The following is a 57671-nucleotide window of genomic DNA, read 5'->3' on the forward strand; positions in this document are numbered from 1 at the left end:
CGCATCGCGCAGGCTTTGACGCGTGGCTTGAAGCTGGTCGCTCAAGCGCGCCTTCAAGGCCTCAAGGTCCGTTGCCGAGCTGTCGCTGAGCGTGGCTTCCAGCTCGTCGATCCAGCTTTCCGGATGCCGCGAGCGCCGGTAGGCGCCACGATCGTCGGGGCCGTTCTCGGGAAAGTCGGAAGGCATAGGGGTATTCGTCGTGGCCATCGAAAGCTCCTGACTGTCGGGCGGAAAATGCGCCGTCGCGGCCGGCCCGGGCGGCCGCGTGGCGGGGCGAGGCTTACGCCTCGACCATGTCTCGGCATGCCAGCGTGCAGGCGATGCAGGCGCCCGCGCAGATCTGGCATTTTTCGGATTCGTGCGTGGAGCACTGCCTGGCGCAAGCGTCGCAGACCAGCGCGCACAGGGTGCACAGCGCCTGCGCGAATTCGCCTTCGCGGGCCAGCATGGCCGCGCATAGCCGGCAAACCGCCGCGCAGTCGGTGCACAGGGCGATGCAGGACCTGAGCTGCGCCGGGTTCTGCCGCAGGCAACTGGCGGCGCACTGGTCGCACGCCACTGCGCATTCATAGCAGGCTTGCACACATTGTTCGAAGTTTGGGTCTCGCATTGCATCTCCTTGTGAGCGGCCGAGGCCGCGCCGCCACACAAGTGCAGGGCGCCCGGCGGCACATCCGCTTGCAATTTGAAGGTCTTGACAGTTTTTCCCGCGGGCGAGGAACCGTAGGATGAAGGTTCGCAAAGGCAGGAGATCACCATGAAACCTTCGTCCGCACCCAAATCCACCCCGTCGGCGCGCGCCGACAAATCCGCGCAGGACAACGCTAAGATACTGCCGCCGAGTGGTCCCGTCGACGTGCCGAATCTACCGGATAAACCCGACGCCGACACGCCCGATGAGGCGGCGCGCGACAAACGCGAAGTGGTCGACAACAAGACCGAGTCGAACTGGGCCGACGGCTCCGCGCCGCAACCCCGCGCCAAGAACGCGCGGTCGTCGATTTTCTGATCAGTCATCGGCCGCCTGCTGGTCGTGAAGGAACGCGAGCAGGCGCCGCTCGTCGGCGCTGAGCCCGCGAGGACCCGCCGGGGCGGCTTTGCGGGCCGGTAACGTGCCGGTCAGGTAAGCCTCCATGATTGCGGGGTGCACATAGCACGCGCGGCAGACGGCCGGCGTGTTGGCCAGCCGTTTCGAGACTTCTTTGATCACGTCCACGGCCTCCTGCTTGGCGCGCCGCTCGTCGTCGGCCTGGCGCACCTGCAGCGCGGCATAGGCCATCACGGAGCCAGCCCAGGTGCGGTAGTGTTTCGCCGTGTATTCGCCGCCGCCCGCGTTGCGCAGATAGGCGTTGACCGCGCCCGAATCGACCGGATGCTTGGCCCCGTCGCTATCCAGATACTGAAATAGTTGTTGGCCGGGAATGTCCAGGCACTGCTTGATGATGCGCGCGACCCGCCGGTCGGTGACCGTCACGTCGTGCGCCACGCCGCTCTTGCCCTGAAAACGGAACCGGAAGCGGCTGCCGGCCACGGTCGTGTGCCGGCGTGTCAGCGTCGTGAGGCCATACGATTTGTTGGCTCGTGCGTATTCGCGTCCGCCGATGCGGATCAGCGTGATCTCCAGCAGGCGCACCAGTACGGAGATCACCTTGTCCTGCGTGAGGCCGGGGATTTTCATGTCGCGTTCGACCTGGCGCCGGATGCCGGGCAGGGCGTGACCGAAGGACAGCAGGTTCTTGTATTTGGTGGCATCGCGCACCGCCGTCCAGTCCGGGTGGTACCGATACTGCTTGCGGCCCCGCGCGTCGCGCCCCGTGGCCTGCAGATGCCCATCTTTCAGCGGGCATATCCATACGTTCTCGTAGGCCGGCGGAATGGCCAGGGCGTTGATGCGCTGGATTTCGGATTCGTCGGTGACGCGAGCGCCGTTCTGATCCAGGTAATGAAACGTATGGGCGTTGACCCGCACGCGGGTGTACCCGGGTTGCGTGTCATCCACATAGGTCAGCGCCGCCTCTTCGACGGGCAGCGGATCCGGGTCCTTTTGCGTGCGGGTGCTCATTCAATCTCCGGGTGCGCGCGGTAGCGCCCGCATCCAGCACGCCGCGTTCCCGGCCGGGCCTCGCAGGGCGGCCGGCGGGTTTGGGCACGGCGCTTGCTGAAGACCGGGTTGGTGATCGTGCCGCCGGTACCCACGCCGGGCCTGAAGCGCCGCCAGCGAGAGAATCTTCACAGGAGAGTGCAATGCAAACCGTCCTGCAATTACATGTGCCGCCGAAGCCGGACCCGATTCCGCCCGGCTCGCCGCCGGGCGATCTGCCCGTGGATCCGGATACCGATGAGCCGGACGTGGATCTTCCCCCGCTATCCCCGCCCGTCAAGGAAATCGTGCCGCCGAAAGACGCCTGACGCTACGCCCCTGAACAACTCGAATCAACAAAAACCAAGGAGTCATTATGTCGACCATCCTGCTGATCATCCTGATCCTGCTGCTTATCGGCGCCGTGCCCGCTTGGCCGCATAGCCGTGGCTGGGGCTACTACCCCAGCGGCCTCTTGGGCATCGTCGTAGTGGTGCTCATTGTGTTGCTGCTGATGGGACGCATATAGCGCCATGACACGCTGAAGGCCGCCGGATGCCTGCTAGCGTTCGGCTGGCCCCGTCAGGATGGACGCCAAGGGGCGCCCGTCCTGGCGCGTACGCCGCGTCGGGCGTAAGATTTGCGGGTTTCAGCAGCAACCTATACCCGCAGCCCCGACATGAGCATCCCCTTACTGATCCTGATCGACAGCGTTCGGGACTATCTTCCCGTCATTGAATCCAAGGGCTTTCGCCCGATCCTCGCCACCACCGACCAGACTCGCGCCCAGGCCATCCAGGACCATGGCGCCGATATCCGCGCCGTTCTGACCCGCGGCGCCACTGGCTTGCGCGCCGACGAGATGGCCGCGCTACCGCACTTGAGCATCGTGTGCTCGCTGGGCGTCGGCTATGAAAATATCGACCTTGCCGCAGCGCACACGCGCGGCATCCAGGTCACGAATGGTCCGGGCGCCAATGCCGTGTCCGTGGCCGACCACGCGATGGCGCTGCTGCTGGGCGCCGCGCGCCGGTTGCCGCAGGCCGACGCCTGGGTCCGGCAGGGGCACTGGAGCGGCTTCATGGGTCCGCAAGTCAGCGGCAAGCGTCTGGGCATTCTTGGGCTGGGCACGATCGGCCTGGAAATCGCCCGCCGGGGCGCCAATGGGTTTGGGATGAGCGTGGGGTACTACAACCGCCGCGCCCGCCCGGAATGCGGCTATACGTACTTCGACAATCCGCGCGCGCTGGCGGCTGAGTCCGATTTTCTGGTGGTGGCCACGCCCGGCGGCGCGGGCACGCATCATCTGGTGGACGCCGGCGTGCTGGAGGCGCTGGGTCCGGACGGGTATCTCATCAATATCGCGCGCGGCAGCGTGGTCGACACGGACGCGTTGATTGCCGCGCTGGCCGGGAAGCGCATCGCCGGCGCGGGATTGGATGTGGTGGACGGTGAACCGACCATTCCCGATGCGTTGAAGCGGCTGGACAACGTGGTCCTGACGCCGCATAGCGCGGGACGCTCGCCCGAAGCGGTAGCGGCGACCGTTGCTCTGTTTCTGGAAAACGCCACGGCGCACTTTGGCGGCAAACCCGTCCTGACGCCGGTGCGGGACGCGAGCCTCGTGGCGGCGTGAAGCCGCGCGGCCGTTTACCGACGTGAACGTAACGTCGGCGGATGTGCCGATGTTGAATGCGCCGACGTCGCGTCCTTTGGGGGACGCGGCGTCGGCGTCTTTGCGGCTACGGTTCGGCCACCCCGTCAGTGCGAGAACATGATCGGCACGGTCATGCTCTTCAGAATGGACGCTGTGGCGCCGCCCATGGCCCATTCCCGGAACTTGCTGTGCCCGTACGCACCCATGACGATCAGGTCCGCGCTGTAATCCGCGGCGGCATTCAGGATGGTGCTGCCGACGCCGACGCCCTTGATGTCGCGGCGCACGTGGTCCGGCGCGGGAATGCCGTGCGCCACGCAATAGGTGGCCAGGTCTTCGAAGGGGATGGATTCGATGTTGCGGGTGGCCGCGCCTTCGTCCATGGTCAGCACGACCACGTGCGAGGCGCCCTGTAGCAGCGGGGTGGCGTCGGCCAGCGCGCGGGCGGCTTCGCGGCTGCCGTCCCAGCAGAGTAGGACGCGATCGCCGATGACCGGGAATTCGCCGCTGGACGGCACGACCATGACGGGACGGCCCGCGGTCAGCAGGGTTTGCTCGACGAATTCGTTTTCGTGCGCGGCCTCGACGTCGTCGCGGTTCTGCTGGCTGACGATGATGAGGTCGCTGGCACGGCCGTGCAGAGCGACGGTGGCGCTGGGCGAGGATTCGCCGGCGCGGACGACGGCCGGTACGTCTGCAGTGGCGGCGGCTTCCAGAAAGGCGTTTTGTACCTCGCCCCGGTTCTGCGCCTGCAGGTTTTTGATGATGTTGAGCGAGCGCGACATCATGACGGATTCGCCGTAGTAATACTGCGGCGGCGCGGAGCTGGCGTAGACCCCCACCAGTTCGGCCTTGTGGCGCTTGGCCAATTCCAGCGCGAGCGCGGTGCGGCGCTTGCAGTCAAACCCGTGGTCCAGGTGGACGGAAATGCGGCGGTACATGGAGGGCCTCCTTGGTTAAACAAGCCATGTCCGTATGGTTGCCGTTTAACCTGGGCTCCCCATTGATGCGCGTCAAGCCGGTTGGAGTTTCACCCCGCCGGCTCAATGCAAGCCGCTATTGCGGCGCCGGGTCGCGTTGCACGCGGTCGCGCAATTGGCGGATCTGCCGTGCCTGCTGCGCGATGCGGTCCAGCGGCGCGGCGAGCGCCGGCTCGGCGGCGGCGATGACCGCGGGCACGCCCAGGCCGCGTGCCTCGCGCACGGGGGCCGGGCCTTCCGGATGCAGCACATGCGCCAGCACGGCGCCATAGTCCCGCAGGGCTGCCGCCGCAGGGGACTCGGGCGGCAGGGCTGGCTGGATTTCCAGCACGGTGCCCGCGGCCGTGATGCGGCGCATGGCGTTGAGCAGGTTCACGGCGGTGTCCACGTTCCGGTCGCGATGCACCGGATTCTGCTGGAGCCGCTGCAGGGACGCCTCGGCGTTGTCGGCCGACAGGCAGGCAAGCCGGCGCAGTCCCACGATGTCGCGGGAGGCGGCGGCGCCGCTCTTGTCCTGTGCCAGGGCCAGCGCGTAGTCCGCATGCCGCTGCAGCGCGCGCGTCAAGGCGCCGGCAAGCTGCCGCGGCTCTTTTTCCGGCCAGACCAGAAATCCCACGAGCAGCGCCAGAATGCCGCCCAGGACGCTGTTGAACGCGCGCAGCGCGGCGAGCGTGGGCTCGTAGATCTCGGGCTGCTGGATGTGGCTGACCAGCACGAACTGCGACGTCAAAAAGAAGGTGAAAAGCGCGTAATGGACGGTGCGCGCGGCGAACGTGCCCAGCGCGATGGGCAGGACCGCCAGCGCCACGGATAGCGGTGTGGTGAGCAAAAGTCCCAGCAACGAGGCGCCGATGGCGCCGGCCACACTGCCGACCACGCGCTCGACCGTGCGCTGCCAGGTCGTCGCAAAGTAGGGCTGCAGAATGAAAACCAGCGTTAGCGACATCCAGTAGCCGTGGTTGACGGCGAACGTCTTGGATAGCGCCACCGCAATGGTGGCGCCCACGCCAACCCGCAGCGCGTGACGGAAGGCGTCGGATTCGAACCGCAGGTTCTGGCGCAGCGTGCGCCAGGCCTGCCGGGCGCCGCTCGCATCGCTTGCGCGGTGCGCGGGTGCGGCCGGGGTGGCGGCGAGGTCGAACAGGGATTGCGTGACCGCCTGCGCGGTGTGCAGCAGGCGGTCCAGCACCGGCACCACGGTGGCAAGGTCCGGCGCGTAAGCCATGGCGCCGCCGCGCAGGTCGCGCAGTCCGGCGTTGTAGTGGGCCAGGCGCTCGCGCAGGCACTCGGCCTGCTTGGCGTCGCTGACGTCAGAGGTGCTGGCGATGGCGTTGCAGACGCTGGCGTAGCGATGCAGCGCGTGCGACAGGTGCGCCCCGGCGCTGCGGCCCAGCCAGCGCGGGGCGTTGGATTCCAGCAGGTCGGCGGCGGCGACCAGTGCGATGAAGCTGTCCTCGGCGCTGTCCAGCAGGTACAGCAGTTGATGGGCGCGGGCCCGGCGCGACGGGCGGGCGTCGAGCACCTCGCGGATCCGGACGCGGGCGGCTTCCAGGGCGGCGCGCTGGGCGCTGCGCTGCGGCCGGACGACGGCGCTCCAGGCTTGTGGCTCTGCCGCGGGCGCCAGGCCGGAGTACATGCGGGCCAGCGCATCGGAAAAGTCGGCGAGGCCCCGGTAGCAGTGGGCGACCGCATGGGTCGCGTCCTTCCAGGGCCGGCGGCGCCAGACAAGCGCCGTCATCAGGATCGCCCATACCGCGCCAGCCAGGAAGAATAGGGTGTACCAGAGGCTTTCCTGAAGCGTCGGCGCCGGCAGCTCGGCGGCCACGACAAAGCCGGCCGACAGCAGCGTGCCCACAATGGCGGCAGCGGGGCCCAGCACCCGCAATAGCCCGCCGAAGGTGCAGCAGACAAAGGTCAGCGGCAGCAGCAACCACAGATGCGACGCGCTGGCGCTGGCCAGCAGGCAGAACAGCGCGCCGATCAGTCCCAACGCCAGCATCGACCCGGCGCGCTTGCGCAAGGGGCCGCCGGGGTCGCCGAAGCAGGCCCAGAACGCCGCGATGGCGGTCCAGCCCAGGCGCGGCTCGTGGACCAGCACGGCGAGGATGACGGGAGCCGCACTGATGGCGGCGGCTTGCAGGGCATCGAGCCACAGGACATTGCGCAGGGAGGCGCGCCAACGGGTAAGCAAACTAGTCACGCGGATGAAGTGCAGCGGAAAGAGGGCGGGCCAGGGCCGAAAGACGGCAACCCTACCATGTCGACAAGACAGTGGCGGGAGAATGCGGGAAGGCCAGGCAACAAGCCCGCAACGGGCGAACGAGCCGCCCGCAAAGCCGCGCCAAACATGAATTTGCGCACCTTAACACTGATGGTTACATGTGTGTGACTTTATGGCTCGGAGGGCGCAGAATGCGTCAATATCGTGTCCCGATCTGCGCCCGGACAGCGCAGGCAAGCCGTCGGGACACTACCGGAGCAAGCCATGTCAAATACTGAGTCTTGCCAAAATCCCGTGGTCAGCGACGCGGAAATCACGGCAATGATCACCGGCAGGGACGGGCTGCGAGTGCTCCTGCAACCGCAAGTCGACCTGCTGACCGGTCGCATCGTTTCCGCCGAAGCGCTGGTGCGCTGGCAGCACCCGCAGCTTGGCACCGTGATGCCTAACGATTTCATCCCTGCGGTAAACCGGCTCGGGCTGGACTGCATGCTGTTTGAACGCGTGTGCGTGCGGGTCATCGACGCGCTTCAGACGCTGCGCCGCGTTGGCGTCGCCGTGCCGCTGGCGATCAACGCGCCGGCCACCACGCTGTCGGAAATACGCTGTGTCGACTTCCTGCTGGACCGCGTGCGGGCCGCGGAACTGCCGCCGTCGCTGGTGCGTGTGGAACTGACGGAAGACCAGCCCATACACGACCTGGACGTGCTGCGCGCATCTTTGCTGCGCCTGGAAGAGGCGGGCTGCGAAGTCAGCCTCGACGACTTCGGCACCGGCCACGCGTCGCTGAAGCTGCTGTCGGCGCTGCCGCTATCCGAAGTGAAGATCGACCAATATTTCGTCACGCGCATGCGCCGCAGCGCCGTGGCCTTCGAAGTCCTGCGTACCGCCGCGGAGCTGGCTACCCGCCTGGGTTGGCGCGTGGTCGCCGAAGGCGTGGAGAACGTTGCCGACATTCCCGCCCTGCGCGCGGCGGGCTGCCGCTACGGACAGGGGTTTTCGTTGGGTCGGCCCATGCCGCTGGACGAACTGATCCTGCGGCTGCGCACTCAGCGCGACGGCGGAGAGCCGCTGGCAGCGCCTGCCGCCTACGCGTCGTCGTGGCTGGACGCGTTCGATGGCCCCGGCCAGGATGCTGAAACCGGACGGCCCGCCGTGCACACGGCATTGCTCTAGCCCCTGTGCAACGGTAGTTTTTACCGATCGGCGCGGCATTTTGCGCCTTCCGCTTCCGTCCCCCAAGAATCATGTCTGGCGCTTCCCGTTGCGGGCGGCGTTGGGCACGCGGGTTGCTCTAAGGTCTATGCGGAATATCTCCGCCTACTAGGAGACGTGTAATGGCCAACCAAAACCAACCCGACCAGCAGAAGCAACCGCAAAAGCAACAATCCCAGGAGAATCCTCGGGACCGTAACCAGCCGGGTCAGCAGCCCGGCCAAGCTGGCGAGCAGATGGAGAAAGACCGTAATCAGCAAGGTCAGACTTCAGATCAGCAAAACAGGAATCAGCGCTAAATGCGCTGACTACGCCGGCCGCGTGACCAGCGCGCGGTTCGTTGCGTAGTGCCTGACGGCCCCGGCCGCGTCCGCTCTCCGTGGCGCATCCGGGGCCAAATTGCGTCTGCCACCCCCGTTTATGCCGACAGGCACAGCACTGCGGGTCCGTCGCGCAGCAACTCGGTGATGGGCAGCAGGCCGTGGGCGTCCGTGCGCACGCGGCGGCCGGTCAAGGCGTCATGCAGCGACAGGCCAGGACTGCCTGCCGGCAATCGCAGCGTCGTCCCGGCCCAGAACGCGCGCGCGCCGGCTGCGTCGCCACGCGCATACCCGGTCAAATGCAGGGCACACGTCCGCGCCGCGACGATGAGGGCCGTCTGACCCTCGTGTTGGCGCACATACGCCAGCACGTGGCCGGCTTGAGCGCCCTCGGCCGCGACCGAGTGGAATTCCCCACTCGTAAAGGGCGCAGGGGTGCGCTGGCGGGCCAGAAGCAGCCGGTGGATCAGCGCCTGCTTGACCGCGCCGGTGCGCCAGGCCGACTCGGACAGGTCGATCGCCACGTCGCGTGATCCGTCAGCGAGCAGCTTCGCACGCAACGCGTAGTCGACCGGCCTGCGATTGTCCGGATCGACCAGGCTGAAATCCCACAAATCGGTTCCCTGGTACAGATCCGGCACGCCGGGCAAGGTGTTGCGCAGCAGCGTCTGCGTGAAGCTGTTGACCATGCCCGCGGGCGCGATCTCCAGGGCAAAGGCGGCAATGCCGGCCAGCACGCGGCGGCCTTCGGGGTCTCCGCCCAGCCACGCCAGGCATTCCTTTGCGGCGGCTTCGTAGGTGGGATCCTGGTCGGTCCAGCTGGTGTGCAGCTTGGCCTCGCGCAGCGCCTTTTCCTGCCACTGGCCGATCCGGTCCAGCCACGCTTGCAGGGCGTCGGGCGACCAGTCGGGGGGATCCGCGCGCCACTCGCAGGGCCATGCGCCGATCAGCGTCTGGATCAGCATGTAGCGGTCTGCCCGCGTCATGCCGCCGGGCAATGCGTCGATCCAGCCGCGCGCGGCCTCCTGCCAACGCTCGGGCATTTCCGTCAGGACAGCCAGCCGCATCCGTGTGTCTTCGCCGCGCTTGTGGTCGTGCGTGGCGGTGGCGAGCATGGCGCGGGGATGGGTGCGTGCGCGGGCGGCGCAGGCGGCATGGAAATCTTCGGCCGATAGGCTGAAGCACGCTGGCGACGCGCCCACCTCGTTGCGCGACAGCAGCGGTCCGTAACGGTAGAAGAGTGTGTCTTCCAACGCCTTGGCGGCCAAGGGCGGCGTCAGTTGCTGGAAGCGGCGCAGGGCGGTGGGATGGTCCGTTTCGCCGTTGAGCCATTGCGCAATCTGCGCCAGCAAGGTTGCGTCGGCCGAGCCTTCGCGCGCCGCCATCGCCGTCGCGGCGCCCTGAACCGCGACCTCTCGCTGCTGGGCGTCGGCCGGATTGCGGCCCTCGTCCTCCGCATAGGTGCGGTAGACGGGAAAGGCGGCCAGCAGGGCGCTCAGCGCGCGGTCGATCGCCGTGGCGGTCCAGTCGCGCGTGCGCAAATCGCGGGCGGCGATCTGTTCCAGGCAGCGCACCAACGCCTGCCGTTCCGCCGGGAAATGCCGGGCAAGCATGCGCACCCGTGCCGCGCGCAGCTGCTCGGCGGCGTCGCGGTCATCGCCGGTCAGGGTGCGCCAGAACGCCTGCAGCGGCGCCTCGGCCTGCGGGTCGTGCAGCACCGCGCTCACCTGATCCATGAAGTCGTAGCCCGTGGTGCCGTCCGTCAGCCATCGCGGGTCCAGCGCCTCGTCATGCGCCAGGATTTTCTCGACAACCAGGTAGGGCTGGTCCTGGCGCAGCGCCGCGGGACGGTTGGCGTTGGCATCGGCAAGCCGTGCCGACAACCGGCGCAAATACCCGCCCGGCGTTGCCAGGCCGTCGATGTGGTCGATGCGCAGGCCGTCCAGCACACCCTGCGCGTACAGCCGCAGAACCAGCGCGTGCACGGCATCGAACACGCCGTCGTCCTCGACGCGCACGCCGACGAGTTCGCTGATTTCAAAGAAGCGCCGCCAATTGATCTGGTCCGGCGCGGTGCGCCACCACACCAGACGGTAGTGCTGGCGTTCCAGCAGTTCATGCAGGCGCTGCCGGCCAGCCGGTTGCGCGGGGTCGTATTCGCGCAGCCACGCCTGACGCTCCGCGCCGCGCGGCACGGACGACGGGGTCAGCGGAAAGCGCTGTCCATGCACGTCCAGCTCGGGGGCCGACGCGCCGGTGTCCCATTGCGGCGTGATGGCGCCGTGTTCCAGCGATGCGCCGTACGGGTCACCGAGGACCGGCAGCAGCACCTTGTTGCGCAGCGCCGGCGTGGGCGGGTTCCATTCGATATCGAAGTAGGCCGCGAATGCGCTGGCGGGACCATAGGCCAGCACGTCGTGCCACCAGGCGTTGGCGGGATTCGCCGCCATGTGGTTGGGCACGATGTCCGCGATGAGGCCAAGGCCACGCGCCCGCGCGGCGCTGGCCAGGCGGAGCAGGGCGGGCTCGCCGCCCAGTTCGGGGCTGACAACGGCGTGGTCGATGACGTCGTAGCCATGGGTGGAGCCCTCCCGCGCGCGCGTGATGGGCGATAAATACAGGTGACTGACGCCCAGGTCTGCGTAATAGTCCACCTGCGCGCACGCGTCGTCGAGCGTGAAGCCTGCGTGCAACTGCAGGCGGGCGGTGGCTTGCGGTGTGCTCAAGATTGTCTCCTTCCGGCGCGCGCGGCATCCAGGCGGGCCTGCGCGGCGGGGTCTGCGAATGTCGCGCGGATGCTCAATGGCATACGCTGGCGCCAGTTGGGATGGGTGTCGATGGTGCCGGGCAGGTTCGGCTGATCCAGCACGCCCGCAATATCCTCCATCGGCACCAGCAGCAGCGGGCAGGGACTGGAGGACACAAAGCGCAGCAGCTCGGGAACCGGGGCCTGGCCGGGCGGCGTTTCCGCCTTCGGGTCCAGGGCGCGGGTGAGCGCTTGGCGGTCCTGCGCGCGGGCGGCGCGCAGGCTTTGCTCGTCGTCGTCGTCGCCCAGCAGATGGAGTTTGACGCGCCAGTCGATGTCGCGCTCTTCCCACCAGCCGCGCAGGGTCGGCAGATCGTGGGTCGTGGTCATGGCGGCGGCGTTTTCGGGCCATTCGGCCGGCGGCGTGAAGCCGGCGGCAGCCCGTGCGCCGGAGGCATCCGCGCCCGCGGCGACTGCTTCTGCCGCATCCGCGACCGGCGGTGCGTCCACCGCCTGGCGCATGAACCACAGCACGTTCATGCCGAGCACGCCGTTGTCGTTCAACCGGTCGTCGAAGCCTTCGGGCACCGTGCCCAGGTTTTCGCCGATGGCGCAGGCGCGGTGGCGCCAGGCCTCCAGCGCGATCAGCGCGAGTATCTCGTCCAGCGGATAGCGCAGATAGGCGCCGTCGGCGGGCGACGCGCCTTCCGGCACCAGCCACAGGCGTGCCATGCCCAGGATGTGATCGATGCGCACGCCGCCGGTGTGGGCCAGCACCGCGCGCAGCATCTCGATGAATGCGGCGTAGCCGTTGGTGTGCAGCGCGCGCGGTGAAAACGCGGTGAGGCCCCAGCCCTGTCCGAGCGGGTTGTAGATGTCGGGCGGCGCGCCAACCGACATGCCGCGCATGAGGTCGGCCTGCCGGCTCCACGCATGGCTGCCGTCCGGACTGGCGCCCACTGCCAAGTCGGCAAGCAGGCCCAGCCGCATGCCGGCCTCGCGGCCCGCCGTGTGCGCCGCAGCCAGGTTTTCCGCCGCGAGCCATTGGGCAAATTGATGAAAGTCCACCTCAAGCGGGTGATCCTGCGCAAAGCGTTTGACTTGAGAAGAGGCCGGATCGCGCAGGGCGGCCGGCCATTTCTGCCACGGCGGGATCTTGCCGTCCGGCGCGCGCTGCGCGGCATGCAGGGCCTCGAAGATCGCATGATCGCGCAGCGCTTGGCCACGGTCTTCGCAGAACTGCGCATAGCGGGCCCGCTGGCTGGCGGCGCCGCTGCTGGCAAATTCCGCATGCAGGGCGCGCAGCACCCGCAGCCGGATCGCCGCGGCCGCCGGCCAGTCGATGAGCTCCAGCCCGTCCAGCGCGCTGAGTTCGGCGGGCTCGACGCCTGCCAGCGCGCGCACCATGGCGTCCTGGCCGAGTACCGAGGCGGGCGCCGCGTACAGCACGTTCAGGAAGAGGCGGTTGGACGGCGAGTACGGGCTGGAGCGCTCGGGCTGCGCCGTGTACATCGCGTGGACCGGGCTGATGGCCAGCATGTCCGCGCCTTGCTCCGCGGCGGCCACCGCCAGTTCGCGCAGCGCGCCGAAGTCGCCGAAACCGTGCGTGCGCGGCACGGCGGCGCTTGCGTCCTGCCGCAGGCTGTAGACCTGCGCGGCCAGGCCCCAGCAGCGCGGGCCGGTCACGCCGGTCAGGTCGGCCAGGCTTGGGGCCTTCTGCGGGGCAACCGCGAGTGTGGCCTCGGCCGTTGTGAGCAGCAGGCGATGGTAGCCGGGCTCGTCGGGGGCGATCATGAAGGGCACGCGGTCGGCGCCGGCCTGGATGTGCCCGTCCAGGATGCGGCCGGACTCGCACAGGACGCGATACGGCCCGCGCGCGGTCTTGGGTAATACGGTGCGGGCGTTGCAACGCGTCACCAGCATGGGCGGCAGCACGTCCGCGGCTTGTTCCGCCAGGCGCCGCCGGCTGTCGTCGATATCGCGCGCGGTGCCCGCCGGCAGGTCCATGGCAGCCAGCAGGGCGCGCAACGTGTCGGGGGCCACGCGCTGCGGGCGCTGGCGCGCGTCCGTCCAATGTTCCGCGATGCCAGCGTCCAAGGCCAGCGCAGATAAGCCATCCGGCTCGGCCATGGGGCGCTTCATGCCGCTTCCTCCAGCAGCCAGACGGTGCAATCGGGACACAGCTCGCCTTGCGCGAGGCGGTCGCGCCCGCCCGGAGGCGATTCGAAGAGCAGGGTTGCGAACACATCCGGACCGGGCATGAGCGATTCCGGCACCGTTTGAGGCGTGGGTCCCAGATTCGTGTAGACCGTCAGCCGGGCGCCATCGGCCAGTTCCCAGCGGGCGAACACGCTGCGGTCTCCCACCGCCGCGGCGCCCAGGCTTATTGCGCCCGCCAGGCGTGGCGCAATCGACCGCGCGCGCAATTGCAGCAGCGCGGAATAGTCGCGCATCCACTCTGCCGCATCTGGCTCGTCCTGCCAGGGAGAACTGGCGTGGTACGTGGATTCGTCGTTCGGGTCGGGCAACTTCGCGGCGGGCGAATCGCCCGCGAATTCGGGGAAGGCCGAGAATTCGCGCTGCCTGCCGTCGCGCACGGCCTGCGCCAGTTCGGGATCGGTATGGCTCGTGAAATACAGGAACGGCGCACGCGATCCGCGTTCCTCTCCCATGAAGATCAAGGGGATCTGCGGCGAGAGCAATTGCAGCGCCACGGCCGCGCGCAAGCGCTGGGTATTGTCGACCAGGGCGATCAGCCGTTCACCGCGTGCGCGGTTGCCGGTCTGGTCATGGTTCTGCAGGAACAGCACGAAGGCCGTTGGCGGCAGGTCCGCGCTGCGCTCGCCGCGCGCCTGGCCGCCTCGGTAGGCCGAGGGTTGGCCCTGATACACCCAGCCTTCGGCCAGGCAGCGCGCCAGCGCCTGCGCGGGCGCTTCGGCGTAGTCGGCGTAATAACCGCGCGATTCGCCGGTCAGCAGATGGTGCAGCACGTGGTGCGCATCGTCATTCCATTGCGCCTCGAAGTCGCCGCGCAGCAGGCTGGCGCGGTTGTCGTCGTTTTCCACCACCAGATGCACGTGACGCTCGGCAGAGACCCCGTCGCGCACAAAGCGGGCAAGTTCGTGCAGCCACTCGTGCCCGGCGATAGCGTGGACGGCGTCCAGCCGCAGGCCATCGAAGCGGTATTCCGTCAGCCAGTACAGCGCGTTTTCCTTGAAGTACGTGCTGACGGCTTCCTGGCGAAAGTCGATGGCCGCGCCCCACGGGGTGTCGATGTCGGTGCGGAAAAAGGGCGCCGCGTAACCGGATAGGTAATTGCCGTCCGGGCCGAAGTGGTTGTAGACCACGTCAAGCATCACGCCCATGCCATGGCCATGCGCCGCGTCGATCAGGCGCTTCAGGTCGTCCGGCGAGCCGTACGCCGTATCGGGCGCATACGGCAGCACGCCGTCATAGCCCCAGTTCCGTGCGCCCGGAAAATCGGCGATGGGCATGAGTTCCAGCAGGGTGATGCCCATGTCCGCCAGTTCCGGCAACCGGGCGATCAAGCCCGAGTAACCGCCGGCCATACCCGCGTGGACCTCGTAGATGACCGTCTCTTCCCACGGGCGGCCGGTCCATTCCGGGTGGCGCCAGCGGTACGCGCCCGGCTGCACGACGACGCTGTCGCCATGCACATCGCCGTCCTGCAATCGCGAGGCGGGATCGGGAGTGATGGTGTGCTCGTCCAGCCGATAGTGGTAGCGGGTGCCGGGCGGGCAGTCGACGTCGGCTTGCGCGTAGCCGTCCGGGCCGGGGCGCATCGGAATGGGCGGATGGCCCTCGACCTCCAGCGCAAGGCCGGCCGGGGCGCTGGGCGCCCATAGCCGAAAGCGCGTGACGCCGCTTTCAAGCGGAATCGCGCCAAACGAGTACGAATGCGTCATGACGCGTCTCCGGGTTCCGCGCGCTGGGCCATCAGGACCAGGCTATGCGGGGCCACCGTCACGGACGGCTCGTCCCACGGCGCGGGCGCGGCGGGCTTGTCCGAATCCAGCTCCAGCGACCAGGCGAGCCCGGGCTCCGGCAGCGTAAAGGTCACCGCTTCGTGTGTGGGGTTCATCAGCAACAGCGTGACGTCGGCGCCGCCTTCGGGGCGCTGGGCGGCGCGGCGCAAGCCCATCACGCGATCCTGCTCTGCTTCCCAGGCCGGGCCGTCCAGTTGCGCACCGGCGGCGTCGAACCAGGAAATCGCGGGGATCCCCGGCTGGATCTCCTGGCCGGCATCGCCGTAGCGGGCGCTGCGCACGCTGGGATGCGCGCGGCGCAGCGCGGTCAGTCGGCCGACATAGCGGCTGAGCGCCCGGCCGGCGTCGCTTTGCGCCTGCGTCCAGTCCAGCCATGAAGTGGCGTTGTCCTGGCAGTAGGCGTTGTTGTTGCCGTCCTGGCTGTTGCCGAATTCGTCGCCGGCCAGCAGCATCGGCGTGCCGTCGGACAGCATCGCCGAACCCAGCAGCGCGCGTTGCACGCGGCCGCGCGTCTCGAGGATCTGGGGATCGTCGGTGGGTCCTTCCTCGCCCCAGTTGTGGCTGAAGTTCTCGGAATGACCGTCGTTGCCGTCCTCGCCGTTGGCTTCGTTGTGGCGGCCGTCGTAGCTGACGATGTCGGCCAGCGTGAAGCCGTCGTGCGAGGCGACGTAATTGACGGTGGACCAGGGGCGGCGATGGCGGCGGTCGAAGATGTCGCGCGACCCGCACAGCCGGGCCGCCATGTCGCCGCGCATGCCTTCGTCACCGCGCCAGAAGCGGCGGGTGGTGTCGCGGAACTTGTCGTTCCATTCCGCGAACCCGGGCGGATGGTTGCCAAGCTGGTAGCCGTCCGGGCCGATGTCCCATGGCTCGGAAATGAGCTTGAGCTTGGACAGGACCGGATCCTGCAGGATGACGTCAAAGAACCCCGATCCGGGATCGTAGCCATTGCCTTCGCGTCCCAGCGTCACGCCCAAGTCGAAGCGAAAGCCGTCCACGCCGTACGAGGTGGCCCAGTAGCGCAGCGAATCGGTCACCATCTGCAGCACGCGCGGATGCGACATATTCACCGTGTTGCCGCATCCGGTGTCGTTGATGTAGTAACGCTCTTCGCCCGGCATGAGGCGGTAGTAGCTGGCGTTGTCCAAGCCGCGCCAGGACAACGTCGGCCCCATCTCGTTGCCTTCGCAGGTGTGGTTGTAGACCACGTCAAGAATGACCTCGATGCCCGCCGCGTGCAGGCGGCGGATGGCCAGACGCAGCTCGTTGGGGTGCTGCATCAGGTAGCCGGGCTCGGGCGCAAAGTACGACAGGGTGCTGTAGCCCCAGTAATTGCGCAGGCCGCGCTCGGTCAGGAAGTGGTCCTGCAGGAAGGCATACACCGGCAGCAGTTCCACGGCCGTCACGCCCAGGCGTTGCAGATGCTCGATGAAATGCGGATCGGCCAGGGCGGCGCAGGTGCCGCGCAGCGGCTGGCGCAGGTCTTCGCGCTGCATCGAGGCGCCGCGTACGTGGACCTCGTAGATCGTCGTGTCGTTCCACGACGTGCACGGCGCCTTGCTGTTGCCCCAGTTGAACGGGACTTCATCGGCCACGATGGCCTTGGGCATGGCGGGCGCGCTGTCGCGGCGGTCAAGACTCAAGTCCAGCCGCGAGTGATTCATGCGGTAGCCAAAGAGCGCGGGGCTCCAGTGCAGCGGTCCGCTCAACTGGCGGGCGTACGGGTCCAGCAGCAGCTTGTGGGGATTGAAGCGGTGCCCGTTCTGCGGATCGTAAGGGCCGTGGGCGCGGTAGCCATACAGCAGGCCGGGCTGCGCATCCGGCAGATAGCCATGCCAGATTTCGTCCGTGCATTCGGGCAGGTCGAAGCGCCGCAGTTCCTTGCGACCTTTGGGATCGAAGATGCACAGCTCGATGCGGGTGGCGTGCGCCGAGAACACGGCAAAGTTCACGCCGAGGCCGTCGCTGGTGGCGCCCAGCGGTGTCGGCTGGCCGCCGGTGATACGGGTCAGTTGGGACGGATCCATGGAGTCAGCCTTCGTGCATCAGGAAGAGGGTCGAAAGAGGCGGCAGGGTGAGCGACAGGGCCTGCGGCTGCCCATGGGCAGCCATGTCGCCGGTGTGAGCCCCGCCCTGGTTGCCCTGGCCGGACCCGCCGTAGTGGGAAGCGTCGGTGTTCAGCCGCTCGGCCCAGCGGCCGGCGCGCGGAACGCCAATGCGGTAATCGTGCCGGGTGACCGGCGTGAAGTTCGACACCACCAGCACCTGCTGCTGACCGTCCGTGCGGATGAAGGCGACGACGCTGTTGTCCTGGTCGTCCAGGATCGTCCACGCGAATCCCGACGGATCCGCATCCCGCGCGTGCAGGGCGGGCGTGTCGCGGTACAGCCGGTTCAGGTCGGCCACCAGGCGCTGAATACCCAGGTGCCCGGCGTTGTCCAGCAGGTTCCAGTTCAGCGTGGCGTCGTGGTTCCATTCGGTGGGCTGGGCCAATTCGCCGCCCATGAACAGCAGCTTCTTGCCGGGGTGCGCCCACATGAAGCCGTAGTACGCGCGCAGATTGGCCAGCCGGGTCTGCGTGTCGCCCGGCATCTTGCCCAGCAGCGACCCCTTGCCATGCACCACTTCGTCGTGAGACAGCGGCAGGATGAAGCGCTCGCTGAAGGCGTACACCATGCCGAAGGTGATGTCGTGGTGGTGGTGGCGGCGATGGATGGGATCCTGCGACAGATAGCGCAGCGTGTCGTGCATCCAGCCCATGTTCCATTTGTAGTGAAACCCCAGGCCGCCCTCGGACACGGGCGCCGTCACGCCGGGCCAGGCGGTCGATTCCTCGGCAACCATGATCGCGTCGGGCACCTCGGCGCGCACCGTGTTGTTCAACTCCTGCAGAAATTGCACGGCCTCCAGATTCTCGCGGCCGCCATAGCGGTTGGGAATCCATTCGCCGGGCTGACGGCTGTAGTCGCGGTAGAGCATCGACGCCACGGCGTCCACGCGCAGCCCGTCGATATGAAAGCGCCGCAGCCAGTGGATGGCGCTGGCGATCATGAAGGCCTTCACTTCGTTGCGGCCCAGGTTGTAGACCATGGTGTGCCAGTCGGGGTGGTAGCCCTCGCGCGGGTCCTCGTATTCATAGAGCGAGGTGCCGTCGAAGGCGGCCAGCCCGTGCGCATCGTCCGGGAAGTGCGCGGGCACCCAATCCAGGAGGACGCCGATGCCCGCGGCGTGGCAGCGGTCGATGAAGCGCGCGAAGGCCTCGGGCGGGCCGTAGCGCGCGGTGGGCGCGAACATGCCCAGCGGTTGATAGCCCCACGAGCCGCCGAACGGATGCTCCATGATCGGCATCAGCTCCAGATGCGTGAATCCCATCGCGCGGGCATAGCTGGGCAGCTTGTCGGCCATCTGGTCCCAGCCGCAGACTCCCGAGTCGCAGCCTGCCCAGGACCCGGCGTGGACCTCGTAGATGGACACGGGCGCATCGGGCGACTGGCGCGCGCCGCGCCCCTGCATCCAGTCGTCATCGGTCCAGGTGTAGGGCGCGGGATCGTCCACGATCGAGGCCGTGGCCGGCGCCATCTCGCTGCGCCGCGCCATCGGATCGGCCTTCATGAACTGATTGCCGTTGCGGTCGGTGATGGCGAACTTGTAGCGCTCGCCGGGGCGCACGCCCGGGATGAAGATCTCCCAGACGCCGGCCGCATGGCGCAGCCGCATGCCGTGCCGGCGCGCGTCCCAGCCGTTGAAGTCGCCCGCGACCGCAACCCGCCGGGCGTTGGGCGCCCAGACCGCGCAGCGCAGGCCGCTCACACCGTCGACCTCGACCAGGTGCGCGCCCAGCGCCTCACCGGCCTCGTGCCAGGCGCCTTGAGCCAGCCGTTGCAGCGTGTTGTCGTCGAGCAGCGCGCCGAAGGCGTAGGGATCGGCGGTGGTCTGCTCGGCCGCCGGCCATTGGATCGCCAGGCGGTACGAGGCCCCGTCGCCGGCCTGCGCATACGGCACGCGGCCAATGAACAGGCCCTGCGCCTGTTCCGTCAGGGACGTCCGGCCGCCGTCCGGGTCCAGCGCCGCCACTGCCGACGCACCGGGCACGAAGACGCGCAGCCATCCGTCGTGCGGCCCCAGTACGCCGAACGGATTGTCATGAAGCCCATGGGCCAGCGCGGTCAGTTCCTGCGGATCGATATGACCCTCCGCCACATCGGCGGAGGGGAAAGAGGCGTGGGCTCCGCTCATGGCGTTTTTCCTTCGGCGTCGATGGCGGCGGAAAGCAGGACGCTGCGCGCCAGTTCCGTCAGGGCGCACAGCGGAATCGAGATCCAGTCTGGACGGTGGGCGGCTTCGTAGCTGACTTCGTACGCGGCCTTTTCAAGCTGCGCCAGGGTGAGCAGCGTGTTCTCCCGGTCCGCGCCGCCGGCCAGGTCGCCGCCGCGCGCGCCGCGGTAACCCTGCAGGAAGGCGTCGCACGCCTGCTGCCGGAAGCGCGACAACAGGGCGTCGCGCTGTTCGGCGGGTGCGACGGTCGGGGCCTGCACCTCGTCCGCGCCCGCGTTGGCGTCCAGATGCGCGCCGCCGATGAGATCGGTGCGGGCGATGGACGCGGCGGCATAGTCAAACGAGCGCAGCATCCCCGCCACGTCCTTGTAGGGGGACGACAGCGCGCGCCGCGCCTTCAGGCTGCTGATCGGTTCGCCCTCGAAGTCGATCAGGTAGGCGTCGGTCTGCGCGACCAGCACCTGGCCCAGGTGGAAGTCGCCGTGGATGCGCAGCCAGGGCGACCCGGCTTCGGCCTTCGCCATGGCGGACACCCGTTCGGCCAAGCGCGCATGATGCTCGAAGAACCATTCGGCGCAGGCGCGCGACGGCTCTTCCAGCTTGTCCAGTGCGGCCCGCAGGTTTTTCTCGGCGCGGTCGAGCAGCGCGCGCACCTGCTCGGCCCTCGCGTCGGCGTCGGATTCGCTGGCCGGACGCGACTGGAAGCCGGCGTCATCGGTCGGCGCCGCCAGCACCGTGTGCATCTGGCCCAGGCGCTCGCCGATGGTCGCGGCCATGACCGCGTAGCCTTGCAGCGTTTCCTCGTATTCCTCCGGCGACGTCCCCACCAGCAGCGCATTGGCCAGCGTGCGCTTCAGGAAGTCCAGCGTCCAGCTCCAGGCATCGCCCTCATTTGGCACGTACCCGTGCGCCACCGCCAGCGTGTGCACGACCCCATCGGCGTCCACGCGCTGCACTTCACCCAGCAGGGGCGGAATGTTGCCGTAGCCGGCGCGGGTCAGGTAGCGCGTCATTTCCGATTCCGGAGACAGGCCGGGCTGCACACTGCGGATGATTTTCAGGATCACCGCGTTGCCGACGATGACCGAGCTGTTGGACTGTTCGCCCGACAGCCAATGCATGTCCACGTCGCCGTCGAAGTCCATCTCCTTCAGGCCCGACTCCGGCAGGAAGCGGATGACGCCCGGCTTATCGCCCGGCTTGCCGCCGCTGCGGCCGTCCAGTTCGGCGCCGGCCTGCATGGCCTTGAGCGTGCTGCGCACGAACCCCGGCTGCAGGAAGGCGTCGGCCAGGATGCCGACCTCTGCGCCGCGGCGCACGCGCGCAATGGCGTACTGGATCACCGCGGTTTCGTCCCAGACCAGCACGAAGGGCGCCTGCGCCCGGATGCCCTTTACGCCGTCCTCCGGCTCGATCTCGGCCCAGTAGTATTCGCCGTCCGCCGATGCGAACGGGGTGGCGTAGGCCAGCCGCGCGCGAGAGGGCGGCTCCGAACCCGGGTACCAGCGCTGGCGCGCCAGATACTGCGGCAGGATCTCGCGTTCCAGCGTGGCACGCGAGGCGTCGGTCAACGCCGCGCCGCCGCGCGCCTTGAGCACCAGCGTGATCAGTTCGGGCATCTGTTCGGGCGCCGTCGCATGCCATCCGGGCGGCGCGGCATCCTGGCTCAGGTCCATCCAGTAAAAGGCATAGGGCGGCAGCGTCAGCAGATACGGCAGTTCGCCGATCGCGGGGAAGGGCGTGCCGCCCAGCATTTCAACCGGCACCCGGCCATTGAACTCCTGCATATGCAGCTCGACGGGCTGCGCTGCGTTCGACAGGTTGGCCACGCACAGGATCGTGGTGTCTTCCCAATGCCGCAGATAGGCCAGGATCTTGCGGTTGCCGGCAAAGATGAAGCGCAGCGTGCCGCGCCCGAAGGCATGGCTTTGCCCGCGCTGGGCCAGCAGGCGCCGCGTCCAGTTCAGCAGCGAATGCGGGTCGCGCTGCTGCGCCTCGACGTTGACGGCCTCATAGCCGTACAGGGGGCCCATCAGCACCGGCAGCGGCAGACGCTCCGGGTCGGCGCGTGAAAAGCCGCCGTTGCGGTCGGGCGACCATTGCATCGGCGTGCGTACGCCGTCCCGGTCGCCCAAGTGCACGTTGTCGCCCATGCCCAGCTCGTCGCCGTAATACAGAACGGGCGTGCCCGGCATCGACAGCAGCAGGCTGTTCATCAGCTCGACGCGGCGGCGGTCCCGTTCCAGCAGCGGCGCCAGCCGGCGGCGGATGCCCAGGTTGATGCGGGCGCGCGGCTCGGCGGCGTAGACGTTCCACAGGTAATCGCGTTCGCGGCTCGTCACCATTTCAAGCGTCAGCTCGTCGTGGTTGCGCAGGAAGATGGCCCACTGGCAGGTGGGCGGAATGTCCGGCGTCTGACGGATGATGTCGGTGATCGGGAAGCGGTCTTCCTGCGCGATCGCCATGTACATCCGCGGCATCAGCGGAAAGTGGAAGGACATGTGGCACTCGTCGCCCGCGCCGAAATACTCCTGCGCGTCCTCGGGCCACTGGTTCGCTTCGGCCAGCAGCAGGCGGCCCGGGTACTCGGCCTCGATCACCGCCCGGATCTGCTTGAGCACGTCGTGTGTTTCGGGCAGGTTCTCGTTGTTGGTGCCTTCGCGCTCGACCAGGTAGGGCACGGCGTCCAGCCGCAGGCCATCCACGCCCATGTCCAGCCAATAGCGCATGACGGACAGGACTTCCTTGAGCACCTGCGGATTGTCGTAGTTCAGGTCGGGCTGGTGCGAGTAGAAGCGGTGCCAGAAATAAGCGTTAGCCACCGGGTCCCAGGTCCAGTTCGACTTTTCGGTATCGCAGAAAATGATGCGCGTGCCGGCGTAGGCTTTGTCGTTGTCGGACCACACATAGAAATTGCGCGCCGCCGAGCCGGGCTTGGCCGCGCGAGCCCGCTGAAACCAGGGGTGCTGGTCCGACGTGTGGTTGACCACCAGCTCGGTGATGATGCGCAGGCCGCGGGCGTGTGCGGCCCGGATCAGCTTGCGTACGTCGGCAATGGTGCCGTAGTCCGAATGCACGCCGCGGTAGTCGGCGATGTCGTAGCCGTCGTCGCGGCGGGGCGATGGGTAGAAGGGCAGCAGCCAGATGGTGTTGACGCCCAGGCTGGCGATGTAGTCCAGCTTGGAAATCAGGCCTGGCAGGTCGCCGACGCCGTCGCCGTTCGAGTCAAAGAAGGATTTGACATGCAACTGGTAGATGACGGCGTCCTTGTACCAGAGGGGATCGTCCTGAATGGTTTGGGATTTACTCATCATGGCGTTGGGCGCGGGCTTCATCCATGCAGCGAAAGCCGCCACACGCGATAAGGTTGGTCGGGGGTCAGCGTCAGATTGCGGTGCTTCTCGTGCCAGGTCTCGCGGGTTTCAGTCAGCAGGTCTTCGGCGGACAACTGGCCGGCATCGGCCTCGCCAAACAGCCAGAACGGCGCCTCGACCCGCGTTTGCTGCGCCTGGAACGGATCCAGGCTGATGACAGCCAGCACCACGTTGCCGTGGCCCGGCGTGGACTTGTAGAACGCCAGCACGCGGTTGTTGCTGCTGGTGGTCAGGGTCAGCCCGCGATGCGTCTGCAACGCGGGGTTGGCGCGGCGGATTTGGTTCAGCCGTGTGATCTCGGCGCGGATGTTGCCAGGCGCGTGCCAGTCGCGCTGGCGCAGTTCGTACTTCTCGGAGTCCAGATACTCTTCCTTGCCCGGCAGCGGCGCGCCTTCGCAAAGCTCGAAACCGCTATAGAGGCCCCACAGTCCCGAACCCAGCGCCGCCAGCGCCGAGCGGATTAGGAATCCGGGGCGGCCCGACGTCTGCAGGAAGAACGGGTTGATGTCCGGGGTGTTCACGAAGAAATGCGGCCGGAAGAAGTCCGCGGCGGGCGGCGACGAGATCTCCTGCAGATAGGCCTCCAGTTCGGCCCGCTCGTTGCGCCACGTGAAGTAGGTGTACGACTGCGTGAAGCCGATCTTTGCCAGGCGGTACATCATCTTCGGCCGCGTGAAGGCCTCGGACAAGAAGATGACATCCGGGTGCTTGGCATGGACCTCGCAGATCAGCCATTGCCAGAACGGCAGCGGTTTGGTGTGGGGGTTGTCGACGCGAAAGATGCGCACGCCATGGCTTACCCAGAACAGCACCACGTCGCGCAGCGCGCGCCACAGGCCCAGCTTGCGGCTGCGGCGGTTCTGGCCGCCGTAGAAGGACACGTTGACGATGTCCTCATACTTCTTGGGCGGATTCTCGGCGTAGCGCATCGAGCCGTCTGGCCGCCACGAAAACCAGTCCGGATGCTGGGCCAGCCACGGGTGGTCGGGCGAGCATTGGATGGCAAAGTCCAGCGCGATCTCCATGCCGTGCTGCGCGGCGGCGTCCACCAGGTTCAGGAAGTCCGTCAGCGTGCCGAGCGCGGGCTCGATCGCGTCGTGCCCGCCGCTCTGCGCGCCGATGGCGTAGGGGCTGCCCACGTCGCCGGGCTCGGCGCGCAGGCTGTTGTTGCGGCCCTTGCGGTTGCGCTGCCCGATCGGGTGGATGGGCGGCATGTACAGCACGTCGAAGCCCATCTCGCGCACGTCGGGCAGCCGGGCGATCACGTCGTCGAAGGTGCCGTGGCGCCCCGGTTCGGCGGCCTGCGACCGCGGGAACAGTTCGTACCAGCTTGAATGGCAGGCCTGGACGCGATCCACCCAAACCGGGTAGGCGATGGCGGTGACGGCTTCAAAAGGGTGGTCGTCCAGGTGGTGCATGGCATGCGCCAACCCGGGATCAAGCAGCACGGCGACCTGCTCGGCCGTCGGCGGAACAGGGTGGGCCAGATCGGCGTCCGCGAAGGCGGCCAGCGCCTCGCGCACCGGTTCGGCATTGGCGCCGGCGCCCGATCCGGATTCGGCCCGAGCGAGGGCATCGCGCAACAGCGCCAGCCCCTCGTGGATCTCCAGGCTCAGGTCGCGGCCAGCCTGATGCTTGACCTCGATGTCGTGCGAAAACGTGTGCCACGCGTCGAACCACGCAGCGACGACATATTCATGCGCCCCTATGCGGCGGGGCCGGAAGGCGGCCTCCCAGCGGTCGTTCAGGCCGCGCGTCATGGGCACGGTGTGCCAGCGGGTCTCGTCCTTGGCGCGCCAGCGCACTTCGGCGGCCAGTTGATCGTGACCGTCCATGAAGATGTCCGCCTGCACGACGATGCGCGCGTGGGGAATGGTCTTGATCGGATAGTCGCCGCCATCGACGGCCGGGCTGATGTTCTCCAGCGCGACGCGCTGGCTGGCCAGATCGTCGGCACGGGTGCGGTGATGCCGCACGGCGTCGCGCACCGGCTGCGTGGGCTGGAACATCAACATCGCGCACTCGCCGCCCGCGAGGTTGCTGGCCTGCGCGTGCAGCCCCGTGGGCGGCGTGAAGGGGACGAGGTCCGCCGGCGGCAGCATCGGCGCCAGCGCATCCCAATCCATCGCCGCATCCTGCGTGGCCGAGGGGTTGATCGCGAGCGCTAGTTTTGCGCCGTCGCCGGCGTCGCGCAGCAGTGCCGTGCAACTGCCATCGCGTCCGCCCAGCAGGCACAGCGGTCCCTTCAGCCGCGGTCCCGCGAACCACGCGTTCACCGTTTCCACGTCGGGCAGGCGGCGTTCGTCCTCATCCGTGAGCATCAGGCCATCGCCGGTGACGGCCGCGCTCCAGATGGCGCGCCTGCCGTCTTCCGACGGCCGCTGCGCGCCGGACTGCGGGGGGGCCGCGATGACGTCGCCGATGGCGCGCAGCCGCGCATCCTCTTCGGCCAGCCACGAGGACTTGAAGTCCCACCACGGCAGCGACGAGAATGCCGCGTCGAACGCCGCATCCCGCAGGCCCGCCAGGTGGGCGGGCGACAGGCCGGGCGTCCAGGCCAGCAGCCGCACGTCGGGGTTTTGGGCGCGCAGTGCGCCGCCCAGCTCGCGCCACGCGTCAGCGGGCAAGCGGTGGGGCGCCTGGAAGACAAATCCCTTGACGCCGCTTCGGGCCCAGTCCAGGAGGCGTTCGGTCCACGCCGTCAAAAATCCCGGCGGCAGGGGGCCTTCAGGCAGATGCAGCATGCCGCGCTCTTCCTGCGTCAGCCGCGGGTCGCGCGCGGGCTCTTCATGCAGCGACCGGTACCAGCCCGGCTCGGCAGTCGCCGCCACCGCATTGCGGGCGCTGCGGTCCAGAATCACGTCCACGAACAGCGCCAGGCCGTGCGCCGACAACTGCGCCATGGCCTGCGTGTACCACTGGGTGATCGGCGTTTCCTGGCCGTTCCACACCGCCGTATCCGCATCCTGCGCGGCGAGCGATCCCGGCTGCGGGCCCGTCAACCAGGGGGCAGGCACCAGCACGGCATTGAAGCCGCGTTGCGCAAGCCGTTTGCTCAGGGCCTCGATGGCGGAATCCCCGTCCGGCAGGCCGTTACGGGCGTGGTACAGGCGTACTGGGGCGCGGGACGGCGCAGGGACGGTGGAATGGGGCACCGGTATGGCTCCTAAATGGCGGCCGGCATGGCGCCACCTGTGCGCTGCGGGCGGCGGTTGACGGCCGAGGCGCTGGCCGGCTGCAAGGCAGGGGCGGGCGCCGCATCGCGGTAGTCGGGTTCCACCAGCGAGCGGTACAGGCTCGCGTACAGGCTGACTGCAGCGCGCCAGCCGAAGTCGGTGTTCATCGCGTTGCGCTGCATCAACCGCCACAGAATGCCGTGGGCACGCAGGTCGATTGCGCGCTCGATGGCGGCGCTCATGGCGTGCGGCGTGTCGCCTTCAAAGAGCAGGCCGGTGGCCGACGACATGGCCGACAGCGGCGCGCGCGGACCGGGGTCCTGGATGGTGTCGGCCATGCCGCCGACACGCGAGCCGATCGGCAGCGTGCCGTAGCGCATGGCATACAGCGGCGTCAGGCCGAAGGGCTCGAAACGGCTGGCATGCAGCAATATGTCGGAGCCCGCGTGCAGGCGATGGGCGATGCCCTCGTCGTAGCCAATGTGGGTGCCGCAGCGCCCGGGGTAGCGGCGCGCGATGTCCTGCAGCGCTGCTTCAAGCCGGTGGTCGCCCTGGCCAAGGATCGCGATCTGCAAGCTGGGGTGGCGGTCCAGCGCCTCGGGCAGCGCGTGCACCGCGACGTCCGCCATCTTCTGCTCGGTCAGGCGGTTGCCCATGCCCATCACCGTCGCGGCCGGATCCGGCCGCAGGCCGAACTCCCGCTGCAACGCCGCCTTGCAGTGGATCTTGTTGGTCAGATCACGGACGGAATAGCGGTGGCTACGCAGGTAAGGGTCACGCGCAGGGTTCCACAGCACGTCGTCGATGCCGTTCGGAATCGGCAGCAGGTCGTCCGCGCGGCTACGCAGCAGCCCGTCCAGGCCGCAGCCGAACGCGGGCGTCATGATTTCGCGGGCGTACGTATGGCTGACCGTGGTGACGCGATCGGCGAACCGGATGCCGGCTTTCAGAAAATTGAGCTGGCCCCAGGCCTGCGCGCCATCGTCGTTGCGGGCCCAATCCGGCACCCCGAATTCGTCGGCGTTGGCCATCGGGAACAGGCCCTGGAACGCCAGGTTGTGGATGGTCATCACGCTTTTGACGTCGGGCAGGTCCGCGGCGCGCAGCAGCAGCGGCACCAATCCGGCGTGCCAGTCGTGCGCGTGCACCAGCGTGGGGCGCATTACGCCCGGCAGGCCGGCCGCCACGCGCACCGCGGCGTGCGCCAGCGCCGCATAGCGCAGTCCGTTATCGGGATGTTCATTGCCATTCTCGTCGGCATAGAGACCGCCGCGGTCATACAGGGCATCGTTTTCCAGGATCAGATAGTCGATGCCGGATTGCGGGCATTTGCCTTCCAGCAGCACGGCCGGGCCACCCGGCAGGTCATGCAGCGTGGCAACCTCGCGAACGCGGTTCAATTTGGCCTTTACGCCCCGATACGCAGGAAGCAACACGCTCAGGGGCATTCGCGCCTCGATCAGCGCGCGGGCCATCCCAGTGATGGCATCTCCCAGGCCGCCCGTTTTGGCCAGAGGGAAAGCTTCTCCCGCCACGATCAGGGTTCTCGTCTTTGGCATGCTTGCTCCAGTTGATAGGCCGGTCGAGACAATTGCGACTCGATTGCGATTCCGCCGAGGCCCGAGGCCCTTCCTTACGCAAGCGCTGTGCCCAAACGACAGTCCGTCAAAAAAATTGCGCAATGCAGCAGAAATACCCGTCATCCAAATGAAGGAACGGCGTGGCTCGCGAGGGCGGCGGTATGGGCGCTTTGTAATTTTTATCTGCGCACGCCCCCCAAAATCCCATCCATGCCGGGAACGGCGGTTGCTGAACGCAGTCGCTTTCAACGACGACCGCCGGGAGAAATGTATGGAAACAGTGTCGGACTTCGTGTTGAAGCGGCTGTCGCAGTGGGGCGTGCGCAAGGTGTACGGTTACCCGGGCGACGGCATCAACGGGCTCATCGGCGCATTCGGCCGCACCGAGGAACCGCTGGAGTTCATACAAGCCCGGCACGAGGAAAGCGCGGCGTTCATGGCTTGCGCGCACGCCAAATTCACCGGACAGGTTGGGGTGTGCCTGGCGACGTCGGGTCCCGGCGCGATTCACCTGCTGAATGGCCTGTACGACGCCAAGCTCGATCACCAGCCGGTGGTGGCGCTGGTGGGCCAGCAGGCGCGCAGCGCGCTGGGCGGCGATTACCAGCAGGAGGTCGACCTGATCAGCCTGTTCAAGGACGTGGCGCACGATTACGTGCAGATGGCGACGACGGCCGAGCAGGCGCGCCACATGGTGGACCGCGCGATGCGCATTGCCTTAGAGCGCCGCAGCGTCACCTGCGTCATCTTTCCGAACGATGTGCAGGACCTGCCGGCCGTACCGGTGCCGCCGCGCGAGCACGGCACGGTGCACACCGGCATTGGCGTTACATCGCATGCCGCGGTGCCGGGCCCGGACGCGCTGCGCAACGCGGCGGACATCCTGAACCGCGGCGAGAAAGTGGCGATGCTTGTGGGCGCGGGCGCGCTGCAGGCGGGCGAACAGGTCAGCCAGGTCGCCGAACTGCTGGGCGCGGGCGTGGCCAAGGCGCTGCTGGGCAAGGCCGTGCTGCCGGACAGCCTGCCCTACGTGACGGGCGCCATTGGCCTTTTAGGCACGCAGCCAAGCTGGGAAATGATGAACGAGTGCGACACGCTATTGATGGTGGGCACGTCGTTTCCGTATGCGGAGTTCCTGCCGCAGGAAGGCCAGGCGCGCGCGGTGCAGATCGACCGCGACGGGCGCAAGCTCAGCCTGCGCTATCCCGTGGAAATCGGATTGGTGGGCGACAGCCGGCTGACGCTGGAGGCGCTGATTCCGCTGCTGGAGCCCAAGAAGGCGCGCCGCTGGCGTGACCGGATCGAAAAGCAGGTCTCGGCCTGGCGCGATACCGTGCATGCGCGCGCCATGGTCGACGCCAAGCCGATCAATCCCCAGCGGCCATTCCTGGAATTGTCCAAGCGGCTGCCGCCGCAGACCATCCTGGCGTGCGATTCGGGTTCGTCCGCGAACTGGTACGCGCGCAATGTCGATATTCAGGCGGGCATGATGGGATCGGTGTCGGGCGGGCTGGCCACGATGGGTTGTGGCGTGCCTTACGCCATTGCGGCCAAGGAGGCTTATCCCGACAGGCCGGTCATCGCGCTGGTGGGCGACGGCGCCATGCAGATGCTGGGCATCAACGAGCTCATCACCATCGCCCATCGCTGGAAGGACTGGCGCAATCCCACGCTGGTGGTCATGGTGCTGAACAACGGCGACCTGAACCTGGTGACGTGGGAGCAGCGGGTGATGGGCGGCGATCCGCGTTTTGCGGATTCGCAGTGGCTGCCCAAGTTCTCGTACGCCGAATATGGCCGGATGCTGGGCCTGGAGGGCATCCGGGTCGACAGCCCCGACGATGTCGGTCCGGCCTGGGACCGCGCGTTGGCGGCGGGCCGCCCGGTGGTGCTGGAGATGGTGACCGATCCCGAGATGCCGCCGTTGCCCCCGCACATTCCCGCCAAGCAGATCGGCGCGTACTTCAAGGCGTTGCGCCAGGAAGATGCCGCGTCGGGCGGCGCCGCGCTGCGCGCCACGATCAAGCAGTGGTGGGCTGGCTGACGCGCCGGCCCGATCGATCTTCTCACTTCAGGAGGCCCATCATGGCAACAACCGGAGGGACGAGTTCCCAAGAGCCCGGGCAGGGCGGTCAGCAAACGCCCGACCAATCGCCCGCCGAACAACCCAAGCCGGACGTCCCCGAGAAGGGCAAGGACGAAAAGGGCCATTGGCCGCCGGACAGCATTCCCAATCCCATGCCGGGCGTGGACCCGCAACAGACGCCGGGCATCGACCATCTGTGATGGTCATGCAAGGCATGCGGTCTGCGGGCCGCGCTCCGCGTGCGCCGTGCCGCGGGGGGAGCGACCCGCAGTTTTTCAAGGAGAACACATGAACAAGCGAGATAGGCTGCGCGATATGTTTCACACGTCGGACACGTCTTCGCACACGATGCGTGACCTGATTTCGGGCACGGAGGATCTGCTGCGAAGCACAGCCAGCTATAGCGGCTCGGAAATCGAATCCGCGCGCGACAAGCTCAAGCTTCGGCTGGACGCCGCGCGCGACCAGGCCCGCGGCTGGGAACGCGCCGCCTGGGACCGGGCGCGCGAGGTGTCGCACGCCACGGACGACTACGTGCATGAAAACGCCTGGAAGAGCATCGCAGGCGCGGTGCTGGTGGGCGTGCTGGCCGGCATCTGCATGATGTCGGATCACGGCAAGCGGCGATAACGCCCGCCGGGCGGGTCTCCCGCGGCCGGGGCCGGCTCTGCAGCGCGCAGGGCCGGCCCCGGCATTTTTGTGGGAACGTGATGTAAGAAATGCCGTTGGCTCGGACGTGATGCGCGGCGTCAAGGGCATGGAGGCCCTGGCACACGGCTTGCGTGCAGCGCGGGCGGCGTGGCGAGCCTTTTGCCACGCGGGACGTTTCATTAAAGGAGAGACACCATGAACCAACCATTGACCGGTGCCGGCCATACGCAAAGCGAAACCAAGATCGTGGGCGGTCCGAAGAGCGATCCAAGCGGCCCCGGACCTGAAATCATGGCGGCCAGCACGCTGGAAGGCAACGACGTGTACAACCCCGCCGGCGATTCCCTCGGCAGCATCCAGGAGATCATGGTGGACGTTCCGCGCGGTCGCATCGCATATGCCGTGCTGTCGCGCGGCGGCATCCTTGGCATTGGCGACAAGCTGTACGCCATTCCGTGGAGCGCGCTGACGTTGGATACCGACCGCAAGTGCTTCGTGCTGAATGTGGACAAGGACGTGCTCAAGAACGCGGAGGGGTTCGACAAGGACAATTGGCCCAGCATGGCGGACGAGACCTGGGCGCGCGGCATTCATCAGTACTACAACCAACCTCCTTACTGGTAAGCCGGAGAGCGAGGACGGCATGCTTCGCGAAGGCAGACTGATCGCGGTTTCTCCCTGCTTCAACGACGCCGTCGTCAGTTGTGCGGGCCTGCTCGCGGCGCGTCCGGACAGCACCGTGCTGACGGTGTACTCCGGCTTGCCGCTGGCGCCCGAAGCAGGCAGCGCAGCGGATCGCTGCAGCGGATTCAAAAACGGGCGCCAGGCCGTTCTTGACCGCCGCGCGCGCAATGAACGTGCCTTGTCGTTGTTGGGCGTGCGAGGCGTGCAGATGGATCTGCTGCACGACGCCTACCTGGAAAGCGGCGAGGAGGGACGTCTGACGGGCGCGTTGGCCTCGGCACTGTCCGCCCTGCGGCCACGGGTCGTCTTGATGCCGCTTGGCCTGCACAGCGCGGCGCACGTGCGCGTGTCCGAGGCGGGCCTGACGCTGCGCGCGCTGTTCCAGCGCGTTGAATGGATCGCTTACGAAGAGGTTGCGGACGCCGAGCCGGGGGCCGTCCAGGAACGCCTGGCGGATTTGCTGGGCCGTCGGATTCTGGCATCGCCGCTGGACGTTGGCACGGAGGTTGACGTTTTCGCCGCCCGGCAGCGCGCATTGGCCGCGCGGGGCAGCCTGGCGCTTGACCCGCCCGATGCCGCGCCGGGGAAGGCCCCGGGAACGGCGCCGGGCGCGTTGGCATCCGGTCCCGAACGTTATTGGCGCCTGTCGTGGCGGCGCGAGAAGGGATGAGGCTCAGAACCGGTTGAGGGGTCCAGCCGTCGCAAACCGCCTCATCCTTTTCGAGCATTGATGAACGATTGCGCATCCCGGACGATGCTCTGGTTGCGCCGGCCGCCGCGCCTCGCTATGGTGCAAGGTGTGCGGCGCTTTTCGCGCCGCTGTCCTATACAACTTCGGAAACCACAATGAGTTCGAACGCAGCCGACGCGCGTGGCCGGTCACGCTGGGGCACCGCCCTGGCGATATTGCTGTTGATCGGCGCAGTGCTCGCGGTGCTGGCGCTGGCCGCCACCCGCGTGGCCGAGCAGCGCATCGCCAGCATTCTGGGCCCGCGCAGCCAAGTCGGCAACGTGCAGGTCGGCCTGCGGCAAGTGGTGCTGACCGACGTCACCGTGCCGGGCGCCTCCGGTCAGCCCGGCGCGCGTGCCCGGCGCGTTGAACTTGAACCGGAGTGGACCGCCTTCCTGCGCCGCGAGGCCGTGTTCAAGCGGATCGTCGTCGAAGGCTTCGATTTCGCCGTGGTGCGCAGCCCCGATGGCGACATGCAGATCTCCCCCGCGCTGCAAGCGGCGCTGCGCGCGGGCGACGGCGATGGCAAGACGCGGCGCAACGGTCCTATCCGCGTGGCCGAGCTGATCCTGCGCGATGGCCGCCTGGACTATCTGGACGGCGCGGTGTCCAAACCGCCGCATCGCATTCCGTTCACGGACGTGCAGGCGCATCTGCAGCCCGTCGTGATTCCGGGCGACGGCACCACCAGCGACATGGAATTCTCCGGCAAGGTCGAGGACAACCGCAACGGCGAGGCCACCGTGCGGGCAAAGGGCAAGCTGGTGGTGGGCGGCACGGACGCCGACATCACGGTGGCGGCGCGCAACATGGACATACGCCATGCGGCGCCTTATCTGGCCGATAACGGCGCCGGCTCGCTGTCCGGCGGATCCATGGACCTGGACATGAAGACGGCCATCGCGCGCCACGAGCTCAAGGCGTCCGGCACCGTCGCGTTGCATAACCTGAAGTTCAGCGGCGACGGCAGCCTGTTTTCGTTGCCGCGCAAGGCGGTGCTGGCGGCCATGAAGGACAAGACCGGCGTTATCCGATTTGAATTCGCGCTGGCCGGCAGCCTGGACAATCCAAAGTTCTCGGTCACGCGCGGCTTTTCGGCGCAGGTGGCGCGCGGGTTCGGACACGCCATCGGGGTGGGGGCAGAAGGCGCCGCCGAGGGCGTCGCGGGCGCCGTCAAGGAACTGGGCGATGCGCTGTCGGACATGTTGAGTCCAAAGCCCTGAACCCCGCGTCGCGGCGGGCGCCGTCCCGTTTACGGTACCGGCCGCGGCCTTCCCACCCGTGCGCCCATGACCATCTCCGTCACCCAGTTCACCAGGATCGACGTGTACGCCTGCTGCGAGGCCTTGTCGGTCAGGGCGTGGTCCGCGCCGTCCAGGATGCGGTGGGTCAGCGAATGCGACCGCCGGAAGGCCGACCGGTAATTCATGATCGTGGAATGCGGGATATAGACGTCGTGCTCGGCTTCCACGATCAGCACGTCGCCGGTGAAGTTGGCGCAGCACGACAGCGCGCGGTTGCTTTCGGGCTCGATGCGGGTGTTGCGGTAGGCGCGCAGGGTCTCTCGGTTGAGCTGGTTCTTGGGCAGCATCCATTCGTCGTCGCGGTACAGCGCGGGCACGTGCAGGGCCAGCCAGCGCACTCGGCGCAGCCCGCTCAGGATGGCGGCCAGATAGCCGCCGTAGCTGCTGCCCACCACGGCCACGGAGCCGCTGTCCAGCGACGGATGCGCCGCCAGGCGGTCGTAGGCCGCCATCACGTCGCGCAAATTGTCGTCGCGCGAAACCTGCATCTGCTGGGCTTGCGTGGCGGCGTGGCCGCGCAGGTCGAACGTCAGGCAGACGCAGCCCAGCGCCGCGATGCCCTTGGCGCGGGCCAGGTCGAATTTCTGGTCGCCGCCCCAGCCGTGAATGAACAGAACGCCCGGCACCTTGCTTTCGGGCGTGAGAAAGGTGCCGGCCAGCTGCTGGTCCGCCACCGCGATGTCGATTGGGTCGCTAAAGGCGGCCATTGTCGTCCTCCAGGATGCCCCCCGATTTGGTGATCATACCGACGGCGGAATCTTCGCCGCGATACACGTATTGCTCCGACGTGGGCGCCGGTTCGTCCGCGCCGTAGCGCTCGCGCGTAAAGGCGGACACCGTCTTTAGCGACGGGGACAGCATGAACGCCTGCAATGCGGACAGCTCCGCGATGCTCGCGCCGCCGGCGCGCCATGACTGTTCCAGCACGCCCGCGCGGGGCTCGCACCGGGCATTCTGGCCGATGCCGACGTCGTAATTGCGCCGCGACGCAAAGAAATCAGGATACGCCGTGGATACGGCCGTGTCGTAGCGGCAGCTCAGGTCCACCGCCTGCCGTTCTTCGTCCGACAGGTTCAACGCCCGCAGTTCGTCGAAACCGCCGCGCGCGAAGGTCAGCGTCGAGCCCCCGTACACCGGCTCGCCGCTGTTGTCGCGGGTGAGGGCCTGCGTGCCCACGTACGACGCTTCCAGCTTGCCCACGCGGATCCAGCCCACGCTGTAGGTGGCGATCTGCGCCAGGTCTTCTTCCAGCACCAAGCCCAGGCGGCGCATCGTGGCGGCGTCCTGACCGTTCAGCGCGGCGCGCAGCTCCTGTGCGTTGCGCACGACGACCTGGCCGCGCCCGGCGTTGGCATCGGCGGGTTTGAGCCGCAGTGCGCCCGTCTGAAGCAACCGCTCGCCCGCGCGGTGGGCATCGTCAAGCGTAAAAGCGGTGTACCCGCGCAGCACGACCTCCTCCAGATCGCCCGCCAGCGACCTTACCCAGCCCTGCGGCGCTCTGGCTTGGGCATCGACCACGCCGTGGGTGACGGATTTGGTGGCCACAAAGGCGTGCGGCGTCACCCCGCCGAACAGGTCGGCCGCGCGTGCGATGCCCAGCTTTGCCGCGCGCGCCAGGCTGGTGATGCTGCGGTCGGGAACGTAGTAAGGCGGTGGCTCGCCGCGATTCCGGGTCGGCCGGAAGTCCGGGACGAAGCGCCTTCCCAGCAAGGCCGCGATCCGCAAGGCCAGCGCCTCCTGCGAGGCGATTTCATGTTCGGAGGCGCCAGCGCGCCGGGGGTAGGCGGCGACGGCGTCAGATGCGTCGGGTTGGGATCGATCCATGGCGGGCCTCATAGCAGTCGCCGAGCGTGGCTGGGGGGAGCGGCCTCTCCCTTGCGTTTGCGCATGCCCAGCTTCAGCTCGATCAGGGGATAGGCCACCAGCGCCAGGCACAATGGCGCCAGCGCATACACGGCGCGGTAAGCGAGCGCCGCGCCAAGCACTTCGGTGGGCGGAATCTGCGATCCCAGCGCGGCCACGAAGATCGCCTCGGTCGTGCCCAGGCCTCCCGGGACGCGGGTGATCACAGACGCGAAGCTCGTGCACAACAGGATGCCGAGCACGGCGGGGTAGCTTGCCTTGCCCTGCAGCAGCACAAAGCAGATCGCGCCCATCAGCGACCACGACAGCGCGGCCACAGCACACTGGGCGACCGCCATGCGGGCGTGCGGCAACGCGATGTGGTGTCCCATCCATGTGACGCTGCGGCGACGGGCGCGTGCGCACGTCACCACGTAGGCGATGCCCGCCGCCAGCAGCCCTAGGCCCAGCAGGCGCAACATGCCGGATCCGATTTCCCAACCCGCCGGCACCGGCACCGCGCCCAATGCGAAGACGATGCCCGCCAGCCACGCGTACCCGATCCAGTTCGACGCGGCGGCAAATAGTGCGACGCGCGTCGCCACGGACTTGCGGCAACCCAGCCGCGTGTACAACCGCAGGCGGGCGCCCAGGCCGCCCACCAGAACGCCCAGGTTCAGATTCAGCGCGTAGCTCAGCATGGCCACGCCCAGCGCTTTCGGCGCGGGCAAGTGATGGCGCGTGTACTTTTTGCCGAGCAGGTCCAGACTGCCATAGGCAAGATAGCCGGCCACCACCAGCGCGGCCGCGATGGCGATGTTCTGGCCCGGAATCTTGCGCATCGCCACCCACACCTGCGGCCAGTCCACGGACCGGCCGAAGTAATAGAGCAGGCCCGCCACGACGATCAGCACGAGCACGGGCAGGACACGCTTGATCCGGGGCCAGCGGCGCCGCAGCGCCCGCATGGGAGACGAGTGCAGGATCTTCATGCCGTCTCCCTGCCGGTGTCCGCCGTCATGGATTGCAGGCGCGGCTTGTGGGCCGGCAGGCTGCCGGCCCAAGCGGGAAAGCGCCGCAGAAAGTGGAATACCACCACGCCCAGCCACAGGCGGCGCAGCCGGCGCCGCGAGTTCTTGGCCATCTCGACCGGGCGGCAGTCCTCTGCGATCAGCCGGTCCAGGCTCTTGCGCAGGGCCGCATTCAGCGATGCGTCGCGCACCACCACATTGGCCTCCAGGTTGAGCGCAAGGCTCAGGGGGTCCAGATTGCTGGAGCCGATCGTCGACCAGTCGTCATCCACGCACGCCACCTTGCCGTGCAGCGGCTGCTTGCAGTACTCGTGGATCTCGACGCCCGAGTCGATCAGGTAGTCGTAGAGCATCGACGCGGCCAGCCGGGCGACCAGCACGTCGGGCTCGCCCTGCAGCAGCAGCCGCACGCGTACACCGCGGCGGGCCGCCTTCACCAGATCGCGCAGCAGGTGGTAGCCGGGAAAGAAATACGCGTTGGCGATCAGCACGTCCGAGCGCGCCGACCGCACGCCCGCGCGGTAGTAGCGCTCGATGTCGCTGCGATGGCTGACGTTGTCGCGCACCACCAGCCGGCCGCCGCCGTCGCCGGCGGGCAGGGGATCCATGCGCGCGGGACGGCGCCGCAGCCGCCGCTTGCCGTTGCCCAGCGCGGCGCGCGCGTAGTCGGCAAGGTCGGCCGCCAGCGGGCCCTCGACGAGAACGGCGTAATCCTGTTTCGCTTCCGGGCCGTAATCGGGCAGGTGGTCCGCGGAAAAGTTGATGCCGCCAATGAAGGAGCGCTGGCGGTCGATGGCCACGATCTTGCGGTGCATGCGCCGGAACACGTTCGTGCGCACACCCAGAAAGCGCGGGCGCGGATCGAAGACGTGAAAGCGCACGCCGGCCTCGGTCATGGCGCCGATGAAGGCCTCGCTCAGCTCGTCGGAGCCGTAGCCGTCGACCAGCAGGTCGACGCTGACGCCACGCCGCGCCGCGCGGATGAGAGCCTGCTGGATCTCCTGGCCCACGGCATCGTCGAACAGGATGAAGGTTTCGACCAGCACTTCGCTGGCCGCCGCGTCGATGGCCTCGACAACGGCGGGAAAGTACTCCGTGCCGTTTTCCAGCAGGGTATATCGGTTGTTTTCGCGCCAGCCCAGGTTCATAGCGCAATCTCCGCACAAATTGGCACATGATCGGAAAGGCGCGCCCACACGCGCGACGCCAGCGGCACGGGCTGCCAGTCGCGCACGCTGCGCACATAGATGCGGTCCAGCCGCAGCAGCGGCCAGCGCGCGGGAAACGTCCGCGCGGGCCGGCCCAGTCGCGAGGTGAACACCTCGGATGTCCCGCAATCGCGCATCAGGGCGTCGGCGCGCAACCGCCAGTCGTTGAAGTCGCCGGCGATCAGCAGCGGCTCGTCGGCCGGCACGTCATGCGACACCAGCTTGCACAGACGGCGCAGTTGCTCGCCGCGATGGCGTTCCAGCAGGCCCAGATGCACGCAGATCGCATGCACGGGCGAGGCAAGCGCAGGGGGCCGCAGCACGCAGTGCAGCAGACCGCGTCCCTCGTGGCCGTCCACGCTTACGTCATGGTTGTGGTGACTTTCGATCGGGTAGCGCGACAGGATGGCATTGCCATGGTGGCCTTCAGGATAGACGGCGTTCTGCCCGTAGGCAAAGTCCGTCCAAAGCGTGTCGGCCAGAAATTCGTATTGCGATTGCGCCGGCCAGGAATCGTGGCGCCCGGCATGCGTCTGGTGTTCGCCCAGGACTTCCTGAAGAAACACCACGTCCGGCGATGCGGTGCGCAGCGCCTCACGCAGGTCGTGCAGCATGAAGCGGCGGTTGAAACTGGTAAAGCCCTTATGGGTATTGACCGTCAGCACCGTCAGCGTCGTGGTGTCGAGGGAATGCGAAGCGGGCATGAAAACTCCGGCAGATGCGATCCGGCGGAAGGAGCAAGCGGCGTGCCCGCGCGGTAACGAAACGTGTGGGAGCACGTCATTTTTTGCGGGAGGCGGGGCAGGGGACGCATGAGCAAATGAGAAATCAGCATTTCTCAAGCCCGGTGGCGCAGGCCTAAGATCCGCAGCTTCCAACCAGGCAGAACCAGAGTCCGACATGCGCACCACCCGCCGCGAGTTCCTGTTGTCTTCCGGGGCGCTTGCCGCCTCGATGGCATTTCCCACGTCGCTCCTGGCGCAGTCCGCCACGCCGCGGCATGGCGGGGTGCTTAACGTGCACCTTGGGTCCGAGCAGCGGATCCTGAATCCGGCGCTGCGGGCTTCGACGGGCGTGTACATCGTTACCAGCAAGATCATCGAATCGCTGGTGGACCTGGATGCGGCCGGCAAGCCGGTGGGGCAACTTGCCACCGCCTGGACCGCCGACCCCAATGGCAAGACCATCACGTTCAAGCTGCGCGAAGGCGTGACCTGGCACGACGGCAAGCCGTTCACCTCCGCCGACGTGCAATACAACGCGCTGGAACTGTGGAAGAAGCACCTGAATTTCGGCACCGCGCTGCAGCTCTATCTGGAGGCGGTCGACACGCCCGACGCGCACACGGCGGTCTTCCGCTACAGCCGCCCAATGCCGCTGGACCTCTTGCTGCGCGCGCTGGCGGATCTGGGCTACGTGGTGCCGCGCCATCTGTACGAAGGCACCAACGTGCTGGAGAACCCGGCGAACACCGCGCCGGTCGGCACGGGCCCGTTCAAGTTCGTGCAGTACCAGCGCGGCCAGTTCATCATTGCCGAGCGCAATCCCAATTACTGGCGCAAGGGCGAGCCCTACCTGGACCGTGTGGTCTGGCGCATCATTACGGACAAGTCGGCCGCCACGGCCGCGCTGGAAACCGGCCAGCTTCAACTGAGCGCCTATTCGCAGCTCACGCTGGCCGATCTGGACCGCCTGAAGCAGAATCCGCAGTTCGAGGTGCGCAGCAAGGGGCTGGAGGCCAACGTCTTCAACAACACGCTGGAATTCAACTTCCGCCGCAAGGAACTGGCTGACGTGCGCGTGCGCCGCGCCATTGTCCACGCCATCGACATCGAGTTCTTCATCGAGAACTTCCTTTACGGCCTGGGCAAACCGGCCACCGGTCCCATTCCGTCATCGTCCGAGGCGTTCTTCCCGGCGGGCAGCAAGCCGCCGTACCCGTTCGACGTCAAGCGTGCCGAGACGCTGCTGGACGCGGCCGGGTACAAGCGGGGCGCCGGCGGCGTGCGCTTCACGTTGAAACTGGTGCCCATCCAGAACGGCGAAGACGTGCCGCTGCTGGCGACCTTCATCCAGCAGTCGCTGGAGGCGGTGGGCATCAAGGTCGAGATCGTGCAGTACGACATCGCGGGCGCGCTGTCCTCGGTCTACAAGGAACACAACTTCGATATCGCCACAGGCTGGCACCAGTACCGCGGCGATCCGGCGGTGTCCACGACGGTCTGGTACCGCTCGGGCAGCCCGGCGGGCGCGCCGTGGACCAACCAGTACGGCTGGCAGTCGGACAAGGTCGACAAGCTGATCGACGACGCTGCGTCTGAAATCGACGCGGCACGCCGCCGCGCGCTGTATGCGGAGTGGGTGCAGGCCGTCAACGACGAACTGCCCATCTGGATGGCGACCGAACGCCAGTTCTATTCGGTGGCCAGCCGCAAGCTGCAGAACGGCCACAACAACGCGCGCTGGCCGTCCAGCGACTGGCACGACGCCTGGCTGTCGGCGTAGGACCACGGCATGGGGTTCCTGACTCTCGCGGCGCGGCGGCTTCTGGCGGCGGCGCCCGCGCTTCTGATCATCCTGGCGGGTCTGTTCCTGCTGCTGCAACTGGCGCCCGGCGACACCGTGGATGCGCTGGTGGCGCAGATCGGCGGCGCTGACCCCGCCACCATTGCGGCCATGCGCACGCACTACCAGCTGGACGAGTCGGCCAGCGCGCGCCTGGGCAACTATCTGTGGCGGCTGGCGCATCTGGACCTGGGCTATTCCGCCATCTATGGCAAGCCCGTGGCTGCCGTGATCGCCGAGCGCTTGCCGGCGACGCTGCTGCTGATGGGATCGGCGCTGTCGTTCGCCTTTGCGGGCGGCATGGCGCTGGGCGTCATCGCGGCGCGGCGCGTCAATGGCTGGGCCGACGGGCTGATCTCGACGCTGGGCCTGGTGTTCTGCGCCACCCCGTCCTTCTGGTTCGGCCTGATGGGCATCTTTGTGTTCGCGGTGTGGCTGGACTGGGTGCCGGCCGGCGGATTTGAAACCATTGCGTCCGGCGACACCGGCCTGACCCGCATTCTGGACATCGCGTGGCACCTGATCCTGCCGACGGCGACGCTGGCGCTGATCTTCCTGGCCATCTACCTGCGCATCATGCGCGCGTCGATGCTTGAAGTCGCCTCGCACGATTTCATCCGCACCGCTCGCGCCAAGGGGCTGCGCGAAACGGCCGTGGTGGCGCGGCACATGCTGCGCAACGCGCTGCTGCCGATGGTGACGCTGCTGGGTCTGCAGGCCGGGACCATGCTGGGCGGGTCGGTCGTGGTCGAAAGCGTCTTTGCCTTGCCGGGACTGGGGCGCCTGGCGTACGAGTCGGTCGTGCAGCGCGACCTGAACACCTTGCTTGGCATCGTGTTCGTGTCCGCGCTGCTGGTGATCGCCATCAATTTCATCGTTGACCTGCTGTATGCGCGGCTCGACCCCCGCATCGTCCGGAGCTGAACCATGGAAACGCTACGCCGATACTTCCATAGCCCCGTCGCCGTGCTGGGCCTTGTGCTGCTGGCCGCCGTCTGCGCGGCCGCGCTGGGCGCCGACTTCTGGTATCCGCGCAATCCGCTCAGCCTGGCGGGCCGGCCGCTTCAATGGCCCGGCGACAACGCGCGCTTTCTGCTGGGCACCGATCAGGTTGGGCGAGACATTGCCGCGCAGATCCTGCACGGCGCGCGCGTCACGTTGGCCATTGGCCTTGCCGCCACCGTCGTGTCGGTGCTGATCGGCGTGGTGCTGGGCGCCGTGGCGGGCTATTACGGCGGCCTGGCCGACGACCTGCTGATGCGCGTGACCGAAGCCTTCCAGATCCTGCCGAACTTCCTGTTGCTGTTGGTGCTGGTGGCCGTGTTCGGCTCGGACCTGCGCACGGTCGTGCAGGCGATCGGCCTGGTGTCGTGGCCGCCCGTGGCGCGTCTGACCCGCTCGGAATTCCTGTCGCTCAAGACGCGGGAATTCGTGCAGGCGGGCAGGGCGCTGGGCATGGGCGACCTGCGCCTCATCTTCCGCGAGATCCTGCCCAACGCCTTGCCGCCCGTGATCGTCTACGCCAGCGTCATCATGGCCACCGCCATTCTGCTGGAAAGCGCGCTGGCCTTTCTAAACCTGTCGGACCCCAACGTGCCGTCCTGGGGCAACCTCATCGGCGGCGGCCGCGGGGTGATCCGGGTGCAGTGGTACGTATCCGCCATTCCCGGCATTGCCATCCTGCTCACCGTCCTGGCGATTTCGCTGGTCGGGCAGGGGGTGAACGATGCTCTCAATCCCAGGCTGAAACGATCATGACCGAACTGCTCCGCATCGAAAACCTTACCGTGGACCTGCCGCCCGGCGCCGACCGGCCGCATGCGCTCCGCGATCTGTCGCTGGCGGTCAACCCGGGCGAGATCGTGTGCGTTGTGGGCGAAAGCGGCTCGGGCAAATCGCTGACCGCCGGCACCATTCTCGGCCTGCTGCCGCAAGGCGTGCAGGCGAGCGCCGGACGCGTGCTGTGGGAAGGCCAGGACTTGCTGAAGCTTGCGCCCGAGGCGCTGCGCCGGTTGCGCGGCAAGCGCATCGGCATGATCTTCCAGGAACCGATGACCGCGCTCAATCCGCTGCGTACCATCGGCGACCAGATCGCCGAGGTGTTCCGCACGCATACCCGGCTGTCGCGCGCCGTGATCCGGCAGCGCACGCTGGACCTGTTGGAATCCGTCCGGCTGCCCGACCCCGTCCAGGCGCTGGGCGCCTATCCGCATGAGCTGTCCGGCGGACAGCGGCAACGCGCGATGATCGCCATGGCGCTGGCGCTGGAACCGGCGCTGCTCATTGCCGACGAACCGACGACCGCGCTGGACGTCACGACGCAGGCGCAGATCCTGCATCTGATCCACGACCTGCAGCGCCGCAAGGGCACGGCCGTTCTCTTTATCACGCACGATTTTGGCGTGGTGGCCGAGATTGCAGACCGCGTCGCCGTCATGCAGCGCGGCGAGCTGGTGGAAAGCGGGCCGGCCGACCAGGTGCTGGAGCATCCGCGCCATCCCTACACCCGCGCGCTGATTGCCGCGGTGCCGCCGCTGGCGCCCGCGCCCGCCCGAGCCGACCTGGACGCCAGCGCGCCCGCGATCCTGACCACGCAGGGGCTGTCCAAGACCTACCGCAAACGCGGCTGGTTCGGCCGGCCCGGCCGCGTGACACATGCGGTGGACGACGTGACGCTGACCCTGCGGCGCGGCGGCACGCTGGGTATCGTGGGTGAAAGCGGATCGGGCAAGTCCACGCTGGCGCGCACGCTGCTGGGATTGCTGCCGCCCGATGGCGGTGACATCACGCTGGCCGGCGAACCCCTGTCGTTCAAGGGCGCGCGCGCCCGCCGCGCCCATGCGCAGCGCGTGCAGATGGTGTTCCAGGACCCGTACGGGTCGCTGAACCCACGCCAGCGCGTCGGCGAGATTGTGGCGCAGGGCCCCATAGTGCACGGCACGCCGCGCCGCGAGGCATTGGCCCGCGCGCAGGAACTCTTCGAACTGGTGGGCCTGTCACCCGACGCCGTACGGCGCTTCCCGCACGAATTCTCGGGCGGCCAGCGCCAGCGCGTCGGTCTGGCGCGCGCGCTGGCGATGCGGCCGCAGGTGCTGATCGCCGACGAACCGGTGTCGGCGCTGGACGTGTCCGTGCAGGCGCAGGTGCTGGCGCTGCTGGCCCGGTTGCGCGAGCAATTGGGCCTGTCCATCGTCTTCATCACGCACGATCTTCGCGTGGCAGCGCAGGTCTGCGATCACATCGCCGTCATGAAGTCGGGCCGCGTCGTGGAAGAGGGCGTGTGCGCCGACGTGTTCAACAATCCCTCCCATCCCTACACGCAGGCGCTGCTGGCGGCCGTGCCGGGCCGCCGCTGGGACCCGGCCGCGGTCGCGACGCGGCTCGCCGCCTGAACCGGCGGCGCCCCAATCATTGTTCAAGGAGTTTGAGTGACCTTACGCATCGATCACGTCGTCATCCAGGCGGGCCTGGATCTGGACGCCTCAGCGGCGCGCTTTCGCCGGCTTGGCTTTCAACTCACCGACCGGGGCCACCACTCGCTGGGGTCGAGCAACCATCTGGCGATCTTTGGCGACGACTATCTGGAGCTCATCGGCGTCGAGCCGCCCAAGGCCGATATCCCGGGCGCACGTTGGGAGCATCCGCTGGGTCTCGCGGGACTGGTGTTCAAGACGGCCAATGCCGACGCGACCTGGAAGGATCTTGCCAACCGCGACGTGCCGCTGGATGGCGAGGGTGCGCGCAGCTTCCATCGGCCGGTCACCGCGGCCGGACAGACGCTGGGCGATGCGCGTTTTCGCACGCTGCGCATCCGTGCAGACTTGATTCCGAATGGCCGGGTGTTCTTCTGCCAGCACGAAACGCCGGAACTGGTGTGGCGGCCTGAATGGCGGGAACACCCCAATGGAGTGCGCGGCATTGCCGAATACGTATACGTGACTGACGAACCCGCGGCCTCGGCCGAACTGCTGGAGCAGGCATTTGGCCCCGGCGCGGCGCAGCCAGTGCAGGACGGCGTGGCCGTTGCCGCCGGCCGCGCCAGCATTCTGTATCTGACGCCAGCGGGCATCCAGACGCGCTTTGGCGTGGATGCCGCGCCGCTCATCGCGGGCGGCGAACGCGCCGCGGCGCTGACGCTGCGCACCGATGCGCTGGCGCGAGTGCAGGAGGTGCTGGCAGCCGCGGGCGTGGCGCATCAGGCACACAAGTCCCGCATCGTCGTGCCGCCGTTGGAAACCGGCGGCTTGATCCTGGCCTTCGTCGAATCCTGAGCCAGATGACGGGCGCGGCGTGGGCTAGTGCCCCGCGGACGCGCCCGGTTGCGCGTAGCGGCCGACCAGCGTCGCGCTGGCCTCATTCAGCCCCACAACGTCGACCTGACGTCCGGTCCGGCGCAGCTTGAGCGTCACTTTGTCCAGTTCACCGACGGCCGAGATGTCCCAGAAGTGCGCGGCCGACAAATCGATCACCACGTGGTCGACGGCTTCGTGAAAGTCGATCGCCGCTGAGAACCGCGAGGCCGACGCGAAGAAGATCTGGCCCGCGTAGCGGTAGGTGCGCGTGCGGCCGTCCTCGGACAGCGACGTGTCCACGTCGAGCAGCCTCTTCACCTTGCCGGCAAAGAACAGGCCGCTCAGCACCACGCCCACCAGCACGCCGCGCGCCAGATCATGCGTCCAGACCACCACGGCGACGGTGGCCAGCATGACCACGGACGACTGCCACGGATGCGAGCCCAGGTTGCGCAGCGAGCGCCAGTTGAAGGTGCCGATGGACACCATGATCATCACGGCCACCAGCGCCGGCATCGGAATCTGCGCCACCAGCGGGCCCAGCGCCACGATCAGGAACAGCAGGAAGACGCCCGCCACGCAGGTCGACAGCCGCGTGCGGCCGCCGGCGCGCACGTTGATGACCGACTGGCCGATCATGGCGCAGCCGCCCATGCCGCCCAGAAAGCCCGTGACGATGTTGGCGATGCCCTGGCCCTTGCACTCGCGGCGCTTGTCGCTGGGCGTGTCGGTCATGTCGTCCACGATCTGCGCCGTCATCATCGACTCCAGCAGGCCCACCGCCGCCATCGTCAGCGAGTACGGCAGGATGATGCGCAGCGACTCCAGCGTGAAGGGCACGTCGGGAATCATGAACGACGGCAGCGCCGACGGCAGCGTGCCCATGTCGCCCACCGTGTTGACGTTCAGGCCCGCAAAGATGGATACGGCCGTCATCACGATGATGGCGATCAGCGGCGACGGCACGGCGGTGGTGAGCCGGGGCAGCAGATAGATGACGGCGAGCGCGGCGGCCACCATGGCATAGGTCACCCACGTTACCCCGATCAGCTGCGGCAGCTGCGCCATGAAGATCAGGATGGCCAGCGCGTTGACGAAGCCGGTCACGACCGAGCGCGACACGTACTGCATCAAGAGATCCAGCCGCAGGAAGCCGGCGGCGATTTGCACGACGCCCATCAGCACGGTGGCGGCAAACAGGTAGCCGACCCCGTGGTCGCGCACCAGTGGAGCGACCAGCACCGCGACGGCGGCCGTGGCGGCCGAGATCATGCCAGGCCGCCCGCCCATGAACGCAATGATGAACGCGATGGAAAACGAGGCGTACAGGCCGACGCTGGGGTCGACGCCCGCGATGATGGAAAAGCCGATGGCTTCAGGGATCAAGGCAAGGGCGACGAGCACGCCCGACAGAATGTCCGCGCGCGGATTGGCCATCCAGTCGCGGCGAAGCTTGGAAAGAACTGACATCGATTGGCTAAGCAGAATTGAACAAGCGCCAGGCGTGGATCGCGGTGCCTGCGTGCGCGGCAAATTATGGGCGAGCGCCCGTGGTGCTTGAGAGTTGTCCGAGGGATAGGCGCCCGGCCGAGCCACCCGGCAAGCCGGGTCCATCTGGGACCGCGACAGCGTCGCGGACGCGCACCCATTGCGGATGCGGCGGACGCGATTGTACTCCCCTCGAGCTGTTCCTACCGCATTCCGCCCGCGACGCTAGCGCGGCGCGGGCGCGGGCCCGGCGTAATACGCCGCCAGCGCCTGGATCTCGGCGTCGGTCAGGCGTTGCGAGAACGCCCGCATCACGCCCACGTCGTCGTTCTGCCGCGAGCCATTGCGAAACGCGTTCATCTGGTCGGTGAAGTATTCCCGCGACTGACCGGCCAGCCGCGGCAGCAGCGGCCCTTCGCCCATGCCGCGCATGCCGTGACAATTGGCGCAGGCGGGCAGCGCGCGTGCGCCGTCGCCATCGACGTCCAGCCTGCGGGCCGCCTCGCCGCCGAACTCGCCCACGTGCAACGGCGGTCCGGCAAGGGTGCCGTAGTAGGCGGCCACCTGGCCGATTTCTTCTTCGGTCAGCGCACGGGCAATGGTATTCATCAGCGGCTGCACGCGCGTGCCCGCCCGGAAGTCGGCAAGCTGCTTGGCCAGGTATTCGCTGCGCAGGCCGGCAAGGTTGGGGAAGATGCCGCCTGTGGGCGTGATGCCCGCGGGGCCGTGACAGGCCACACACGCCTGCACGGCGGCCGCGGGTTTGCCGTTGGCGGCAAGCTGCTTGCCCGCCTCGGGGTCGGCTTCGCGCAGCCACTTTTCCCAATCGGGGCGCGACGCGGTGAAATCGGTGGCGCTGCGTCCGGGCACGGGTTTCATCGGGGCGGGCGCCGTGCCCGCTGCGGCAGGCGTGGCCGGTGCTATGCCAGATGCCGCCGGCGCGGCGGCTTGCCCGCCTGGGATCTGCGGCGCCGCGCTGACTGCTTGCGGCGGCGGCTGGGGCACGGCGGACGCCCGGATGGCCTCGTCGCCGCCGGCGCCCATCATCTGGACTCCCGTGGCAACCAGCGTGATGACCGGCACCGCGATCATCAGCCCGAGGGTGAAGAGAATGCCTGTGCGGTTTTCGCTCATGATGACACCAGCGGGCCCGGCGAACGCAGATAGTCCGCCTTGATTTTCTCTACGATCCAGTAGGCGGTGGCGCCCACGGTGCCGGTCGGGTTGTAGCCCGAGTTCTGCGGAAAGAGCGCCGCGCCCGTGACGAACACGTTGGGCACGTCCCACGACTGCCCGTAGCGGTTGACGACGCTGGTGTTGGGATCGTCACCCATCGCCGCGCCGCCCGTCAGGTGGGTGGACTGGTACGCCGTGGCCGAGAACGGCCGTTTGCGCGGACCGGGCTCGGTGCGCACGATGCCCTTCATGGCCCGCGCGATCTCATCGCCTTTCTCGGTCAAAAACGCCGACATGCGGATGTCGTTGTCGGGAAAGTCGTAGGTCACGCGCAATAGCGGCAGGCCCCACGCGTCCTTGTAGGTGGGGTCCAGGCTCAGATAGCCGCCGCGCCACGGCTGCGCCGAGCCGGTGATGGTGATATTCGCCGCATGGTTGTAGTGGCGCGCGACGGCCTTCTTCCATTCGGACCCCCACGACGGCGTGCCCTTGGGCGTCGGATGAAACCCGATGGGCGCGCCGCTGACCACCTGGATCTGCAGATAGCCGCCACCCACAAACCCCACCGGCCCGTGATCGAAGTTGTCGGCGCTGAAATCGTCCATCGTCACCGCGACCGCGCCGGCCCCCATGAACGGGTTGATGTTGACCGACTCATCAAAAAACAGATTCACGCCCGAGGTGGTCTGGTGCGTGTAGTTGCGGCCCACGACGCCGGTGTTCGTGACCGGATCGAAGGGCTTGCCGATGCCGGACAGCAACAGCAGGCGCACGTTGTTGATGCCGAATGCGCAGAGGAACACGAGCTCGGCGGGCTGAAAGACCTCTTCGCCAGCCGCGTCCACGTACGTCACGCCGAGGGCGCGCTTCTTGTCCGGCGTCAGCTCCACGCGCAGCACGTGCGCGCCGGTGCGGATCTCGAAGTTCTCCATCTTCATGGCCACGGGCAGGATGCAGACCTGCGGCGAGGCCTTGGCAAAGTGCTCGCAGCCGAAGTTCGAACAGAATCCGCAGTACACGCACGCGCTCATGTGCAGGCCTTCGGTATTCACATAAGGCCGCGTACAGAGTGCGGACGGCTGCACATAAGGGTGATAGCCCAACTTGCGCGCGGCCTCGCCGAACAGCGCGGGTGCGTAGGGCACCTTCATGGGCGGGTTGGGGTAGGGGCGCGAGCGCCATGGCTCGAACGGATTGCCGCCTTCCTGTTTTTCGCCCTTGATGTTGCCGGCCTGGCCCGACGCGCCGATCAGGTAATCGAAGCGGTCGAAGTACGGCTCCAGCTCGTCGTATGTCACGCCCCAGTCCTGACAGGTCAATTCCTTGTCAAAGATGTTCGCGCCATAGCGTTCGGTGTAATGGCTGCGCATCACGAAGTCGGTGGGATCGAAGCGGTAGTAGGCCCCCGACCAGTGATTGCCCGCGCCGCCAAGGTGCGTGCCGGGGTAGGCGAATTGCCAGCGCCGCATCGGCAGCGCCTTCTGGTCCGTGCTGTTGCGGAACGTGTAGGTTTCCGTCGCGGCGTCCTGATGCAGCTCGTGGCGCCGTGTGTACTTGAGTTCGTCGTGGACGTTGGGCCCTTGGAAATCGGGCGAGGGCCAGCGCGCCTCGCCCCGTTCCAGCACCACGACCCGTTGATTGGCGGCCGCGAGCTCCTTGCCGATGATGGCGCCCGTCCACCCGCCGCCAATGATCGCCACGTCCACCGCAGGTAGCGATTTAGCCATGCTTGCCTCCCGGCGTCATCTTGTGGCTCAGGGCGTTGGCAATCGACACCGGCTGGCCGGCCCAGATCACGCCATGGCGCTCGATGTCGTTGGAGAACGAGGCAAACGCGCCCGGAAACCCCACGAGTTTCCAGCCCACCATGTCGGCGTTGCCGCCGTACAGCGGGTCTGAGAAGAAGCCTTCAATCGTGCCTTCAAGCAAGGCCTGGAAGAACACGCCTGACGGCAACGGCGAAAAATCCGGCTTGCCTTCCTGCATGTCGCGCAGCCAGGCGTCTTGCCGCGTGGCGTCCAGCTCGGCGAACGGCTTGTCGTCCTGCTTGCGCGTGGCAGCGTCCAGCGCGGCGAGGCCGCGGCGGAACATCTCGGCCGGCGTGAACGATAGCTGGTAACCCTGTTCCGGCGTGCCTTGCTCAAACGGGCCTTGGCGGTAGAGCTGGCTGCCCGCGCCCCAGGCGCCGGCGAGCTGGCCGTCCAGGAACAGCGTCACGCCGGCTTCCTTGGCCCCCGGCCCCAGATCGTCGGCCGGAATCAGGCGCGCGGCGATGGCGTCCATCGTCAATGCTTCCTGCGCATTGAAGAATTTGAGCGTTCGATTGGCGGCGCCGCCCGTGGCGGCAGTGTCTTGATGGGGAGTGGGGGAGGCAGGTTCCGGGGCGCTGATCGCGCGGGGGGCCCACGCAGCGCCGGGGACACCGACAGCCAGGGCTTTGAGCAGCCCCCGCCGGCCGGGTACAGGTTTATCACTCATGGTTCGCTCCCATGGCGAGGCAGGCACGCGACTTGCCCCTGGATGAAAAGAGATCCCGCGTCAGCCCGTTGGCCTGGGGCTCAGTGTGTCACCGTTGCCGACGAAGGAGCAACCATGAAACATCCGATTCTGTATCTGTGCGCTACGGCCATGAGCGGCTTGCTTGCTACCAGCGTTTCGGCGCAGCGTATTGAAAAAACGCTTGTTGCCCAGGCGCAGACGACTACGCCCGACGCGCGCACGACCAGCCAACCCAAGTCGCATCAACAGTCCGGGACGACCCAGAAGTCCGCGCAAGGTAAAAAGGGCGATCACGCGAAGCGCGATTCGCCACGTGCGGGATCAAGCCCCCGGCAGGATGACGCGGGCGCCGACACGCGCGGCGCAAAGGGCGCGACGGGCGCCAATACGGGTTCGACCGGGCACGGCGGCATGCCGGGGTCGGGCGCATCGTCGGGGTCTGGCGGCACGGCCGACATGCGTGGGCAATAGGCGCAATGCCGGGCTCCACGTCGCGCGATATTCGGTTTCAGGTAATATTCAGGATCCTGTAAGAAAGAGAGCCCGGCGGATATTCCGACTGTTGCTGCTTCGGCAGCCTGGAGCCATCCGCCATCTATGAACGAAGACCCTCCTCCTAGCAGGGCGCCGCACATCTGCCGGCGCCCGTCATCTTCTCCTCCTGCTGCCGCGCCCAGGGCGTTCCTGCGCGCCGGATCCCTTAGCGCCACCGCGGCCACGCCGCGTCTCGGCGGCCGTGCGCCGCCGCGCCAGGCCGCGCCCGCCCGCGCGCCTGCGCTGCCGCAGCTGCGCGCCGCTGAAAAAACGCCTTCCTGCCGACGCGCATCGCTTGCGCGTCCGCTCACGTTTTCCGTGGAAAAGTGATGATTTTCGATTGGATGTCCGACCCCACCGCCTGGCTTGGCCTGGCGACGCTGGTCGTGCTTGAAATTGTGCTGGGTATCGACAACCTGGTGTTCATTGCCATCCTGGCGGACAAGCTGCCGCCCGAACAGCGCAATCGCGCACGCCTGATCGGCCTGACGCTCGCGCTGGTGATGCGCCTGGGCCTGTTGGCCAGTATTGCGTGGGTGGTCACGCTGACCGCGCCGCTCTTCACGGTGATGGGCGCGGAGATTTCCGGGCGTGACCTGATATTGATCCTGGGCGGCCTGTTCCTGCTCTTCAAGGGCACGATGGAGCTGCACGAACGCGTGGAAGGCAGCGCCAGCCAAGACCAGACGCAGAAGCCGCAGCACGCCGTCTTCTGGCAGGTCATTCTGCAGATCGTGGTGCTGGACGCCGTGTTCTCGCTGGACTCCGTCATCACCGCCGTGGGCATGGTGCAGGACCTGAGCATCATGATGATCGCCGTCGTGGTCGCGATGGCCGTCATGATGCTCGCCAGCCGCCCGTTGATGGCCTTCGTGGGACGCCATCCGACGGTTGTGATCCTGTGTCTGGGCCTGTTGCTGATGATCGGTTTCAGCCTGGTCGCGGAAGGCCTGGGCTTCCATGTTCCCAAGGGCTACCTGTACGCGGCCATCGGCTTCTCGATCCTGATCGAGCTGTGCAACCAGCTGGCGCGCCGCAACCGCGCACGGGGCACGCATGCGCTGGGCCGCCGTCAACGCACGGCGCAGGCCGTGTTGCGCCTTTTGCGCGGCGGCCGCGCTGGCCAACCCGTATCCCAAGCGGACGAAGTGGTGGCGCTGGTCGACGGTGCGGGTGACGAGCCCGCCTTCGCGCCGGAGGAAAGCTCGATGATCGAGCGCGTACTGTCCATCGGTGCCCGCGACATCCGCTCCATCATGGTCCCGCGCGGCGATATGACGTGGCTGGACGTGGCCGACACGCCTGACATCATCGTCCGCAAGTTCGCCACCGGCCATTCGCGCCTGCCGCTGTGCGCGGGCGACCCGGCAAACGTTCTGGGCGTGCTGCACTTCAAGGAAGTGCTGCCGATGCTGCAGAACCCCGGTCCGATCGACCTCGTGGAACTGGCGCGCGAGCCGCGCTACGTGATGGAAACGACGCCGGTGCTGAAGGTGCTGGATGAGCTGCGCGCCTCGCGCGACCACATGTTGATCGTGGTCGATGAACACGGCGTGTGTGAAGGCCTGGTCACGCCGCTGGACGTGCTGGAAGCGGTGGCGGGCGACTTGCCTGAACATCAGGAAGATCTGCCCGAGGCCTTGCAGCTTTCCGACGGTTCATGGCTGCTGGGCGGCCGGTTGTCCGTGGACGAAGCCGCGCGCCTGCTGGATGCGCCGGCGTTGGCGGACGATTATCCCGATGCGACGCTGGCAGGTTGCCTGCTGCGCGCGGGCGGCCGGATCCCCGAGGCAGGCGATACCGTGCTGCTGCGTGACTGGGGCTTCGAGGTGACGCGCCGCGATGGCTTGCGCATCGACCAGGTGCATGCGCGTCCGCATCAGCCGCAGGTCAGCGCGGCCGACTGACGGGGCAGCGGGGCGGGCTGACCGCCTCAACTGCAGATGCGGCGCCACGGCGACCGGTTCACGGGGCAATAGCCCGGACACCGCGTCGCCACCGCCTTGCCGCTGACGCATTGCGCGTTCGGCTCGGTGAAGCCGTACTCCATGCTGCCGTAGCATCCGCACAGTTCCAGCACAGTGCCCGGCGGGAGCTTCTGCGGCTCGACGGGCGCCTTGCCTGCCGGCTTGGCAGCATTGGCCGCGTTTGTCGTGGCCGAAGTCGCCGCGGATCGCGTCGCGGCAGTTGCAGCGGGTTTTTCGGCGGATTTTGCGGCAGACTTTTCAGCGGGTTCTTCAGCGGACTTTTCCGCCGGATTATCCCCTGACGTCGCCGCAGGTTTTGCCGCAGCGGCCCCGGCGCCCAGCCTTTCCTTCACGGCCGCCACGCTCATGCCACAGCGTTTGGCGATGGTGGCCACGCTGCGTCCCGCGTCGGACAGCCCGCGCACGGTTTTGTCGCTGCATGCCGCCAAAGCCCCGGCCGGAGCCAGGAAACCCAGCATCAGCAATGCGCACGCGAATGCGCCTGGTCTGCATAGCGTCATGACGCGCCTCCCGCACCTTGGTGCGCCAGGGCAGAACCACGCCCGGTTGGACCACGAGTGCGGGCTAGCGTAAAGCGCCTAAATCAAGGGTGTCAATGCGGCCCAAACGGATCGCCCGAAGGCATTGCGCCCTCGGCCGCGAGCGGGTCGGACAGGCGCCATCCGGATACCAGCCGGATGGCGCCGCGTGCGTCAGAAGTTCCAGCGCACGTTCAGGAAGCCCGCGTTCTCGCGGCTGCCGCTGCCGAATTGGCCTTGGTAGCTCAGGCCGATCGCGGCATTTTTCGACACAGCCACTTCCGCCCCGACCTCGGCCACTGCGGCGTTGCGGGCGATGGGCGTGCCCGCCACCGTGAACGCCGGACCCGAGCCGAAAGCCATCGTGCGGTCGGGGTCCACGTCTCCCATGGCGTGGCGCCAGCCGAGCGTGGCGCGCAGGCGGGCGGGCGCGCCCGCGATCTGCGTGTCCAGGTTGCCGCGCAAGCCGACGGTGGTGGTCGTGACGTCGTTGCTTTGGCTGTCCGCCGACAGGGCCGCGGAGCCGCCGTCTTCCGAGAAGCCGCCCATGCGCTGCTTGATCCACGCCGCGCCGACAAAGGGTTCGACCGTCGCGTTCGGCGCAACCGGCATGGCGTAGCCCAGTTCGCCGAAGATCTGCGTGGTGTTGCCGCGGTAGTCTGCCTTCAGCTCCTGGCTGGCGCCGCCGATGGCGAGGTTGCGCTTCGTCTCGATGTCCTGCCAGCTATACGACGCGCCAGCCATGACGTTCCACGCGTTGCCGCTGGGCTGGACGAACGACTTGCCGCCGAACAGCGTGACGCTGTAGCTGTCGACGTCGGCCTTGGCGTTGCGGCTGTCCTGCCAGATCGTGCTGTCCTGGTAGCCCAGCGCAACACCCACGCGCCAGCCGTCGCCCACCCGGATGTCGCCACCGGCCAGCACGCCGCCGGTGCGTTGGCGGTAGCTGGGCGCATTGCCGTCGCCATCCTGGCTCTGCCAGTTGCCCAGTACTTCGGTCCACACGTTGCGCTGGCACGAGAAGCGCTCGGCGTAGCCGCCCGCGCTGCGGCCCGGCTCGCCGCACGCGCCGTCCTGGCCGCGGCCTTCACTGCGCAGGCTGTCGCGCAGGTGATTCAGCGGCAACGTCCGCACCGATTCCGAACTGCGCACCAGCGCCGACGACAACGAGGCGTGGCTGTCGCCCGACAACTGCTTGAAGGCTTCCGGCGCCTCGTCCCGGCTCAACCCCAGGATCGCCGAGTAAAGGGGCGAGCCGGGATTGATCTGCCCCAAGGCTTGCGCGACGGCGTTCTGGTTCGGCGTGTCCGTGACCGTCTCGAACCCGGTGTCGTTGCGCTGGAAGGTCACCGTGACGTTGTTGGGGTCGTAAGCCACCGCGCCGTCCAGGAAAGCGAGCTGGGGCAGGGTGGTCGAGGCAAAGGTGCCTTGCACACCCTGATCCGCCGTCAACACCGTGTAGGTGCTGTTTGCGGTGAGCGGGGCGGTGTTGGTCACCTGCAGTGCGCCGTTGAGTGTCGCCGTGCCGGCTACGTGGACGTTGGTGGCCGCGGTCGGTCCCACGTTCACGGCCAGCGTTGCGCCAGCGGCGTTGCTGAAGTTGTTGCTGACCTTCAAACCGCCGCCCGCTGCGGGCGAGCTCTGGACCGTGCCGGCGTTGCTGAGGCCGGCGATCGTCCCATTGCCGGCCAGCGTGGCGCCCGGATTGACCTGCACCGAAGCGGGCAGCGTGGCGGGCGCCTGCGCGCTGCCAAGCAGAACCGTGCCGCCCGCGATGATGGCGTTGCCCGTGTAGGTATGGTTGCCGTCGATCGCCAGCGTGCCGCCGCCTTGCTTGACGAGGCTCCCCGAGCCCGACAACGTGCCATTGAACACGCCGTCCGCGCCCTGGTTGAAGACCAGCGCCGCGTTGTTGGCGATGGCGCCTTGCAGGCTGGACGTGTCGCCAATCAGCGTCCCTGCATTGACCTGCGTGCCGCCGCTGTAGCTCGACACGCCGGCCAGCGTCAGCGCGCCGGCGCCTTCCTTCACCAATTGGCCCTGGCCGCTGACTGGGCCGGACAGCACCCCGTCGGTCGCCTGGTTCACGCGCAGCGTGGTGCCGGACGCGGTGCTGACGGCCCCCGCGATGCTGGTGCTGCTGCCTTCCAGCGTGCCGCCGGAGATAACCGTGCCGCCCGTGTAGCCGTTGGCGCCGTTCAACACCAGGGTGCCGTCACCTAGCTTGGCAAGCGCGCCCGTGCCGTTGATCGGCTGGTTCAGCGTGAAGGTCTGGCCGGCGGCCACCACATCGATGCCGCCGCCCGCGCCATCGAGCGAGAGGTTGCGGGCCGTGGTGGCGAAAGCGCCGTCCGGGATGCGCAGCGTGCCGCCATTCAGGGAGACGCCGCCGCCGTTGCCCAACTGGTTGTCGGCGCTGACCTCAAGCACGCCGCTGCGGATCGCCGTGTTGCCGGTGTAGGTGTTGACGCCGCCAAGCACCAGCGTGCCGCCGTTCAGCTTGTCGATGCCGCCCGCGCCGGTGATGGGCGCGTCGATCGTGGCGGTGGCGCCGTTCTCGACCCGCACTGGCGTCTGCGCCTGTGCGATCGCGATGGCGCCGGCCGTGCCGGCTTGCAGCGTGTAGCCGTCGGTCAGGAACTGCAGGCCGGTCACGTTTTGCGTGCCCTCGATGGTGACCGTGCCCGCCGCGCCCGAGAACGCCGCGTACTTGTCGTTCCACCGGTCGGCGCTGGCGCCCGCCGTGTCGGTCCAGTTGGTGGTAACGGCGTTCCAGGTGCCCGTGCCGCCCGCAATGATCCCGTCGGGCGTGGTCTTGGCGCCGTTCCAGAACTGGATCTCACCGGGCTGCGTCTGAAGCACCAGATTGATCTGGTTGGGCTGGTTCTGCAGCGTCAGGTCGGCGGTGGCGAGGCTGGACGGCAGCGTGCCGAACTGCACGCCGTTGTCGGTCAGCGTGCCGCCATAGGCGAACAAGCGGTACACGCCCGTGCCCAGGTTTCCGCCATCCGTGATGTTCAGCACGCCGTCCAGCCGCAGGTTCTGCGCCACGGTCACGGCTGTCGTCGCCGAATTCGGCGTGCCGAGCGTGAAGTCGAGCTGGGTGCCGTTGGACAGCGCCAGGCTGCGCGCGAACGAGATCGGATTGCCCGGGGTGCCCGCCACCAGCCGCGCGTTGTCTTCCAGTGCCACGTCGGCCGCGACCGAACCCGAGCCCCCCAGATTGCCGCCGGGGTTGATCGTGACGGGGCCGCCGGTCAGCGTGCCGTCGACCAGCAGGGTGCCGCTGTTGACGGTGGTGCCGCCGCCCACGTTGTTGTTGCCGGTCAAGGTCAGCGAAGCGTTGCCGTCCTTGGTCAGCGTGCCCGTGTTGTTGCCCGTGGTGCTGATGTTGCCGGCATAAGTGCCGTTGGCGCCGTTCTGGTTGAACACGATGGCGCTGCCGTCCACGACGGTGATGTTGCCTTGCAGGCTGGTCGCGTTGCCGGCCAGCGTGCCGGCGTTGATCACCGTGCCGCCGGTGTACGCGTTGGGGCCGGTCAGCGTGACCGTGCCCGCGCCGTCCTTGACCAGTCCGCCGCCGCCCGTGATGGCGCCGGCGTACGTGCCGGTGCCGGGCGCCTGGTTGAAGACGACGGACGTGCCCGCCGAGGTGGCGATGTTGCCGGTTAGGCTGCTGGTGTCGCCGATCAGCGTGCCCCCGGCCAGTGTCGTGCCGCCCGTGTACTGGTTCTGGCCCGTCAGCGTCAGGGTCGAGCCGTCCGTCTTGACGAGGCTGCCCGCGCCGGTGAGGTTACCGGCCAGCGTCAGGTCGTTGACGCCCGACACCGTCAAGGGCGCGCCCAGGCCGATGTCGTTGCCCAGCACGATTCCGGGTGCGCCGGCCTGCAGCGTGCCCGCGCCGGCGACGGTCAGGTCGCCGGTGCCCAGCGCGGCGTTGTTGCCCGCGATGATCGTTCCGCCGGCCAGCACGGTGCCGCCGTTGTAAGTGTTGGCGTTGCCCAGCGTCAACGTCGACGTGCCGCCCTTGGTCAGCGGACCGGTGCCAGACACGACGCCGTTCAGCGCAAGGTCGCCAGCGCCGCCCACCGTGACCGGGCCTTGCAGCAGCACGTCGTTGGTCAGCGAGGCGCCCAGGCCCAGCAGGGTGGTGCCGCCCGCCGCGGTCAGCACGCCCGAACCCAATGCGGTGTCGCTGCCGATGGCGAGCGTGCCGCCGGAAAGCTGCGTGCCGCCCTGGTAGCTGTTGTCGCCCGACAGCGTCAGCACGCCCGTGCCGGTCTTCACCAGGCCGCCCGCGCCATCGATGTCGCCCGACAGGCCGAGGTCGGCGCCGGTGATCGTCGTGGCGCCGGCCAGCGTGATTGCGTTGGCGGCGTTGACTGGCACGCTGGCTGACAAGGTGGTGCCGTCGGCGGCGGTCAGGCGGCCGACGCCCAGCGCCGTGTCGCTGCCCAGCGCAAGCGTGCCGCCGTTGAGCGCCACGCCGCCCTGGAAGCTGTTTGCGCCGTTCAGCGCCAGCGTGTCCGTGCCGTTCTTGATAAGACTGCCCGTCCCGCCGATGTCGCCATTCAAAGTCAACGCGGCGCTGCCCGGCAAGGTCAGCGCGCCATCGAGCTGCACGTCGTTGGCCAGTGCCACGGGCGCGGACGCGTCCAGCGCCGTGCCGTTGGCCGCGGTCAGCGTGCCGGTTCCCAGCGCGCCCGGCGCTCCCACGGTGATCTGGCCGGCATTCAGGCTCGTGCCGCCTTCGTAGGAATTCGCACCCGTCAACGTCAGCGTGCCGGGGCCGGTCTTGATGATGCCGCCCGCGCCGGACACATCGCCCGACAGCGTCATGGCCGCGCCGTTCGCGACGGTCACGCCACCTTGAAGCGCGACGTCGTTCTCCAGCGCGACGGCGATGTCATTCGACAGGGTGGTGCCGTCCGCTGCCGTGAACAAGCCGGTGCCCAGGGCCGTATTGGCGGCGACCTTGATCTCGCCGTCCTGCAGCACCGTGCCGCCCGCGTAGGTGTTGGCGCCCGCCAGCACCAGCGTGCCCGCGCCAGTCTTGGTCAGCGTGGCCGTGGGATCCGTGCCGGATATCGTGCCGGCCGCGGTGTACGCGCCGTCGGTGACGTCGATCGCGCCCGCGCCTTCCAGCGCGAGGTTGCGCGTGGTCGTGCCAGGCGCGGCATTGGCGTAGCGCAACGTGCCGCCGTCAAAGACGACGCGATTGGCGGCGTTGCCAAGCTGGTTGTCGGCGCTGATCTCCAGCACGCCGCCTTCCAGCCGCGTGTCGCCAACATAGGTGTTGGCCTGCGTGAAGACCAGCGTGCCGCCGTCGCGCTTGGCGATGGTCGCATTGCCCTGCAGGGTCGTGTCCAGCGTCGCGGTCATCGACGGTTCGACACGCAAGGTGGCCACGCCATTGCTGTCGGGCAATGCGTTCAGCGCGCCGC

At 67.8% G+C, this 57671-nt stretch carries 43 protein-coding genes and 1 other annotated feature (2 of these 44 only partly in view); of the genes, 19 read left to right on the forward strand and 24 right to left on the reverse strand.

What is annotated here, in order from left to right; genetic code table 11:
• Together AC6LJW_RS03685 and AC6LJW_RS03690 are read right to left on the reverse strand one after the other, a co-directional pair.
• Positions 1-207 carry the 5' portion of an ElaB/YgaM/YqjD family protein gene (locus AC6LJW_RS03685; RefSeq protein ID WP_056561182.1) on the reverse strand. 135 nt of this gene lie to the left of the window's left edge, so only the first 207 of its 342 coding nucleotides appear in the window; its start codon is at positions 205-207; the stop codon falls past the left edge of the window.
• Positions 208-280: 73 nt separating this feature from the next.
• Entirely contained in the window at positions 281-610 is a 330-nt protein-coding gene (locus tag AC6LJW_RS03690) for a four-helix bundle copper-binding protein (RefSeq protein WP_056561185.1), read from the reverse strand.
• Positions 611-757: 147 nt separating this feature from the next.
• Between AC6LJW_RS03690 and AC6LJW_RS03695 the strand changes: the two genes are divergently transcribed.
• Positions 758-1009, forward strand: coding sequence for a hypothetical protein (locus tag AC6LJW_RS03695; RefSeq protein ID WP_056561187.1), 252 nt, complete (start codon positions 758-760; stop codon positions 1007-1009).
• Here AC6LJW_RS03695 and AC6LJW_RS03700 read toward each other — a convergent pair whose 3' ends face one another.
• Positions 1010-2062 (reverse strand): DNA topoisomerase IB, encoded by a 1053-nt coding sequence (locus AC6LJW_RS03700; protein ID WP_427986964.1) that lies wholly within the window; start codon positions 2060-2062, stop codon positions 1010-1012.
• A 182-nt stretch (positions 2063-2244) separates the two neighbouring features.
• On the opposite strand from AC6LJW_RS03700, the gene AC6LJW_RS03705 reads away from it, so the two are divergent.
• From AC6LJW_RS03705 to AC6LJW_RS03715, 3 genes are all read left to right on the forward strand, one after another.
• The gene (locus AC6LJW_RS03705) at positions 2245-2409 is read left to right on the forward strand and encodes a hypothetical protein (RefSeq protein ID WP_167427925.1); all 165 of its coding nucleotides are present in this window, start codon (positions 2245-2247) and stop codon (positions 2407-2409) included.
• 47 nt (positions 2410-2456) lie between these two features.
• A complete protein-coding gene (locus tag AC6LJW_RS03710) occupies positions 2457-2609 on the forward strand; it encodes a DUF3309 family protein (RefSeq protein ID WP_082578807.1) in 153 nt (50 codons plus the stop codon).
• A gap of 150 nt (positions 2610-2759) precedes the next feature.
• On the forward strand, positions 2760-3716 hold the full coding sequence (locus AC6LJW_RS03715) for a 2-hydroxyacid dehydrogenase (protein ID WP_498086525.1): 957 nt from the start codon (positions 2760-2762) through the stop codon (positions 3714-3716).
• Positions 3717-3841: 125 nt separating this feature from the next.
• Here AC6LJW_RS03715 and AC6LJW_RS03720 read toward each other — a convergent pair whose 3' ends face one another.
• Both AC6LJW_RS03720 and AC6LJW_RS03725 read right to left on the reverse strand, forming a co-directional pair.
• Positions 3842-4678: a universal stress protein gene (locus AC6LJW_RS03720; RefSeq protein ID WP_056561194.1), complete on the reverse strand. Its 837-nt coding sequence runs from the start codon at positions 4676-4678 to the stop codon at positions 3842-3844.
• 115 nt (positions 4679-4793) lie between these two features.
• Complete coding sequence (locus AC6LJW_RS03725) at positions 4794-6917, reverse strand: FUSC family protein (protein ID WP_427986961.1); 2124 nt, start codon at positions 6915-6917, stop codon at positions 4794-4796.
• 285 nt (positions 6918-7202) lie between these two features.
• Here AC6LJW_RS03725 and AC6LJW_RS03730 point away from each other — a divergent pair, with 285 nt between their 5' ends.
• Positions 7203-8114 carry an EAL domain-containing protein gene (locus AC6LJW_RS03730; protein WP_056561198.1) on the forward strand — a complete coding sequence of 304 codons (912 nt, stop codon included), beginning with the start codon at positions 7203-7205 and terminating at the stop codon, positions 8112-8114.
• A 161-nt stretch (positions 8115-8275) separates the two neighbouring features.
• A complete protein-coding gene (locus AC6LJW_RS03735) occupies positions 8276-8452 on the forward strand; it encodes a hypothetical protein (RefSeq protein ID WP_200949360.1) in 177 nt (58 codons plus the stop codon).
• A 119-nt stretch (positions 8453-8571) separates the two neighbouring features.
• Here the strand turns inward: AC6LJW_RS03735 and treY are convergent, their stop codons facing one another.
• The 8 genes from treY to glgA are packed head-to-tail and all read right to left on the reverse strand — an operon-like array spanning position 8572 to position 27610.
• Positions 8572-11199, reverse strand: a complete 2628-nt coding sequence (treY, locus tag AC6LJW_RS03740) for a malto-oligosyltrehalose synthase (RefSeq protein ID WP_498086526.1) — start codon at positions 11197-11199, stop codon at positions 8572-8574.
• On the reverse strand, positions 11196-13361 hold the full coding sequence (malQ, locus tag AC6LJW_RS03745) for a 4-alpha-glucanotransferase (RefSeq protein ID WP_498086527.1): 2166 nt from the start codon (positions 13359-13361) through the stop codon (positions 11196-11198). Before malQ ends, treY begins: the two co-directional genes overlap by 4 nt.
• A complete protein-coding gene (treZ, locus tag AC6LJW_RS03750) occupies positions 13358-15145 on the reverse strand; it encodes a malto-oligosyltrehalose trehalohydrolase (RefSeq protein WP_427986954.1) in 1788 nt (595 codons plus the stop codon). Before treZ ends, malQ begins: the two co-directional genes overlap by 4 nt.
• Positions 15142-17253: a glycogen debranching protein GlgX gene (glgX, locus tag AC6LJW_RS03755; RefSeq protein WP_056561206.1), complete on the reverse strand. Its 2112-nt coding sequence runs from the start codon at positions 17251-17253 to the stop codon at positions 15142-15144. Before glgX ends, treZ begins: the two co-directional genes overlap by 4 nt.
• A 4-nt stretch (positions 17254-17257) precedes the next feature.
• Positions 17258-19462, reverse strand: coding sequence for a 1,4-alpha-glucan branching protein GlgB (gene glgB / locus AC6LJW_RS03760; protein ID WP_498086528.1), 2205 nt, complete (start codon positions 19460-19462; stop codon positions 17258-17260).
• Complete coding sequence (gene treS / locus AC6LJW_RS03765) at positions 19459-22836, reverse strand: maltose alpha-D-glucosyltransferase (RefSeq protein ID WP_369818940.1); 3378 nt, start codon at positions 22834-22836, stop codon at positions 19459-19461. Before treS ends, glgB begins: the two co-directional genes overlap by 4 nt.
• The gene (locus AC6LJW_RS03770; RefSeq protein WP_498086561.1) at positions 22833-26036 is read right to left on the reverse strand and encodes a maltotransferase domain-containing protein; all 3204 of its coding nucleotides are present in this window, start codon (positions 26034-26036) and stop codon (positions 22833-22835) included. Before AC6LJW_RS03770 ends, treS begins: the two co-directional genes overlap by 4 nt.
• A gap of 5 nt (positions 26037-26041) precedes the next feature.
• Complete coding sequence (gene glgA / locus AC6LJW_RS03775) at positions 26042-27610, reverse strand: glycogen synthase GlgA (RefSeq protein ID WP_427986947.1); 1569 nt, start codon at positions 27608-27610, stop codon at positions 26042-26044.
• A 292-nt stretch (positions 27611-27902) separates the two neighbouring features.
• Between glgA and AC6LJW_RS03780 the strand changes: the two genes are divergently transcribed.
• From AC6LJW_RS03780 to AC6LJW_RS03805, 6 genes are all read left to right on the forward strand, one after another.
• Positions 27903-29675 (forward strand): thiamine pyrophosphate-requiring protein, encoded by a 1773-nt coding sequence (locus AC6LJW_RS03780; RefSeq protein ID WP_056561213.1) that lies wholly within the window; start codon positions 27903-27905, stop codon positions 29673-29675.
• Positions 29676-29716: 41 nt separating this feature from the next.
• A complete protein-coding gene (locus AC6LJW_RS03785) occupies positions 29717-29917 on the forward strand; it encodes a hypothetical protein (RefSeq protein ID WP_056561215.1) in 201 nt (66 codons plus the stop codon).
• 88 nt (positions 29918-30005) lie between these two features.
• Complete coding sequence (locus AC6LJW_RS03790; protein WP_056561217.1) at positions 30006-30347, forward strand: ElaB/YgaM/YqjD family protein; 342 nt, start codon at positions 30006-30008, stop codon at positions 30345-30347.
• A 216-nt stretch (positions 30348-30563) separates the two neighbouring features.
• Entirely contained in the window at positions 30564-30992 is a 429-nt protein-coding gene (locus tag AC6LJW_RS03795; protein WP_498086529.1) for a PRC-barrel domain-containing protein, read from the forward strand.
• A gap of 19 nt (positions 30993-31011) precedes the next feature.
• Positions 31012-31722 carry a PIG-L deacetylase family protein gene (locus AC6LJW_RS03800; protein WP_498086530.1) on the forward strand — a complete coding sequence of 237 codons (711 nt, stop codon included), beginning with the start codon at positions 31012-31014 and terminating at the stop codon, positions 31720-31722.
• Positions 31723-31898: 176 nt separating this feature from the next.
• Positions 31899-33005 (forward strand): DUF748 domain-containing protein, encoded by a 1107-nt coding sequence (locus AC6LJW_RS03805; protein ID WP_056561223.1) that lies wholly within the window; start codon positions 31899-31901, stop codon positions 33003-33005.
• Positions 33006-33034: 29 nt separating this feature from the next.
• Here AC6LJW_RS03805 and AC6LJW_RS03810 read toward each other — a convergent pair whose 3' ends face one another.
• From AC6LJW_RS03810 to AC6LJW_RS03830, 5 genes are read right to left on the reverse strand one after another with little or no spacing between them, the layout of a single operon-like run.
• The gene (locus tag AC6LJW_RS03810) at positions 33035-33793 is read right to left on the reverse strand and encodes an alpha/beta hydrolase family protein (protein ID WP_056561225.1); all 759 of its coding nucleotides are present in this window, start codon (positions 33791-33793) and stop codon (positions 33035-33037) included.
• Positions 33780-34910, reverse strand: a complete 1131-nt coding sequence (locus AC6LJW_RS03815; RefSeq protein ID WP_498086531.1) for a DUF3182 family protein — start codon at positions 34908-34910, stop codon at positions 33780-33782. Before AC6LJW_RS03815 ends, AC6LJW_RS03810 begins: the two co-directional genes overlap by 14 nt.
• 8 nt (positions 34911-34918) lie before the next feature.
• Positions 34919-35920: a lysylphosphatidylglycerol synthase domain-containing protein gene (locus tag AC6LJW_RS03820; protein WP_056561229.1), complete on the reverse strand. Its 1002-nt coding sequence runs from the start codon at positions 35918-35920 to the stop codon at positions 34919-34921.
• Complete coding sequence (clsB, locus tag AC6LJW_RS03825; protein ID WP_056561231.1) at positions 35917-37107, reverse strand: cardiolipin synthase ClsB; 1191 nt, start codon at positions 37105-37107, stop codon at positions 35917-35919. The genes AC6LJW_RS03820 and clsB overlap by 4 nt, the downstream gene beginning before the upstream one ends.
• The gene (locus tag AC6LJW_RS03830; protein ID WP_498086532.1) at positions 37104-37871 is read right to left on the reverse strand and encodes an endonuclease/exonuclease/phosphatase family protein; all 768 of its coding nucleotides are present in this window, start codon (positions 37869-37871) and stop codon (positions 37104-37106) included. The genes clsB and AC6LJW_RS03830 overlap by 4 nt, the downstream gene beginning before the upstream one ends.
• Before the next feature lie 196 nt (positions 37872-38067).
• Here AC6LJW_RS03830 and AC6LJW_RS03835 point away from each other — a divergent pair, with 196 nt between their 5' ends.
• The 5 genes from AC6LJW_RS03835 to AC6LJW_RS03855 are packed head-to-tail and all read left to right on the forward strand — an operon-like array spanning position 38068 to position 44003.
• Positions 38068-39672, forward strand: coding sequence for an ABC transporter substrate-binding protein (locus tag AC6LJW_RS03835; protein ID WP_498086533.1), 1605 nt, complete (start codon positions 38068-38070; stop codon positions 39670-39672).
• A gap of 9 nt (positions 39673-39681) precedes the next feature.
• Positions 39682-40656, forward strand: coding sequence for an ABC transporter permease (locus AC6LJW_RS03840; protein ID WP_498086534.1), 975 nt, complete (start codon positions 39682-39684; stop codon positions 40654-40656).
• Positions 40657-40659: 3 nt separating this feature from the next.
• The gene (locus AC6LJW_RS03845; protein ID WP_498086535.1) at positions 40660-41490 is read left to right on the forward strand and encodes an ABC transporter permease; all 831 of its coding nucleotides are present in this window, start codon (positions 40660-40662) and stop codon (positions 41488-41490) included.
• Positions 41487-43124 carry an ABC transporter ATP-binding protein gene (locus tag AC6LJW_RS03850; protein ID WP_427986934.1) on the forward strand — a complete coding sequence of 546 codons (1638 nt, stop codon included), beginning with the start codon at positions 41487-41489 and terminating at the stop codon, positions 43122-43124. The genes AC6LJW_RS03845 and AC6LJW_RS03850 overlap by 4 nt, the downstream gene beginning before the upstream one ends.
• A gap of 36 nt (positions 43125-43160) precedes the next feature.
• A complete protein-coding gene (locus AC6LJW_RS03855; protein WP_498086536.1) occupies positions 43161-44003 on the forward strand; it encodes a VOC family protein in 843 nt (280 codons plus the stop codon).
• 24 nt (positions 44004-44027) lie between these two features.
• On the opposite strand, the gene AC6LJW_RS03860 is transcribed toward AC6LJW_RS03855, so the two are convergent.
• The 4 genes from AC6LJW_RS03860 to AC6LJW_RS03875 all read right to left on the reverse strand — a co-directional run bounded on the left by AC6LJW_RS03860 (position 44028) and on the right by AC6LJW_RS03875 (position 49166).
• Positions 44028-45494 (reverse strand): SulP family inorganic anion transporter, encoded by a 1467-nt coding sequence (locus tag AC6LJW_RS03860; RefSeq protein WP_498086537.1) that lies wholly within the window; start codon positions 45492-45494, stop codon positions 44028-44030.
• A 92-nt stretch (positions 45495-45586) separates the two neighbouring features.
• Positions 45587-45639: a sequence feature (sul1 is cis-regulatory element that is thought to sense ions involved in sulfur or methionine metabolism; They are found in Alphaproteobacteria), on the reverse strand.
• A 98-nt stretch (positions 45640-45737) separates the two neighbouring features.
• A complete protein-coding gene (locus tag AC6LJW_RS03865; RefSeq protein WP_498086538.1) occupies positions 45738-46646 on the reverse strand; it encodes a c-type cytochrome in 909 nt (302 codons plus the stop codon).
• Positions 46643-48415: a GMC family oxidoreductase gene (locus AC6LJW_RS03870; protein WP_498086539.1), complete on the reverse strand. Its 1773-nt coding sequence runs from the start codon at positions 48413-48415 to the stop codon at positions 46643-46645. The genes AC6LJW_RS03865 and AC6LJW_RS03870 overlap by 4 nt, the downstream gene beginning before the upstream one ends.
• Positions 48408-49166, reverse strand: coding sequence for a gluconate 2-dehydrogenase subunit 3 family protein (locus AC6LJW_RS03875; RefSeq protein WP_498086540.1), 759 nt, complete (start codon positions 49164-49166; stop codon positions 48408-48410). Before AC6LJW_RS03875 ends, AC6LJW_RS03870 begins: the two co-directional genes overlap by 8 nt.
• Positions 49167-49280: 114 nt before the next feature.
• Here AC6LJW_RS03875 and AC6LJW_RS03880 point away from each other — a divergent pair, with 114 nt between their 5' ends.
• Entirely contained in the window at positions 49281-49658 is a 378-nt protein-coding gene (locus AC6LJW_RS03880; RefSeq protein WP_427986602.1) for a hypothetical protein, read from the forward strand.
• A 392-nt stretch (positions 49659-50050) separates the two neighbouring features.
• Positions 50051-51628, forward strand: a complete 1578-nt coding sequence (locus tag AC6LJW_RS03885; protein ID WP_498086541.1) for a TerC family protein — start codon at positions 50051-50053, stop codon at positions 51626-51628.
• 26 nt (positions 51629-51654) lie between these two features.
• Here the strand turns inward: AC6LJW_RS03885 and AC6LJW_RS03890 are convergent, their stop codons facing one another.
• Positions 51655-52167, reverse strand: a complete 513-nt coding sequence (locus AC6LJW_RS03890; RefSeq protein WP_498086542.1) for a hypothetical protein — start codon at positions 52165-52167, stop codon at positions 51655-51657.
• A gap of 234 nt (positions 52168-52401) precedes the next feature.
• Positions 52402-57671, reverse strand: the 3' portion of a protein-coding gene (locus AC6LJW_RS03895) for an autotransporter-associated beta strand repeat-containing protein (protein ID WP_498086543.1). Its footprint extends 7627 nt past the window's final position; 5270 of the gene's 12897 nt are visible here — the last part of the coding sequence; the start codon falls outside the window, past its right edge; the stop codon is at positions 52402-52404.

The organism is Achromobacter sp. 1012554356 (assembly GCF_059760815.1).

Coding starts and splice junctions, on each gene's coding strand:
- AC6LJW_RS03875 (WP_498086540.1), bottom strand. CDS start 49,166: ATGAGTGATAAACCTGTACCCGGCCGGCGGGGGCTGCTCAAAGCCCTG.
- AC6LJW_RS03695 (WP_056561187.1), top strand. CDS start 758: ATGAAACCTTCGTCCGCACCCAAATCCACCCCGTCGGCGCGCGCCGAC.
- AC6LJW_RS03870 (WP_498086539.1), bottom strand. CDS start 48,415: ATGGCTAAATCGCTACCTGCGGTGGACGTGGCGATCATTGGCGGCGGG.
- AC6LJW_RS03730 (WP_056561198.1), top strand. CDS start 7,203: ATGTCAAATACTGAGTCTTGCCAAAATCCCGTGGTCAGCGACGCGGAA.
- AC6LJW_RS03860 (WP_498086537.1), bottom strand. CDS start 45,494: ATGTCAGTTCTTTCCAAGCTTCGCCGCGACTGGATGGCCAATCCGCGC.
- AC6LJW_RS03715 (WP_498086525.1), top strand. CDS start 2,760: ATGAGCATCCCCTTACTGATCCTGATCGACAGCGTTCGGGACTATCTT.
- glgX (WP_056561206.1), bottom strand. CDS start 17,253: ATGGATCCGTCCCAACTGACCCGTATCACCGGCGGCCAGCCGACACCG.
- AC6LJW_RS03850 (WP_427986934.1), top strand. CDS start 41,487: ATGACCGAACTGCTCCGCATCGAAAACCTTACCGTGGACCTGCCGCCC.
- AC6LJW_RS03815 (WP_498086531.1), bottom strand. CDS start 34,910: ATGGATCGATCCCAACCCGACGCATCTGACGCCGTCGCCGCCTACCCC.
- AC6LJW_RS03885 (WP_498086541.1), top strand. CDS start 50,051: ATGATTTTCGATTGGATGTCCGACCCCACCGCCTGGCTTGGCCTGGCG.
- AC6LJW_RS03710 (WP_082578807.1), top strand. CDS start 2,457: ATGTCGACCATCCTGCTGATCATCCTGATCCTGCTGCTTATCGGCGCC.
- AC6LJW_RS03845 (WP_498086535.1), top strand. CDS start 40,660: ATGGAAACGCTACGCCGATACTTCCATAGCCCCGTCGCCGTGCTGGGC.
- AC6LJW_RS03810 (WP_056561225.1), bottom strand. CDS start 33,793: ATGGCCGCCTTTAGCGACCCAATCGACATCGCGGTGGCGGACCAGCAG.
- AC6LJW_RS03820 (WP_056561229.1), bottom strand. CDS start 35,920: ATGAAGATCCTGCACTCGTCTCCCATGCGGGCGCTGCGGCGCCGCTGG.
- malQ (WP_498086527.1), bottom strand. CDS start 13,361: ATGAAGCGCCCCATGGCCGAGCCGGATGGCTTATCTGCGCTGGCCTTG.
- AC6LJW_RS03890 (WP_498086542.1), bottom strand. CDS start 52,167: ATGCTGGGTTTCCTGGCTCCGGCCGGGGCTTTGGCGGCATGCAGCGAC.
- clsB (WP_056561231.1), bottom strand. CDS start 37,107: ATGAACCTGGGCTGGCGCGAAAACAACCGATATACCCTGCTGGAAAAC.
- AC6LJW_RS03780 (WP_056561213.1), top strand. CDS start 27,903: ATGGAAACAGTGTCGGACTTCGTGTTGAAGCGGCTGTCGCAGTGGGGC.
- AC6LJW_RS03735 (WP_200949360.1), top strand. CDS start 8,276: ATGGCCAACCAAAACCAACCCGACCAGCAGAAGCAACCGCAAAAGCAA.
- AC6LJW_RS03835 (WP_498086533.1), top strand. CDS start 38,068: ATGCGCACCACCCGCCGCGAGTTCCTGTTGTCTTCCGGGGCGCTTGCC.
- AC6LJW_RS03785 (WP_056561215.1), top strand. CDS start 29,717: ATGGCAACAACCGGAGGGACGAGTTCCCAAGAGCCCGGGCAGGGCGGT.
- treZ (WP_427986954.1), bottom strand. CDS start 15,145: ATGACGCATTCGTACTCGTTTGGCGCGATTCCGCTTGAAAGCGGCGTC.
- AC6LJW_RS03805 (WP_056561223.1), top strand. CDS start 31,899: ATGAGTTCGAACGCAGCCGACGCGCGTGGCCGGTCACGCTGGGGCACC.
- AC6LJW_RS03720 (WP_056561194.1), bottom strand. CDS start 4,678: ATGTACCGCCGCATTTCCGTCCACCTGGACCACGGGTTTGACTGCAAG.
- AC6LJW_RS03795 (WP_498086529.1), top strand. CDS start 30,564: ATGAACCAACCATTGACCGGTGCCGGCCATACGCAAAGCGAAACCAAG.
- AC6LJW_RS03880 (WP_427986602.1), top strand. CDS start 49,281: ATGAAACATCCGATTCTGTATCTGTGCGCTACGGCCATGAGCGGCTTG.
- glgB (WP_498086528.1), bottom strand. CDS start 19,462: ATGAGCGGAGCCCACGCCTCTTTCCCCTCCGCCGATGTGGCGGAGGGT.
- AC6LJW_RS03690 (WP_056561185.1), bottom strand. CDS start 610: ATGCGAGACCCAAACTTCGAACAATGTGTGCAAGCCTGCTATGAATGC.
- AC6LJW_RS03700 (WP_427986964.1), bottom strand. CDS start 2,062: ATGAGCACCCGCACGCAAAAGGACCCGGATCCGCTGCCCGTCGAAGAG.
- AC6LJW_RS03790 (WP_056561217.1), top strand. CDS start 30,006: ATGAACAAGCGAGATAGGCTGCGCGATATGTTTCACACGTCGGACACG.
- AC6LJW_RS03865 (WP_498086538.1), bottom strand. CDS start 46,646: ATGAGCGAAAACCGCACAGGCATTCTCTTCACCCTCGGGCTGATGATC.
- treS (WP_369818940.1), bottom strand. CDS start 22,836: ATGAAGCCCGCGCCCAACGCCATGATGAGTAAATCCCAAACCATTCAG.
- AC6LJW_RS03840 (WP_498086534.1), top strand. CDS start 39,682: ATGGGGTTCCTGACTCTCGCGGCGCGGCGGCTTCTGGCGGCGGCGCCC.
- AC6LJW_RS03800 (WP_498086530.1), top strand. CDS start 31,012: ATGCTTCGCGAAGGCAGACTGATCGCGGTTTCTCCCTGCTTCAACGAC.
- AC6LJW_RS03830 (WP_498086532.1), bottom strand. CDS start 37,871: ATGCCCGCTTCGCATTCCCTCGACACCACGACGCTGACGGTGCTGACG.
- AC6LJW_RS03705 (WP_167427925.1), top strand. CDS start 2,245: ATGCAAACCGTCCTGCAATTACATGTGCCGCCGAAGCCGGACCCGATT.
- glgA (WP_427986947.1), bottom strand. CDS start 27,610: ATGCCAAAGACGAGAACCCTGATCGTGGCGGGAGAAGCTTTCCCTCTG.